Annotated in this window: 47 protein-coding genes, 3 tRNA genes and 3 rRNA genes (1 of these 53 cut by a window edge); 20 read left to right on the top strand and 33 right to left on the bottom strand. The window is 52.6% G+C overall.

Translation table 11 applies throughout. The features are described from left to right. Positions 1–42 precede the first annotated feature (42 nt). Positions 43–756 (top strand): DUF4336 domain-containing protein, encoded by a 714-nt coding sequence (locus tag K0H79_RS07985; RefSeq protein WP_220077897.1) that lies wholly within the window; start codon positions 43–45, stop codon positions 754–756. 200 nt (positions 757–956) lie between these two features. On the opposite strand, the gene yejK is transcribed toward K0H79_RS07985, so the two are convergent. Next, the gene (yejK, locus tag K0H79_RS07980; protein ID WP_220067536.1) at positions 957–1,985 is read right to left on the bottom strand and encodes a nucleoid-associated protein YejK; all 1,029 of its coding nucleotides are present in this window, start codon (positions 1,983–1,985) and stop codon (positions 957–959) included. Positions 1,986–2,062: 77 nt separating this feature from the next. Between yejK and K0H79_RS07975 the strand changes: the two genes are divergently transcribed. The 4 genes from K0H79_RS07975 (at position 2,063) to K0H79_RS07960 (ending at position 7,298) form a co-directional block, all read left to right on the top strand. Next, entirely contained in the window at positions 2,063–2,281 is a 219-nt protein-coding gene (locus K0H79_RS07975) for a YejL family protein (RefSeq protein ID WP_220078119.1), read from the top strand. A 76-nt stretch (positions 2,282–2,357) separates the two neighbouring features. Further along, on the top strand, positions 2,358–4,142 hold the full coding sequence (locus tag K0H79_RS07970) for a DUF3413 domain-containing protein (protein ID WP_220077896.1): 1,785 nt from the start codon (positions 2,358–2,360) through the stop codon (positions 4,140–4,142). Positions 4,143–4,303: 161 nt separating this feature from the next. After that, positions 4,304–4,380: transfer RNA gene (locus K0H79_RS07965), tRNA-Pro, on the top strand. Between the two features lie 752 nt (positions 4,381–5,132). Beyond that, positions 5,133–7,298 (top strand): diguanylate cyclase, encoded by a 2,166-nt coding sequence (locus K0H79_RS07960; protein ID WP_220077895.1) that lies wholly within the window; start codon positions 5,133–5,135, stop codon positions 7,296–7,298. A gap of 132 nt (positions 7,299–7,430) precedes the next feature. Here the strand turns inward: K0H79_RS07960 and K0H79_RS07955 are convergent, their stop codons facing one another. Beyond that, entirely contained in the window at positions 7,431–8,909 is a 1,479-nt protein-coding gene (locus K0H79_RS07955) for a carboxylesterase (protein ID WP_220077894.1), read from the bottom strand. 52 nt (positions 8,910–8,961) lie between these two features. Next, positions 8,962–9,792, bottom strand: a complete 831-nt coding sequence (gene nadE / locus K0H79_RS07950; protein ID WP_220067532.1) for an ammonia-dependent NAD(+) synthetase — start codon at positions 9,790–9,792, stop codon at positions 8,962–8,964. Between the two features lie 109 nt (positions 9,793–9,901). On the opposite strand from nadE, the gene K0H79_RS07945 reads away from it, so the two are divergent. Beyond that, entirely contained in the window at positions 9,902–10,729 is an 828-nt protein-coding gene (locus tag K0H79_RS07945) for an AraC family transcriptional regulator (protein WP_220077893.1), read from the top strand. A 3-nt stretch (positions 10,730–10,732) separates the two neighbouring features. Then, the gene (locus K0H79_RS07940; protein ID WP_408733373.1) at positions 10,733–11,416 is read left to right on the top strand and encodes a LysE family translocator; all 684 of its coding nucleotides are present in this window, start codon (positions 10,733–10,735) and stop codon (positions 11,414–11,416) included. Between the two features lie 179 nt (positions 11,417–11,595). Here the strand turns inward: K0H79_RS07940 and K0H79_RS07935 are convergent, their stop codons facing one another. After that, entirely contained in the window at positions 11,596–12,930 is a 1,335-nt protein-coding gene (locus K0H79_RS07935) for a sigma-54 dependent transcriptional regulator (RefSeq protein ID WP_220077892.1), read from the bottom strand. Then, positions 12,930–14,477: a HAMP domain-containing sensor histidine kinase gene (locus tag K0H79_RS07930; RefSeq protein WP_220077891.1), complete on the bottom strand. Its 1,548-nt coding sequence runs from the start codon at positions 14,475–14,477 to the stop codon at positions 12,930–12,932. Before K0H79_RS07930 ends, K0H79_RS07935 begins: the two co-directional genes overlap by 1 nt. A 428-nt stretch (positions 14,478–14,905) precedes the next feature. Here K0H79_RS07930 and K0H79_RS07925 point away from each other — a divergent pair, with 428 nt between their 5' ends. Further along, a complete protein-coding gene (locus tag K0H79_RS07925; protein ID WP_220077890.1) occupies positions 14,906–15,604 on the top strand; it encodes a hypothetical protein in 699 nt (232 codons plus the stop codon). Between the two features lie 112 nt (positions 15,605–15,716). After that, the gene (locus K0H79_RS07920; RefSeq protein ID WP_220077889.1) at positions 15,717–16,058 is read left to right on the top strand and encodes a hypothetical protein; all 342 of its coding nucleotides are present in this window, start codon (positions 15,717–15,719) and stop codon (positions 16,056–16,058) included. A gap of 201 nt (positions 16,059–16,259) precedes the next feature. On the opposite strand, the gene K0H79_RS07915 is transcribed toward K0H79_RS07920, so the two are convergent. The 3 genes from K0H79_RS07915 to K0H79_RS07905 are packed head-to-tail and all read right to left on the bottom strand — an operon-like array spanning position 16,260 to position 19,287. Continuing rightward, complete coding sequence (locus K0H79_RS07915; protein WP_220077888.1) at positions 16,260–17,759, bottom strand: ABC transporter permease; 1,500 nt, start codon at positions 17,757–17,759, stop codon at positions 16,260–16,262. After that, the gene (locus K0H79_RS07910) at positions 17,753–18,430 is read right to left on the bottom strand and encodes an ATP-binding cassette domain-containing protein (RefSeq protein WP_220077887.1); all 678 of its coding nucleotides are present in this window, start codon (positions 18,428–18,430) and stop codon (positions 17,753–17,755) included. The genes K0H79_RS07915 and K0H79_RS07910 overlap by 7 nt, the downstream gene beginning before the upstream one ends. A 2-nt stretch (positions 18,431–18,432) precedes the next feature. Next, complete coding sequence (locus tag K0H79_RS07905; protein ID WP_220077886.1) at positions 18,433–19,287, bottom strand: putative selenate ABC transporter substrate-binding protein; 855 nt, start codon at positions 19,285–19,287, stop codon at positions 18,433–18,435. Between the two features lie 175 nt (positions 19,288–19,462). On the opposite strand from K0H79_RS07905, the gene K0H79_RS07900 reads away from it, so the two are divergent. Both K0H79_RS07900 and K0H79_RS07895 read left to right on the top strand, forming a co-directional pair. After that, positions 19,463–20,137 carry a response regulator gene (locus tag K0H79_RS07900; protein WP_220067523.1) on the top strand — a complete coding sequence of 225 codons (675 nt, stop codon included), beginning with the start codon at positions 19,463–19,465 and terminating at the stop codon, positions 20,135–20,137. A gap of 2 nt (positions 20,138–20,139) precedes the next feature. Next, positions 20,140–21,489, top strand: a complete 1,350-nt coding sequence (locus tag K0H79_RS07895) for a sensor histidine kinase (protein ID WP_220077885.1) — start codon at positions 20,140–20,142, stop codon at positions 21,487–21,489. A gap of 25 nt (positions 21,490–21,514) precedes the next feature. Here K0H79_RS07895 and K0H79_RS07890 read toward each other — a convergent pair whose 3' ends face one another. Then, a complete protein-coding gene (locus K0H79_RS07890; RefSeq protein ID WP_220077884.1) occupies positions 21,515–22,207 on the bottom strand; it encodes a 2OG-Fe(II) oxygenase in 693 nt (230 codons plus the stop codon). Positions 22,208–22,319: 112 nt separating this feature from the next. On the opposite strand from K0H79_RS07890, the gene K0H79_RS07885 reads away from it, so the two are divergent. Both K0H79_RS07885 and K0H79_RS07880 read left to right on the top strand, forming a co-directional pair. Then, positions 22,320–23,576 carry an HD-GYP domain-containing protein gene (locus K0H79_RS07885; RefSeq protein ID WP_220077883.1) on the top strand — a complete coding sequence of 419 codons (1,257 nt, stop codon included), beginning with the start codon at positions 22,320–22,322 and terminating at the stop codon, positions 23,574–23,576. A gap of 122 nt (positions 23,577–23,698) precedes the next feature. Continuing rightward, positions 23,699–24,004, top strand: coding sequence for a DUF3135 domain-containing protein (locus K0H79_RS07880; protein ID WP_220077882.1), 306 nt, complete (start codon positions 23,699–23,701; stop codon positions 24,002–24,004). Positions 24,005–24,007: 3 nt separating this feature from the next. Here K0H79_RS07880 and corA read toward each other — a convergent pair whose 3' ends face one another. The 5 genes from corA to K0H79_RS07855 all read right to left on the bottom strand — a co-directional run bounded on the left by corA (position 24,008) and on the right by K0H79_RS07855 (position 29,366). Then, positions 24,008–24,955, bottom strand: a complete 948-nt coding sequence (corA, locus tag K0H79_RS07875; RefSeq protein WP_220077881.1) for a magnesium/cobalt transporter CorA — start codon at positions 24,953–24,955, stop codon at positions 24,008–24,010. A 104-nt stretch (positions 24,956–25,059) separates the two neighbouring features. After that, a complete protein-coding gene (locus tag K0H79_RS07870; RefSeq protein ID WP_220077880.1) occupies positions 25,060–25,413 on the bottom strand; it encodes a hypothetical protein in 354 nt (117 codons plus the stop codon). A gap of 467 nt (positions 25,414–25,880) precedes the next feature. Beyond that, positions 25,881–26,222: a cytochrome c3 family protein gene (locus K0H79_RS07865; protein WP_220077879.1), complete on the bottom strand. Its 342-nt coding sequence runs from the start codon at positions 26,220–26,222 to the stop codon at positions 25,881–25,883. Positions 26,223–26,290: 68 nt separating this feature from the next. Next, the gene (locus tag K0H79_RS07860) at positions 26,291–27,949 is read right to left on the bottom strand and encodes an FAD-binding protein (RefSeq protein ID WP_220077878.1); all 1,659 of its coding nucleotides are present in this window, start codon (positions 27,947–27,949) and stop codon (positions 26,291–26,293) included. 175 nt (positions 27,950–28,124) lie between these two features. Then, positions 28,125–29,366 carry an OprD family outer membrane porin gene (locus K0H79_RS07855; protein WP_220077877.1) on the bottom strand — a complete coding sequence of 414 codons (1,242 nt, stop codon included), beginning with the start codon at positions 29,364–29,366 and terminating at the stop codon, positions 28,125–28,127. 412 nt (positions 29,367–29,778) lie between these two features. Here K0H79_RS07855 and K0H79_RS07850 point away from each other — a divergent pair, with 412 nt between their 5' ends. Next, positions 29,779–30,498 (top strand): FadR/GntR family transcriptional regulator, encoded by a 720-nt coding sequence (locus tag K0H79_RS07850; RefSeq protein ID WP_220077876.1) that lies wholly within the window; start codon positions 29,779–29,781, stop codon positions 30,496–30,498. A gap of 483 nt (positions 30,499–30,981) precedes the next feature. On the opposite strand, the gene rrf is transcribed toward K0H79_RS07850, so the two are convergent. The 6 genes from rrf to gmhB all read right to left on the bottom strand — a co-directional run bounded on the left by rrf (position 30,982) and on the right by gmhB (position 37,283). Then, a 5S ribosomal RNA gene (gene rrf, locus K0H79_RS07845) occupies positions 30,982–31,097 on the bottom strand. A 124-nt stretch (positions 31,098–31,221) separates the two neighbouring features. Next, a 23S ribosomal RNA gene (locus K0H79_RS07840) occupies positions 31,222–34,115 on the bottom strand. Between the two features lie 275 nt (positions 34,116–34,390). Further along, positions 34,391–34,466, bottom strand: a tRNA-Ala gene (locus K0H79_RS07835). A gap of 121 nt (positions 34,467–34,587) precedes the next feature. After that, a tRNA-Ile gene (locus tag K0H79_RS07830) sits at positions 34,588–34,664 on the bottom strand. 69 nt (positions 34,665–34,733) lie between these two features. Next, positions 34,734–36,278, bottom strand: a 16S ribosomal RNA gene (locus K0H79_RS07825). Together the 16S, 23S and 5S rRNA genes with 2 tRNA genes alongside form the textbook arrangement of a ribosomal RNA operon. A 450-nt stretch (positions 36,279–36,728) precedes the next feature. Beyond that, a complete protein-coding gene (gene gmhB / locus K0H79_RS07820) occupies positions 36,729–37,283 on the bottom strand; it encodes a D-glycero-beta-D-manno-heptose 1,7-bisphosphate 7-phosphatase (RefSeq protein ID WP_220077875.1) in 555 nt (184 codons plus the stop codon). A gap of 162 nt (positions 37,284–37,445) precedes the next feature. Between gmhB and K0H79_RS07815 the strand changes: the two genes are divergently transcribed. After that, positions 37,446–38,771 carry an aminopeptidase P N-terminal domain-containing protein gene (locus tag K0H79_RS07815; protein ID WP_220077874.1) on the top strand — a complete coding sequence of 442 codons (1,326 nt, stop codon included), beginning with the start codon at positions 37,446–37,448 and terminating at the stop codon, positions 38,769–38,771. A 78-nt stretch (positions 38,772–38,849) separates the two neighbouring features. Here K0H79_RS07815 and K0H79_RS07810 read toward each other — a convergent pair whose 3' ends face one another. Further along, positions 38,850–40,130 (bottom strand): FAD-binding oxidoreductase, encoded by a 1,281-nt coding sequence (locus K0H79_RS07810; RefSeq protein ID WP_258405496.1) that lies wholly within the window; start codon positions 40,128–40,130, stop codon positions 38,850–38,852. A gap of 25 nt (positions 40,131–40,155) precedes the next feature. Beyond that, on the bottom strand, positions 40,156–41,196 hold the full coding sequence (locus tag K0H79_RS07805; protein WP_220077872.1) for a proline racemase family protein: 1,041 nt from the start codon (positions 41,194–41,196) through the stop codon (positions 40,156–40,158). 204 nt (positions 41,197–41,400) lie between these two features. Between K0H79_RS07805 and dapA the strand changes: the two genes are divergently transcribed. The 5 genes from dapA to K0H79_RS07780 all read left to right on the top strand — a co-directional run bounded on the left by dapA (position 41,401) and on the right by K0H79_RS07780 (position 46,884). Continuing rightward, positions 41,401–42,315: a 4-hydroxy-tetrahydrodipicolinate synthase gene (gene dapA / locus K0H79_RS07800; protein ID WP_220077871.1), complete on the top strand. Its 915-nt coding sequence runs from the start codon at positions 41,401–41,403 to the stop codon at positions 42,313–42,315. A 43-nt stretch (positions 42,316–42,358) separates the two neighbouring features. Next, a complete protein-coding gene (locus tag K0H79_RS07795; RefSeq protein WP_220077870.1) occupies positions 42,359–43,360 on the top strand; it encodes a 4-hydroxyproline epimerase in 1,002 nt (333 codons plus the stop codon). Positions 43,361–43,396: 36 nt separating this feature from the next. Continuing rightward, a complete protein-coding gene (locus K0H79_RS07790; protein ID WP_220077869.1) occupies positions 43,397–44,944 on the top strand; it encodes an aldehyde dehydrogenase (NADP(+)) in 1,548 nt (515 codons plus the stop codon). A 113-nt stretch (positions 44,945–45,057) separates the two neighbouring features. Then, the gene (locus K0H79_RS07785; RefSeq protein WP_220067509.1) at positions 45,058–45,729 is read left to right on the top strand and encodes a GntR family transcriptional regulator; all 672 of its coding nucleotides are present in this window, start codon (positions 45,058–45,060) and stop codon (positions 45,727–45,729) included. A 90-nt stretch (positions 45,730–45,819) separates the two neighbouring features. Then, positions 45,820–46,884: a ketoacyl-ACP synthase III gene (locus K0H79_RS07780; protein ID WP_220067508.1), complete on the top strand. Its 1,065-nt coding sequence runs from the start codon at positions 45,820–45,822 to the stop codon at positions 46,882–46,884. Positions 46,885–47,049: 165 nt separating this feature from the next. Here the strand turns inward: K0H79_RS07780 and K0H79_RS07775 are convergent, their stop codons facing one another. The 11 genes from K0H79_RS07775 to ligA all read right to left on the bottom strand — a co-directional run. After that, entirely contained in the window at positions 47,050–47,640 is a 591-nt protein-coding gene (locus tag K0H79_RS07775; protein WP_220067507.1) for a lecithin retinol acyltransferase family protein, read from the bottom strand. An 84-nt stretch (positions 47,641–47,724) separates the two neighbouring features. Continuing rightward, entirely contained in the window at positions 47,725–48,411 is a 687-nt protein-coding gene (locus K0H79_RS07770; protein ID WP_220077868.1) for a 3'-5' exonuclease, read from the bottom strand. Beyond that, positions 48,411–50,258, bottom strand: a complete 1,848-nt coding sequence (locus K0H79_RS07765; protein ID WP_220077867.1) for a DUF294 nucleotidyltransferase-like domain-containing protein — start codon at positions 50,256–50,258, stop codon at positions 48,411–48,413. Before K0H79_RS07765 ends, K0H79_RS07770 begins: the two co-directional genes overlap by 1 nt. A 150-nt stretch (positions 50,259–50,408) precedes the next feature. Then, entirely contained in the window at positions 50,409–52,127 is a 1,719-nt protein-coding gene (locus tag K0H79_RS07760) for a sodium:solute symporter family protein (RefSeq protein ID WP_220067504.1), read from the bottom strand. An 11-nt stretch (positions 52,128–52,138) separates the two neighbouring features. Continuing rightward, positions 52,139–52,405, bottom strand: coding sequence for a DUF4212 domain-containing protein (locus tag K0H79_RS07755; RefSeq protein ID WP_220067503.1), 267 nt, complete (start codon positions 52,403–52,405; stop codon positions 52,139–52,141). Between the two features lie 256 nt (positions 52,406–52,661). Next, complete coding sequence (locus tag K0H79_RS07750; RefSeq protein ID WP_220078117.1) at positions 52,662–53,219, bottom strand: thiol:disulfide interchange protein DsbA/DsbL; 558 nt, start codon at positions 53,217–53,219, stop codon at positions 52,662–52,664. 78 nt (positions 53,220–53,297) lie between these two features. Continuing rightward, a complete protein-coding gene (locus tag K0H79_RS07745) occupies positions 53,298–54,113 on the bottom strand; it encodes an SDR family oxidoreductase (protein ID WP_220077866.1) in 816 nt (271 codons plus the stop codon). Between the two features lie 65 nt (positions 54,114–54,178). Continuing rightward, entirely contained in the window at positions 54,179–55,393 is a 1,215-nt protein-coding gene (locus tag K0H79_RS07740) for an HD-GYP domain-containing protein (RefSeq protein WP_220067501.1), read from the bottom strand. A gap of 517 nt (positions 55,394–55,910) precedes the next feature. Next, complete coding sequence (locus K0H79_RS07735) at positions 55,911–56,402, bottom strand: DUF2919 domain-containing protein (protein ID WP_220067500.1); 492 nt, start codon at positions 56,400–56,402, stop codon at positions 55,911–55,913. A gap of 128 nt (positions 56,403–56,530) precedes the next feature. Continuing rightward, positions 56,531–57,478, bottom strand: a complete 948-nt coding sequence (locus tag K0H79_RS07730; RefSeq protein ID WP_220077865.1) for a collagenase — start codon at positions 57,476–57,478, stop codon at positions 56,531–56,533. Positions 57,479–57,603: 125 nt separating this feature from the next. Beyond that, positions 57,604–57,671: the end of an NAD-dependent DNA ligase LigA gene (ligA, locus tag K0H79_RS07725; protein WP_258405495.1), read on the bottom strand. The gene runs 1,945 nt beyond the window's last position; the window shows 68 of its 2,013 coding nt (coding positions 1,946–2,013); its start codon lies beyond the right edge, outside the window — the gene reads right to left on this strand; it ends in the stop codon at positions 57,604–57,606.

Genomic DNA, 57,671 nt, shown 5'->3' with positions numbered 1-57,671 from the left:
GTACAATTCCGATTGCAACCCCAGGCAGTCAAAGGAGATGACATGAAAAGTTTCGGCGCCAACATCTTTGTATTTGATGGTCCAGCGGTGTCCTTTTATGGCATGCCCTATACCACCCGCATGACCATAGTACGGCTTAAAAATGACAAACTCTGGGTGCACTCCCCCATTGAACTCAATGATGAGTTGATACGTCAGGTGAATGCTCTTGGTGAAGTCGCTTATCTGATTTCCCCCAACAAACTGCATCACCTCTACATTGCCGCCTGGCAGACACGCTGGCCAGAGGCCACGGCCTTTGCCGCCCCCGGTGTAGCCAATAAATGCCAACACCTGCACTTTGATGCAGACCTCACCGACAAGGCACCGGCAGAGTGGCGAAGCGAAATCGAGCAATGCATTTTTAAAGGATCGCCGGTGATGGAAGAAGCGGTGTTTTATCACAAAGGCTCGCGCACCCTCATTCTCACTGATTTGATTGAAAACTTCAGCCCGGGGTATTTCAATGCCTGGCAGCGACCACTTGCCCGGATAACAGGCATTCTGGCTCCCAACGGTAAAACGCCGCTGGATTGGCGCTTATCTTTTATGAATGGGCGGCACAAGGCAAAAGAGGCGGTGGCGCAGTTTCGTCGCTGGCAGCCTGAGCAGCTGATACTCGCCCACGGAGAATGCGTACATGAAAACGCCATGGACTTTGTGGAACGCTCGTTCAGCTGGGTCGGCCTTAAGCAAACAGAATCAGCACCTGCATAGGACCCAAAGGATACTTTCTACCGAAGCAAACCTGCATGGGCAGTACACAGACTTGCTGCCAAAGTGCAGGTATCGTGAGCTGAACTGAGCCTAAAGTGCCGGTAATACGCAACTATTGAGACAAACTGTGAACCGGGTGAATAAGAAAGGCGACCACCTGGGTCGCCTTTCTTTATGCTTTCCTTTATGCCTTTTGGAGCTTATTCGCCCTTTAAGCGGCGATGGAGCTGATCTTTCAGGTTGGCCGGTACGCCTTTAATCAGCAGGGTGTCGGAGATGGGGTCGTAAATCACCCGCTCGCCCAGATGATGACCGTCGAAACTGATAGTGACACCGCCGCCGGTACCTGAGAATTTTTTCAACTGCCTCAAAGTAGACTTGTCCACCGGGAACTCTTCTTCCAGATCATAGTTGCCTGTGGTGGCAAAGTCGTAGAAGGAGTCCATGCCCGAGTCAGCCAACTCATCGGCGAGATCTTTAATGTCTACTTCGGCACCTGCATCGAAACGCTCAGAGCAATATTCAAACACCTTGTCGCGACAGGCCTGACGTTCATCCTTGGTCAGCTCGCTGCCAGCCACAAAGTCTTCCACCGCAATCATCAGGCTCTTGTTTTGCGCCTTGGGGTTAATGCCCTCAACACAGCCCATAAAGTCGAGGAAGAAATCCGCTACCTTGCGGCCGGCGCGGCCACGGATAAAGGAGATGTACTTACGGCTTTCTTTATCGGCCTGCCATTCGGTCAAATCGATACGGGCGGCAAGCTGGATGTTGTTCAGGTCCAGATGATTCACCTGGGTCAGCTCCATGTCATCCAACACCGTCATGGAAGACTTGGCACTGAGCAGTGCCACAAACAAGTAGTCACTGGCCATATGGCTGTAGCAGGCCAGCAGTAAAAAGCCGCCCTGGCTGAAATCGTATTTGCCGAGTTCATCCTGCAGCAACTTACTGGCTTGGCCCGTAAATTCCACGAAGCCAAGGCCACCATCGAGGTAGTCCTTCAGGCCGTTTGCAAAGGCCGGATTGGCTTCGCCGTCATTGCCATGGGTGCCAAAAAAGCCGAATCCCTTGCCGGATTTGCTGGTGTAAGACTGATGCAGTTCTTCCAGCATCAGCTCAACCGCCTGACTGTTCAGCAGTGGCTGCGGGCGAAGACGGCAGCTGAGCTGGCCCTCATGGGTTTGGGCGATTTCATGGATGATTGCCTGTTCTACTTTAATCGTCATACGCCTTGATAGTGATAGCCGTGGAAATCCGGTATTATATGCCGCTAACCCAATCCTTTGTGAAACATTTTTTGACTATGGCTATTCAATCCAAATACACCAATACCCAAGTGGAAACCCTGATTGCAGAAGTACTGGCCGTGCTGGAAAAACACCAGACCCCCACCGACCTTGGTCTGATGGTACTGGGCAACTGCGTCAGCCACCTGCTGGAAACCAAGGTGCCTGCTGCCAGCCGCGCCGCTGTGGCCGAGCAGTTTGCCAAAGCGCTTAATCAGTCGGTGACTAAAGCCTGATAAAGCTGGCACCCACACGGGAAAAGTGCTTAAGATACCAAGGTGTTAACCTGTCCCAAGGATAAGAGCGAGCGGAATGGTTGAGAGGAAACAACAACTGGAGCGTGACAAGGTGTCACGACTGGTTAACTGGGGCCACTGGTTTGCCCTGTTCAACGGCTTTCTGGCACTGATTGTTGGCAGCCGTTATCTGGAAACCGTTGGTCTTCCTGAGACCCTCACCGGCTGGGGCTATCTCGCATTGGCGAGCATAGGCCAGTTTTCCTTTCTCGCCTTCTTACTGTATCTGCTGCTGATTTTTCCCGTCACCCTGCTGCTGCCCTACTCGAAAATATTGAGGGGGCTGGCGGCAACCGTGGCCACCCTGGGCCTGTGTATTCTGCTCTACGACACCATAGTGTACGACGACTACGGCGTGCACCTGTCGCCCTTTGCCTTCGATGTGGCCTGGGCCGATTTACCTTCACTCCTGAGCGGTACCTCTTACATAGTAACGCCCATAGGGATTTTGGCGCTGGAGCTGACGGCAGCCAATTTCCTGTGGAAGCGCATTGTTAAAATTGAAAAATGGCGCATCGGTGGCAAGGTGGCGGCCGTGGTGGGCAGCTGTTTTATTGCCAGTCATCTGGTGCATATCTGGGCTGACGCCGCCAAGGTGAAGGACATCACCCGCTACGATGATGCTTATCCACTGTTTTATCCGGCCACGGCAAAAAGCTTTATGGAGTCACACGGGCTGGACTCCGCCGGAGGGCTTTCCAAACTCGGCGAGCAGCAGCAACTGGGCTACTCCCTTGATGCCTTAAGCTGCAAACCTCAAAGCAAGCCCAATGTACTGATTGTGGCCGTTGACGCCCTGCGGGCCGATATGCTTAATCCGCAAACCATGCCGTTTTTGAGCAGCTACGGCAGTGATAACCAATTCTTTGATAAACATTTAAGCGGTGGCAATCAGTTCCAAAGCGGCATGTTCTCCCTGTTTTATGGTCTGCAGGGCAGTTACATGGCAGCGGCCGACTTCCAAACCATATCGCCACTGTTAACCCAGGGGTTTGCCGCTTCGGGCTATGCCCTCAAGCGCTTTGGTCCTGCGTCCAACGAAATCAATCCCCGTCCACTGGCGCTCTTTAATGACTTTGACGCCGCCCTGATGGATGACAGTGAATCCAGAGCGCTGGCCGATATTCAAAGCCGCGAAGCCTTTGAAGACTGGCGCAGGCAACAAATATCGCCCTGGTTTGCTCTGGTGAATCTGGGCGCACCGGACACATACGACACCCCGGTGGGCTTTGCCGGTATTGAAACCATCAAGGCTCCTCAAGGTATGGCACCGGCTCAGCGGGTGCTCTTCAGCCAATACCGTCAATCGCTGCATTTTATTGATAGCGAACTAAAAAGCCTTATCAATCACCTCCCTGCCGATACCCTGGTAATTATCACCGGAACCAGTGGCAAGGCCTTCACCAGCAATGAGACAGAAGCCAGGCGGGATTTGTCCCCACAAAGCGTTCGCGTGCCCTTGATTATTCATTGGCCCGGCGGTGAGCAGGCACAGATTAACTACACCACCAGCCATCATGGTCTGGCCCCTACCCTGATGACACGGGTGCTGGGCTGCACCAATCCCATTACCGACTACAGCGCAGGACGCCAACTGTTGATGCCAAGCGAGCAGCCATGGGTGTATGTGGGTGATAACCGGTTCTTTGCCATTTATCAGGATGATGAAATCACAGTTATCGACCGCCATGGCAAATACGATATCTACAGCAGTGATTTTAAAACCCGATTAAACAAGAAATTAAGCGCCCCGGATCTTATCCAGGTCATGCGTGAAGGCAGGCGACTTTATCACCAGTGAAACCGCCGTGCGCTCGGCAATTGGTGACAAAACGACAGCTTAGGACACAAACTAAGCAATCAAACCAAATAGTTGTCATCAAGGCTTGCACTGCTTAGCGCCTCTTGATAAAGTTCGCCTCGTTGAGACGGCACTGAACTGCGCAAGCCGCTCAAAGTATTCGGTATGTAGCGCAGCCCGGTAGCGCACTGTCATGGGGTGTCAGGGGTCGGAGGTTCGAATCCTCTCATACCGACCAAATTCAACAAAAAAGCTCAGCAGCAATGCTGGGCTTTTTTGTTTTAGTGATGCTCTCACGTACATTGAAACAACAGCGGATGGGGTGTCAGGGGCCATCGGCCGAGTGTCGGACCATCGCCTCCTCTCATACCGACCAAATTCAACATAAAAAGCTCAGCATAAATGCTGGGCTTTTTTGTTTTAGTGATGATCTCAACGTCACATTGAAACCAAAGCGGATGGGGTGTCATGGGCCATCGGCCGAGTGTCGGACCATCGCCTCCTCTCATACCGACCAAATTCAACAAAAAAGCTCAGCAGTAATGCTGGGCTTTTTTGTTTCAGTAGTGCTCTCGACGTTACATTGAAGCCAAAGCGGATGGGGTATCAGGGGCCATCGGCCGAGTGTCGGACCATCGCCTCCTCTCATACCGGCCCAATTCAACATAAAAAGCTAAGCGGCAATGCTGGGCTTTTTTGTTTAGTGATGCTCTCGACGTCACATTGAAACCAAAGCGGATGGGGTGTCAGGCGCCATCGGCCGAGTGTCGGACCATCGCCGCCTCTCATACCGACCAAATTCAACAATAAAAGCTCAGCAGCAATGCTGGGCTTTTTTGATTTTCGCTTTATCTCCCATCTAACCAGTATCCTATCTCACACTGATTTTCACATCACTTTCATCAGTTTACGCTGCCGAATGTTGTGAACAAAGCGTTAACACTCTACAGTGAATAGCAGAAACCGGGTTGAGTTTTTAGGGGAGCATTCTTGCGGTCTTTTTTTGCTGCATCGCCGCCACGCACTGCCATCATACTGGCGATTTTTGGCTTTTTACTGAACCTGTATCCGCTGCCACTGTTTGCCAACGTGCAGTTGATTTTGGGTAATGCTGCCTATGTGATTGCCGCCGTTATATTGGGCCCCCGCTACGCCGTTGCCGTGGCTCTGGTTTGCGCTGCCGGCCTCTTTTTGACTTGGGATACCAAGCATGTATTTGTCCTTTTCCCACTCGAGGCCCTGGTGTTGGCGCTTGCCAGGAGACGCGGCATTTACTCCCTCTATGCCGGTGTGGGGTTCTGGCTGCTGATTGGAACTCCCCTGTTCTACCTTTACGGCCTGACCTTAACTTCCCTGCCCGTAAGTCACCTGCCCTTTATCGCCTTTAAACAAGCAATTAATGGCCTGTTTTACATAGGTCTGGGGGCTGTCCTGCTTCTGATGATGCCTAAACTGGCACAAATCAATCCCGGTTACAGGAACGCACCGGAACGCTTCAGCGATAAGCTGACCTACAGCTTTACCCTGTTTATCTCGCTGGCACTGCTGATTGCGGCCTTACTGTTCAACCAGTTTTTTATTGATCGCCAGCAGCTGCTTATCAAAAAGAATCTGCAGGACAATGCCGTACATTTGTCGCAATTGACCTTTGATTACCTGCGCGAGCATCAAAGGGCCATCATTCAGGGTGCTGAATGGCTGTCGATGATGGGAGATGACTTTGAGAGGCAGGATTGGCTCACTCAATTCAACCATGGCTACCCCGCCTTTTTAACCATGTTGATTGCCAATGACCGAGGCAACATAGTGGCCGCGAGCCCTGCGGCGCGCATGATGGATGATGCGATCAAAAACGGGGCTTACAGCGTTATCGACCGCCACTACTTTAAAGAAGCCTTTTATAATCAGACGCCCTTTATCTCGCCGGTATTCCTGGGCAGAGGTTTTGGCAGTGACCCCATAGTCGCTGTCAGCGCCCCGATATACAGCCCAGGCCGGTCGAGTCATCCCGCCGGTATCCTGGAAGGCTCGCTGGATTTAAAACGCTTTGTGCTAATCGACAGGCAAAATCGGCATCATTCCGAGCAATTTCTGCTGCTGACCGATGACAACAATCGGGTGATTTATGCCTCGGCGCCGCTGAATATCGCCTCGCTCAGCGAGTTCGCATCAGCAGAGAGTGGCCTTGAGTATCGCACCAGTTTGCAGCTGATTAACCTGCACGATTTAAACAATCCCAACCCCGAGTATATTTATGCTGTGGAGCCACTGGCGAATGGTTGGCGCCTCATGGTCTTAACGCCCTTCGCACCACTGATGCAACTGGCCGAAACGCAGTTTTTACGCACCTGTATACTGCTCATTCTCAGCATGGGGTTTTGCTTCTATCTGGCCCGTTTGATAAGCCGGATGATGACAGGCTCACTCGAAACCATCGCCCATGAATTCAAGAGTCCCGGTGAGCAACCCAAGCCCCTGCCCGCCGATGCACCCGCCGAAGTACAGGCGCTCTATCAGAGCCTGAAAGCGAGTCAGCGGCAATTGCTGAGCTATCAGTTGGAGCTTGAAGAAAAGGTTGCCATCCGCACCCTCGAGCTTGAAACAGCCAATCAGAAGCTGCAGGCGCTGGCAGAACGCGACCCCCTCACGGGTTTATATAACAGGCGCCATGCAACTGCAGAATTTGCGCCTTTGCAGGCCTTGTGTGAGCGCAGCGGTGAAGCCATCGCGGTGGTTATCCTGGATCTCGACTTTTTTAAAGCCATCAACGATACCCACGGCCATTTGGCCGGGGATGAGTGTCTGCGTCAGGTGGCTATTCTGCTCACACAACACTTCAAGCGGGATTCTGATCTGGTTGCCCGTTATGGCGGGGAAGAATTTTTACTTATCCTGCCGATGACCAATGCACTGAAAATTGAGCATCACCTCAACCAGCTGCGCGAGAATCTCGCAAGGCATCCTGTGAATCATCCATCCGGGAATGAGCCGATTAACCTGTCTGTTTCAATCGGCGCCATGGTGGCCAATGCCAACTTCTCTGACTCTCTGGAAGCCTGGCTCAAGGTCGCCGATGACAACCTCTATCAGGCCAAAGCCCAGGGCCGCAATCGGGTGGTCTGCACCTTAATCAGTGACGGCGTTCCCACACCATAGATCATGTTCTGCAGGAGATAATTATTGGTTCTGCTGATACCCCACAGCTCACAACGCATCACGCCGAGGCCTTTTTATACGCCATCGTTCACGTATTTTCCCAGTGACGGCGTCTTTTGTCAGCGGTCAAAGCTACGGCGTCGGCTCTACTTCCTTTGCTTGCTGTGTATCAAATAAGTCCTTGATTACCGAGAGCTGAAATTCATAAAACGGGTTCCACTTCTGGCGCAGCATCTCATCGGCGCTGACAGCAAAGATACCGCGCTCCCCCCGTGATGCTGCCGCACCAATTTGGATCCTGTCTTTGTGCGGTGCGACACCCTGACCATAAAGGCTGTCGGATTGTGAAAATGGTAGCGCCACATGGGATAGGGAATAGACATTCATCGGCCAACTCTGTGCCAAGATTATCGCCTCCCCTTGGGGTACCACAGGGGTAAACTCGACCGCATGCGGGTGACTGCCATCGTCCAGAGTTCGGTTTTGTACCACACCGACTCTTGCCTTCATTTGGGGGGAGCGGTATAGCGGCTCAAGCTCAAGTCTCGGGTCCCTCTGAGTAAGCCGTTGATTAATTGGGCTACGGTTAACATCATATAGCACCAACTGATGCCTGGACTCATTCAAATTCAGATATAAGGACTCGACTACCGCGCGGCTGGACACCGTATCATCAGCCATGGATTGGAAGGTCAGTAACGTTGGCAGCAACGCCTTTTGAGCTGGGGTTAAGGACTGCAATTGCCGCTGATTCTCCTCCGCCAACTGATACACCATATCCCCTGCATTTACCGCAAACGACACGTACTTAAAGGGGTCGTATTCGCTTCCCAGGGCATTCCAGGCAAGCTTCTCCAGCCCAAGCCACTCCCCCAGACGCGCCTGCCAATATGCGCCGCGCGCAACCGGCGCTAGCCCGATGGCAGGCGACAAAAAGACCATGGCCTGACTATCTGGTGCCTCGCCAGCCCCTATACGCTCAAGCTCATGGTGCAGCGCCAACGCTGCGCCGGTTGAAAAACCCACGATATACAGTGGCCGTTCACCGAGCCCGGATTTAAGGTGGCGTATCGCCAGTGCAACCGCCGCACTCATGTCCTGCCACTCGAGTCGTACCAGCCCTGAAGGCAAAGTGCCATGCCCCGGCAATCGCAGGCCCAATACATGGGCGTTCCCCTTAAGATCCTTTGCCAGATTTGATAAGGCATAGGGCGAGTCAGACATGCCATGGAGCAATAACACCCCATAATCGGCGGCGGCATTGGGCCACTCGTAGCTCCAGTTCCAATCCTGCGACCAATGGCTGGGCGCCGATAAACTCCCCTTTACATAACGGTTCACCGGCGAGTCCAGACCTGCGGTTTTGGCATAGATACGCGTCTGGATTTCCTGCTTGAGCGCTTCCTCCAGAGCAAGATACCCGGCAAAATCCCTTACCTCAGACTGACGGATAAAACGATGCTGCAAGTCTGTGGTATGCCAAATATCCAAGTCAGGACGGCTATTCAGATACCACACGCCAAATCCCAATGCCGTAATACACACGCCCAAGGTGCCGTACACCACGGCAATTAACAGGTGTTTTGACGTACTCAGCAGCAGGGTTTTCATGGGTGGATGTCCTTATGCCAGATAAAAAAAGCCGGCAAAAGCCGGCTTTTTTTCAATCGTAGATAGTAGGTATGGGCTGACGCTTGTGCTGGGTCGCTTTGTAAATACCCACCAGCTTGTCTTCAACCGACTTGGGCACCTCTTTACCTTCGAGAAAGTCATCAATCTGGTCGTAGGTCAGTCCCAGTGCTACTTCGTCTTCCAGACCCGGGCGATGGCATTCAAGATCAGCCGTTGGGGCCTTGATCACCAGCACTTCCGGGGCTCCCAGATGACTCGCTATCTGCCTTACCTGGCGCTTGTTGAGGCCAAAAAGTGGTGCCAGATCGCAGGCTCCATCGCCCCACTTGGTATAAAAACCGGTAATATTTTCGGCACTGTGGTCGGTTCCCACCACCAACCCACCGGTGAGACCGGCGATTTCGTACTGGGCAATCATGCGCATTCTGGCTTTCACGTTGCCTTTGACAAAATCCACCTTGCTGGTTTCAGGCAGTTCAAGACCTGCAGCTTTAAACCCGGTCAGGGTTTCAGTGTGTATGCCATCGCTGCCACTGCCCACGTTTACAGTCACCAGCTTGCTTGGCTGAATAAATTCACAGGCCATTTGCGCTTCATGCTCGTCTTTTTGCACCAGATACGGCAAACGGACCGCGATAAAACGGTATTGTTGGCTGTCGGTTTCCTGGTTGAGCTCATTGACTGCCAGTTGGCACAAGCGTCCGGCTACTGAAGAGTCCACCCCGCCGCTAATCCCCAGTACCAGGGTTTTGCTGTGGGCTTCACGCAGCTTGGCCTTGATAAACGCTACCCGGCGCTGCACTTCAAAGTCTGGCGTAATGGCTTTGAGTACCCGCATTTCACGCAAAATTTGTCCTTTCACACTTCACTCCGCTGTCGCAAACAAAGCCCGAACCCGCTGCAATATTTTTCTAGCGCGCGGCCGGGACCGCCCCGTAAACTGGGGTAAATTGTTTCATATCAGGTGGCAGATGCAACAGGAAATTATTGATTTCAGGCAAAGTCAGTCGCTGGCAGGCGCAGAGCTCAGCCGCGCCTGTTATCAACATTTTGACTTTGGTCGCCATGTCCACGAAGACCTGCACTTAGGCGCCGTTGTCCGTGGGGCTCAGGCGTTCAATCATAAGGGGACCGGACATACCCTCAGCCGGGGCGATGTATCTACCTTAAGCCCCGATGAGTGCCACGATGGGGTTGCCGCATCTGACGCGGGCTATGAGGTGCTGGTATTGTCGCTGCCTCAGTGGCATTTGGACAGGATAGCGGTAGAGCTGGGTGTTACCTTTGGGGGATTTTGCCAGCCTAAACGCGAGGATATGGCGCTTTACCAGGCCTTTGTGTCTCTGCACCGGCTGCTTTATCACGGCGAAAATCCCTTGCTTGAAGAAACCGCGCTGCTGGATTTCTTTCAGTGCCTGCTGGGTCACTCTACGGCATCTGAAAAAGTCAGCAACACAGGCACAACCAATGCCGGATTAAGCCACGAAATTCGCCTGGCCAAAGCGCTGATGGCCGACAGCCCAGAGCCCGTGACGCTTGAGCTTCTTGGCGAAATAACAGGGCTCGGTCGCTACCGGTTGCTGCGCCATTTCAGGGCACAGACGGGGCTAAGCCCCCACCAGTGGCAACTAAGGCTAAGGCTTGAACGGGCCAAAAAAAGTCTGATGCAAAATAATGACACTTCGCTGACTGACATCGCCCATCAGCACGGTTTCAGCGATCTGAGCCACTTTAATCGCCACTTTCGGGTGGCCTTTTTAACTTCACCCAGCGCCTATCGCCGCGCTATCAGGAATTAATAGATGTTGGACTTCACCCTCCTTGGCAGCATCGCCGTCATTCATGCCATAGCGCTGGCAAGTCCGGGGCCGGACTTTGCCATTATGCTTAAGGTATCTCGCTATCAAACCCGCGCTGTTGCCATGATGACTGCGTTGGGCATTGCTGCGGCCATTTTGGCCCATACCCTTGCCAGCCTCACGGGCCTTAGCCTGCTTATCCACACTACCCCCTGGCTGTTTGGGGCGGTGCAGGCGCTGGGCGCCGCTTATCTGGGGTATATGGGGTTGGGCGCTTTGATATCGGTGCGAAAGCAGTTTTTATTGCGAAGGGAGCTGCCATTGTCATCGCAGTCAACGCCAACGGATGCACCGCCAAACCCAGATTCCATGCTGAGCACTGCAAAGGGCTTTCGCTTGGGTCTCTACACCAACTTATTGAATCCCAAGGCTTTGGTGTTTTTCCTGACCTTGTTTTCTGCCATGGTGGGCCCCGAGGTAAATAGCGCTACCCGGATGGCGTTACTGGTGCTGATGTTTGCCCTGTCCTTCGCCTGGTTTGGACTGCTCGCGGTGCTGCTCACAAAAAACAGCAGTCAGCGCGCGCTGGTGCGCCTGGGGCCCATTATTGATCTGGTGACGGGTGTGCTCTTTTTGATGGTGAGTGTGGCCATACTTTTCGGGTTGGCCACCGAGTATGTGGGATAAGAAAGCTAAGCACCTGATCCTTTTCCAACGCTGGAAATAAAGCATCTTGAACAGGAAGCTAGGGGAGGTGCGCATAAGTCATGAGCTTGCTCTGCGTGAGGACTTGTTCGCACCTTCCTTAGCCCTGTGATACGCGAGACGGGTATAAACGAACCCGGCTCGCGCATTCTCATCGGGAACTACACCAGACGGTGCTTTTCCAGGCGGTACAAAAACGCTTTATAACTCATGCCCAGCCATTTGGCTGCCTTGGTGCGGTTTCCATCGAAGCGGGCCATGGCCTGAGACAAACAGCGGGCCTCAAAGGCCTCCCACTCGATACCTTCATCTGGTAGCTGCAGGCCCTGCTCTTTGGACGAATGCTCGCTTTCCTGCATCAACTCCTCTTCATCGCCGAGCAGCACAAAGCGCTCGATACGATTGGACAGCTCACGCACATTCCCCGGCCAGCGATAGTCCAGCAAAAACCGCATGGCGGTGGAGCTGATTTTAGGTTGGTCAAATCCGTACTGACTGGCATGCAGTTTCAGGAAATGCTCCACCAGGCGGCCTATGTCTTCCCGGCGTTCCCGAAGCGGCGGCATCAGCACAGGCACCACGTTCAAACGGTAAAATAAATCTTCCCGAAAACGACCCTCGGCGACTTCAAGACGCAAGTCCCTGTGGGTGGCGGCAATCACCCTCACATCGAGCTGCAACTCTTTTTGGGCCCCCACCCGGGTGATGGTGCCTTCCTGTAAAAAACGCAGCAACTTGGTTTGCTGCAGCAGTGGCAGCTCACCTATTTCATCCAGAAACACCGTGCCGCCATGTGCCGCCTCCAGCTTGCCAAGCTTCAGTGCCGTGGCGCCGGTAAAGGCCCCCTTCTCCGCCCCAAACAGCTCGGCTTCGGCAATGTTTTCGGGGATAGCGCCACAGTTGATGGCGATAAACGGCATGTGAGCGCGGCGGGACAGTTGATGCAAGGCCCGAGCTGCCAGCTCCTTGCCGGTGCCACTCTCGCCGCCAATAAGCACAGTGGCATCTGTGCCGCTGATACGGCTGATTCGGTCAAACACCCCTTGCATGCAGGGCGCCTTTCCCACCAGACCCACCAGGGATTGTTGCTCCGATAAGGCCAGACTCAGCGCTTTATTTTCTTTTCTCAGCGCCTGTGACCGCGCCACCTTGGAAATGGCCAGCAGCAGAGCCTGGCGCTGATAGGGCTTGGTGAGATAATCGTCCGCCCCGGCCTGAATGGCATCCACCGCATGGGTGATGGTGCCGTAAGCGGTGGCCATGATAAAGCCGACGTCGGGAAACTCGCGTTTGACGTAGTTGAGTAAATCCATACCGCTGAGCTGCCCCAGTTTCCAGTCTGAAAACACCAGATCCGGGGTATCCGTTTTAATGGATACGATGGCCGCCTCAACACAGTCGGCCTCGCGCAGTCGATAGCCTTCCGTCCTGAGCATACCCACGATAAGCTCACGCTGGCCGGGCTCATCTTCCACTACCAAAATACTGAGCGCCATCAAGCCTCCTGCTGTTTAAAATGCACTACAACCCGGCTGCCGCCTTCATCGAGACGCGTAAATGTCAGGCTGCCGCCATAATGGCTCGCCAGCAGCCGGCTGGCAATGTAAAGCCCCATCCCCGTGCCCTCGGGTTTGGTGGTGACATGGGGCTGGCCGAGCCGTTCAATCAAGTGCTCGTCCATGCCGACCCCCTTGTCTGTTACGGTGACGAGTAACTCCCCCTGTACTGCCTCCACATCAATACCGAGCCAGGGCGTATTGCTGTCAGCCTGGGCTTCTACTGCATTGATGATAACCGCATGCAGGATACTGCGAATTTCCGACTCCATCCCGGGCAGCCAGTGCTCCCGGTCAAATCCGGTCAAGTTGAGTTGCGGCTTGAGTCCGGCCACCGACAGCTCAAGCAGTATATCCTGCACCACCGCATTGAGCGGAATGGCACGGCTGCGGTCCACTTCGCTGGATGAGAGGGTCAGCAAGGATTGTATGTGCTTGTCCATCATCGCAATTTTTTGCTGTATTTGACCAAGCTGCACGGCTCTTGCCGCCGCATCGTCGGTGTGACTCTGGTTTTCGGCAAGCAGTCCCAGCGTATGCAGCGGATTACGCAGACTGTGTGCAATGCCGCGGGTGATTTCGCCAAGCTCCACCAGGTGCTGCTGACTGGCCATTTGCTGCTCACGGGCACTGAGCTGCGCGAGTTTGTCGCTCATGGCATTAAAACCTTCGAGCATGGTTTTGATTTCATCCACACCCCGGGGGGTCACCTGATAGCCAAGCTGCCCCTCACCGAGCTTACGATGACCCGTGGCGAGCTCGCTCAGTGGACCGCTGACGCGGCGACTCAGCCAATACACAAACACCAGCCCAAACAAACTGCTGGTGAGGATAAGGGCGAACATCCACTCTCTGAAACGTGTCAGTGCCTCAGAGACATTGCTTTGATTAAACTCGATATTTTTGCGCTCTACCCGGCCGCCATCCAGCTGACGTATGATGGTGACCTTGCCGTTATTTTGCACTGCCGGCCGAATTTCTATGGTGCTCAGAGACTTGTGCAGTGCCTGCTGATATTCCTTGGCGAGGCTTTCACGGGTGCGGGCCAGTTTCTCAAGCTCCCGACTCAATGACGCCAGTATTTGCTGGCGGTGCTGCTCGGCAGCCTCATTTTTTTCCTGCTCTGCCATCATGGCCTCAACCTCGGCCATGGCCCGTTCAAGCTCATGCTGGTGCATTTCAATGAGCTGTGCCTCAGAGGGCACGTGTCGGCGAATGTCTTCGATGGTCAGAGCAAGCTCAGCTTCCTCAGGAATGGCGGCCACTTCTGCAATGGCGGCCACTTCAGGCGCTTTGGTAACAAACCGCAGGTTTTCATCCAGATCTTCAACGACTATGTCCACCAACTGACGGGACAGCGCCACCGAGTCCTCACTCAAGTCCGACTCCAGTTGCCGTTTCAACGCCTCACCAATCAGTAACTGGCTCAGTCCAAGCAGCAATATCAGGCCACCGAACAGTAAAAATAAATAATGTCGAATCGACATTGACTAACCCCCGGGCAAATACGCCCCTTGTGATGACAGGAATCCAGGTTCCCAATTTATCAAACACAATTAAATTCAAATTCAATGCCAGCCTTTCCCGACTCTACCGCTCAACTGAGAAGAAATATTTTTCTATAGAAATCATGAGATAAGTTAATACAGCACGCCGGTAACGTCCAGCTATCGGCTCCGGGTCGATGGGATTTCCCGATATGGGTAAACCCAGCTCCCGATATCGGGGAACTGAAACAGCGATGAGTGAAGGCGCATCAGCAAAAACCCTTGATTTTAAGAGTTTTATCCAGGTTGGCACAACTTTCGCCGTAGTGAGGGAAGAATGGGCCACAACCGGAACGGGAACCTGCACAGCCATACCGTTCGAGCCCCATTGGCAATCTCGTCTTGATAGCATCATAAGGAAATTTGCAATGAACAAACCTGTACTCCGCCCCCTGAGCCTGGCCGCTGCTGTCGCTGCTGCCCTGTGTTTTACTGCCATTGCCGCACCGAGCAGCATTCCAGACGTACCGGAAACGGCCGCGCCGGCCAAGGCGTCTGAGGTAATGCACCACAGAGTCGAAATCAAAAAGTCCCATCCGGATCAGGTCTTTGTCAGTGTCATGAAAGACGGCGATGAAACCAGCTTTACCCTCAAGGGCGATGAACTCAAGGATGAAGCCCTGATAGACAACAAGCTTGCCGCTCTGGATGACGATACCCGCGCTGACATCATCAAAACGCTGAAATCCCTGAACGATGGCAAAATCCGGGTGATAGACAATGAAGGGCGTGAGCGACTCAAAACACTCACGCTGGCACTCAAAAGCCGCGAGCATGAAATGACAGCACGCAGCCACGCATTGACAGAAATGGGTGACGATATCGCCAAAATGGGGGAAGAAATCGAGGCGTTGGTCATGTCCAGCGTGCAGCAGATTGAGCTTGATGGCGATGGTCACCGCACCATAGTGCTGCATCAGGCCGCAGGAGATGAGAACGCAGTGGAGCTGCGCCATTTCTCTGTGGACGAAGGCGCAATGCGCTTCAAGATGCTCAAAGACTTGCTGGAGGATGCCGAGCTGACTCAGCCCCAAAAAGACGAACTTAAGGCACTGCTCACAAACTAGCGGTAAACCAGCAGCAGTTTAAATCATGGATATGTGATGCAGCTTAAAGACGCCTTCCGGGGATGGGGTTAAGCTTGCCTCACAATCCATACTGATTTGTTAAGGTGTCCCCATGTGGTGGCGTATCATACTGATTGTGCTGGCCTGTTTATTAACCGGGGCCCACTTTTTACGCTTTGGAAATCATTTGGCTGCGGCCGCTTTTGCCCTGGCACCGCTACTTTGCTTTGGTCGGGTAATGGCGTTGAGGGCATTGCAACTGTTGCTGGCAGCGGCGCTCGTGTTGGTGTGGGGTGTGGCAACCTTTGATTATGTCAGTTTGCGTATCGCGGCAGACGCCCCCTGGCTGCGCCTTCTGGCCATTATGTCAACGGTTATGCTGTTTGTGGGTGTGGCATCCTGGAGCGTTGAAGGACTGATTGCCAAAAAACGACAGCGCACCTTGTATCGTTAGCCCTTTACGGCGGAATGACCGTCCGACTCTACCCAATTACGCAGGAACAAAGGTTCACCAGAAGGGTAAGTATCCATTCGGTAACGGGAATGACGATTTTCATTTGGCGTCATTCCCCTTACTTGATCCTAATCCCTTAATCCCTTATTCCCTTAATCCCTCAGTCCCTTAATCACTTTCTTCCATATCCCTTTGCCAGCCTCAGCATCGCTCGGTTTTATGCATCCCCTGCCCCAGCACCCGGCGGGCAGCGGCGTCCACAAACACATTCACCATGGCGGTTATTCCCATCAGCACCAAGGCACCGGCAAAACGAATTTCGGAAAAGTTACTGTCGATATAAAAACCAAGGGTCGCCACCCCTAACATGCCGAGAATGGCTGTTTCCCGCAGGATAACTTCAAAGCGATAAAACAGCAGGGCCATCATCCCGGGGTAAATGGCTGGCAATACGCGATAACCAAAGCCATCGAGTCCACCCTTGTCTTCGTCGCGCACTGGCACGCGGTTTGCGCTTCTCGCAGTCAAAAATAAAATCAGCCCCGCATTGTGCAGCGCCAACGCCAGCATCGCAGGCAACATCGAAGGGCCAAGCAGCAGCATAAAGACAAAGGCGAGGATGTATTCCGGGATAGAGCGCATCAACAGCAGTGAAAGCGTACTGGTGCCAGACAAAAGTCGGCCGGACAGGGGCTTATATGCCAGTGGCAATAAAAAACACACCAGCAAGTGCGTCATCCCAAGCGCGCCCAATGCCAGCACCAGCGTCGCCATAATACCGGGCAGAGCCTGAGACAGGACTAAACCTCGAAGCCAGCCCAGGGTGTCGGCAAGTGCTGCCCCTAACCCCAGGTCACCCAGTTGCCACTGCCGCAAACCGTGGGGCCAGATATCTTCGCTGATAAAACGCCAGATAAGGCTGCCATCAAGCCCAGCGGCCGGGGGCAAAAAATACACCGCGGCAACCACATAAAACGGCAGCAGCCATCGCCTGCACCAATATGACAGTGTGCCTATCAGCAAAATAAACAGCAGCAAAAGCGCGGCGCCTTCGGAGTAGTTACCCTGTTTAAAGGCACTTTCCAGATGAAAGCCCAGGGTTGGCATGCCCACGAATCCGAGCACCGCACTGCTTCTCAAGGCACACTCGAATCGATAGCGGGTATAAGCCAGAAGCTCTGGTAAAACATGGGCAACCTTGCCATAGAGCCACCGGCTCAGAACGTCGGTTCCGCCGGGGAAGGTATCGGCCGTGTCTTTGGGGGCGCGGCAGAGAATATCGTGGAAGACCCGGGCAAAGGTGGTGCCGTAAGGCAGCGCCAACGCCAACACGCCCGTAACCGGCGACAGGCCAAACAGTTGCAGAAACAGCAGCGCCCAGAATATCTCGTGAATGGCGCGGATAAAGGCGCAGCCTGCGGCGACCAGAGGATGGTGATACACCAGCGACAATGGCACCCCGATAACCAGACCAAGACTTATCCCCAGAAGCGCAAAGCTCACCGTTTGCCAAAGCGCATCAATCAAGTGCTCAGTGGCAAAAAAATCCGGCGTCATAAAACCCGCGAGCATACGCCCCAGCTCATTCCAGGGTTCGAGGGCAATAACTTCGGTGTCTGCCAGCAAAAAGGCGCAAAAACACACCAGCCACAACCCCAGGGTCAACCGCTGCCAACGGCCGATAAATGCCAGGTTCAGCATTGTGCCTCTTCGTTTTTCATCCCCTCGCCATAGAAGGCATCGAGGTCGGCCAGGGTCAACGCCGAAGCTTGGGAATCCAACACCAGTTGACCATCTTTCAGCCCCAGAATACGGTCAAAATGGGTTAATGCCTGATGGCGATTGTGAAGCACCATCACAACCGCATCGTGACTGCCTATGATGTGCTGGATGATTCGGTCAGCCATGGCGGGGTCGAGTGCCGATACCGGCTCATCGCCCAAAAATATTGGCTGGCGCTGGTAGAGTGCACGACCAATGGCGACCCGCTGCCGCTGCCCACCCGATAAGCGACTCACCAGTGTCGATGGTGCCATGTCCAATTCGAGGGTATGACACAGCGCGCTCACCTCAGCCAAAGGGGCCTTGAACGGGCTAAGCAGATTGGCAAGGTTATAGAGCCCGTTGTGGCGGGCCAAAGCGCCCATGTAGATGTTGTGATACAGGCTCAGGCTATCCACCAATCCCTGAGACTGGGCACAGAGGGCTGCCCTGTTTTTCAGCTGACGGTGAATGTGTGCCAGCAGCGTGGATTTACCGGCGCCGGAGGCACCGATAATGGCAACCTTTTGCCCGGAATGTAAAACGACCGAGAGGTCTTTGATGACCTCCCGGCCGCCGTAGTCCAGCGAAAGCCGGTCAATAACCAGCATGATCAGTCAATCAGACCAATGGCTTTGGCTACGTCTTCCACAGGTTGGAAGTCTTCATTATCGGCTGGGACGAATGACTGACGGGGGAAAGACGCCAGCAAATCGGGATCTTTCATCTCCAGCAGCGCCTGGGTTACCTTAGCTTTAAAACCATCGCCAAAACGCGTGTCCAGGTCGCCACGTACGGTCCACTGATAGTCTGGGTAAACCGGGCTTTCCCAAACCACCTTCACCTTACTGGTGTCCACCTTGCCGGCTTCCACCATGGAATCCCACACCTTGTAGTTGACTGCGCCCACCTGATATACGCCAGCCTCGACCTGAGCCACGGTGCGGCTGTGATCGCCCGAGAAGCCAACACGCTTGAACAGGTCTTCCGGACGCTTGCCCAAATTACGCTCAAGGAAGAATTGCGGCATCAAACGGCCAGAAGTTGAGTCTTTGGAGCCGAAGGTAAAGGTGTACCCGCCGATGGCCGGAAAGTTTGCACTGCGGTCAAGGCCGGTGCTGTGGTGGGCAATAAAGTAGCTTTTGAAGAACTGGTCTTCATACCCCTGTGCGATAGCCTCAGAGCCCGGTACCAAACGGCGGGCCTGTACACCGGACAAGCCACCAAACCAGGCCAGTTGAACCTGATTATTTCGAAACGCCGTAACCGCTGCGGAGTAGGATTTTACCGGCACGTATTTCACCTCAACACCCAGCTGGGCTTCGAGATAATTGGCCACCTTTTCAAATCGGGTACGCAGCTGGCTTTCATCCTCATCAGGGATAGCAGTAAAGGTAAAGGTTTCTGCCATAGCGGCAGGGGCAAGGACAATAAGCAGCGGCGCTAAATATTTTCTCAGGAGTTTCATTTTCGTCTATCCGGGCAGTCAAAGTGCGCAGATTGTAACGTATCTGCAGGCACAGACAAAACAGTTGCGGTTACCGGTCAGCGTTCATTAAGAATATTCGTCATAGAATCGGGTAAAATTTTTACAGTCAATTCGTTAGCGCGTAAACTGACCCAAATTTCTTCGGGAGTTATTCATGAGAATTCTGGTTGTCGAAGACGATCCTTTATTGTCGCATCACCTTAAGGTTCAGCTGAGTGAACTGGGCAATCAGGTGCAGGTTGCCAACACTGCACAGGAAGGCTTTTATCAAGCCACCAACTACCCGATTGATGTTGCCATCATCGACTTGGGTTTACCGGATCAAGACGGCATAGCACTCATCACCCGTTTGCGGGATGCCGAACTCAAGGCACCCATCCTGATCCTGACCGCACGGGTGAACTGGCAGGACAAGGTCGAAGGCCTCAATGCCGGTGCCGATGACTATTTGGTCAAACCCTTCCAGAAAGAAGAGCTGGTCGCCCGTCTGGACGCCCTGGTACGCCGCAGTGCGGGCTTTGTGAAGCCACGCATTACTTCAGGCTCGCTGGAACTGGACCTGGCCGCCAAACAGGTTACGCTTGACTCAGAAGTGCTTGAAATCACGGCATTTGAATATCTTATCCTGGAATATCTCATGCGACACAGTCATGAAGTCGTGGCCAAGCAAAGACTACTTGATGTGATATACGGTGACAAAGAAGGCGACCCGAACACCATCGAAGTCATGGTCAGCCGGCTGCGTAAAAAGCTGACCCGGGACGGCATGGATAATCCCATAGTCACCATTCGTGGCCAGGGTTATAAATTCAACCTGCCCTGTAGCTGATGATGCGCTTTAAGTTAAAACCCAAACGCCGCCTGCTGACAAGGATGTATCTGACATCCTTGTCAATTATTACCCTCGTGGGTTTTGGCCTGGCATGGATGGTGAACATTCTGCATGCCCAAAACTCCTATAACGAAGAAACTGCGCAGCTGATTGCCGAAATCCCTCAGGTGGCGGCAGAGCTTCGGGAGCATGATCTCATCCCTGACACCAGCGCCTGGCTTGAAGAGAACCGCAAAGGCGAACGCTATGTGATGGCAAGCTGTGACGACAGATTCAAGCAGGTGTGGACCTCGGCAATGGCCGTGGACAGAGGCCTGTTTGACACCTGCGAACGCTTTGCCGACATCAAAAACGACTCCCCTCCCTATTACCTGACCCTATCCGACAATCGTGGCTACTACATCTACATGCTGTCGGTGGAAATCGCCAAAATTCATTACAACCTGCTGGTGATGAAGGATGCCGAAAAACTGGAGCAGGAGTACGATAAATTCAGCCGCCGTACCTATATCCGCCTTGCTCTGGTGCTGGTGCTGGCCCTGATTTTGTTGGTCAGTGCGGCCTACTGGGGAATGCGTCCGCTGGTGCGAATGCGCGAGGAGCTCAAGTCCATTGCCGATGGCAAGGCCAAATCGCTGTCTGAGGGTTATCCGGTAGAGCTCGAAGGGGTAACTCAGGCACTGAACCAATTGCTGCAGCAATCCTCCGCCCAGCAGGAGCGTTACCAGAATGCGATGAACGACCTGGCGCACAGCCTGAAAACCCGCCTCGCAGCGGTGCATGCCATTTTGGATGACAGGGCATTGCATCAGCAGGAGGTGAGCGAGAAAGTGATGGAACAGGTAAGCCAGATGGATCATCTGGTGAAATATCAATTGAAACGGGCCATGCTGGGCCGTAAAGGCCTGAAACAGGAACAAACCCAGCTGCTGCCGCTGGTCAATCAACTGTCGCAGATGCTGTTCAAAATCTATCGCGATAAAGACGTCCAGTTTTCGACCCGGATCCTGCCGCTATTGCAATTCCCGGGAGATAAAGGGGATCTGATGGAGCTGTGTGGCAACCTGATGGAAAACGCCTTCCGGCTCTGTATTTCGACTGTACGCGTGAGCGCTGAAATTAACGACAAGGGCGAATTTGAACTCAGGGTTGAAGATGACGGCCCGGGCGTCGCGGAAAGCCTGCGACAAAAAATCCTTGAGCGGGGTGTGCGCGCCGATACCCATAGCCCTGGTCAGGGTATCGGCCTTGCTGTATGCCACGAGATAGTACAAAGCTACAACGGCACCCTGACCATTGAAGAGTCCAACCTCGAAGGCGCCATGTTCAGGATCCGCATCCCACTTTAAACCGTGGTTTTGAATCCTGAGCCTGTTATCCCACGGCGTAGAGCTGCTCGGCGCGGTTGAACATGACCCACGAGGTGGCGATATATTTATCGCCACTGACGGGGACATTGCCTCTGTGGGTGTGCGTAAATCCGGCCGGCGCTATCACCATGGTGCCTTTCTGTGGCTTGAGCTTGCGCCCCTGATAGAAAAACTCTGTCTCGCCGCCCTCTTCCACATCATTGAGGTAAAACATGTAAAGCACCACCCTGTGCAGCGCTTCGTTATGTCCAGCCTGGGGGAATTGCTCCGAGTGCCAATGGGGATAGCCCCCTTTCCCTTTGGGGTATTTTTGCACATTGATGGTGCCGCTGCGGTACAGGTATTTCACCAGTGCATCCGCCCTTGGGTGTCCAAGCTCGGCGTAATTGTCAGGATTTAGCGTAACAGGCTGGCCCTGATTGTCTGCGACTTTGACCGCCACCGCCCCCATCAATGCCATGGAATACTTATCAAAATAATCGACCGAGCCCTTCAGGGCATGACTCAGCAGTTCATTGCGAAGGGGAATAAGGTCAGCAAAGGAGTCCAGGGTCAGATCCCGGCTCAGCTTTTTCTCAATATCCACACCATTGCCCGTACGACCATCCACCACGCCGGAATGTTGCTCCAAGGTGGAGATTAAACGGTCACACAGTTCGCCGGGTATCGCATTGGGGTAGACTTCAATAAAATCCATGTCACACTCAGAGTAATTTCTTGTGGTTTGCTATGCTGACATGCCAGTTAAGTAATTGTAAAGTATTACCATTGGGCTAGACTAACCCCACCCGGACTCTCACAGACCCACTATGAGTAAAAGTTGTAAGGTTCACGTCAACCAACTTCAGGTTGGAAATTTTGTTCGCCTGCCTGTTGCGTGGAAGGATCACCCTTTTTTATTCAACAGTTTCCGTGTCAAACAAGAAGCACAAATTCAATTGATCCGCAGCCTGGGCATAGAGCATGTCTTTGTCGATTTGGACCGTAGCGACGTGATGCCGCTGCAGGAGCAATCTGTCTCCGTCAGTGCGCCGTCAAAGGATCTTGCCCCGCTGATTGACGAGCTGGACAAGAAAAAACAGGAACAGATTGAACAGCTGAAGAAGATGCGCCGGGAGCTTGGCAAAACCGAACAGGAATTTGATCGCTCCCTGGCTAAAATGCGCAACCTCATCAATAAGCTCAGAAGCCGTCCGCTGAATGCCATCCAGGAAGCCGAAGAACTCATCCAGGACATCACCCGCCAGCTGCTCGCCAATGAGAACCTGGTGTTACATTTGATGGGCGATGCGAAAAAAGATGATGGCTTTTACTATCACTCTCTTAACGTGGCTGTACTTTGCATGTTGCTGGCCAAGGAGCTTGGCTGGGACAGAGCGGATATCGAGGCCATAGGGATGGGGGCGCTGTTTCATGATGTGGGAAAACTTAAGGTGCCCGCACAAATTCTAAAAAAACAGGCCGATTTAACCACCCCGGAAATCAACTTTATCAAACAGCATCCAAACTTTGGGGTGGAGTTTGTCAAATTAACCGACACCTTTCCCGAGGCGGCTCTTCCCGTTATTACCAATCATCACGAGTTTCTCGATGGCAGTGGCTACCCCAAAGGCCTTAAGGCCAAGGAACTCTGCCCTCTGTCGCAGTTAGTCGCGGTGGTAAATGAATACGATACCCTGTGCCATCCTGACAATATCAGCAAGGCAAAGACCCCCTATTCAGCGCTGGGTTATTTATTTAAGAACTACAAGGGCAAGCTCAACAATGATTTTGTTGGTCAGCTTATTCGTATGCTTGGGATCTACCCGCCAGGCTCTGTGGTGGAGCTGACAAGCGGCCAGTTTGGTATGGTGATGGCGGTAAACATCAGCAAGCTGCTGTTCCCGCGCATCATGGTTTACGATGCCCTGGTGCCCAAAGATCAAGCCCCCATCATCGATCTGGAAGCAGAAGGACTCAGCATAGTGCGCTGCCTGCCACCGGCGGCCCTGCCCGAAAAAATCTTTAACTATTTGAATCCAAGGGAGCGCGTGACGTACTTCTTTGGTCATGAGAGTAAACGCTGATTGGCTTATAACCTGCGAGAGCCAAGGCTTTCGCATTTATACGCAAGTTGTCTTGCCCCTGCCCGCCCCTTTGTCTAGTGTGAAAGTGTATTCCTTTGCCGCAAACGCGAAAGGGGGGCACCATGACACCCTTACCCGATTTCGATACCTTGAGATGGATGGCGGACAACGAGCCGCAGGCCCTCGACGAGTTACGGGATAAACTCAACCGGGAAGTCATAGACGGCTCTGAAACCAATAAAGCACAGCTTGAATGCCTTATCTACGACCTCGACCGTCAACTCTCCCGCTGCACCAACCCTTATCACAGATGTGTTATTGCCACGGGCTTGATGCGAAATAAACTTCACACTCTGCAATGCGTCATCAATGAACCCGACTTTCTCGAACGGTCCTGCGCCGAGATTATTCCCCTGTTCAAGGCCTGAGGCTCACAGCCAACGTTTGCGCTTAAAGAAGAAATAGGTGCCGGCGGCACTCGCCAGCATCATGGCGATGGCCATGGGATAGCCATACTGCCATTCGAGTTCGGGCATGGTGGTAAAGTTCATACCGTAGCTGGATGCAATTAGCGTGGGAGGCAGAAACACCACAGCGGCAACCGAGAAGATTTTGATGATTTTGTTCTGCTGCAAACTGGTAAAGCCCATGGCCGCATCCAGCAGAAAGTTGAGTTTATCGAAGATAAATTGGCTGTGGGGCATCAAAGACTCGATATCTGAGAGCATCTCCCGCAAGTCTTTCATATCGTCATCTGAGAGTTGTCCCCGGTAATAACGCTGCATATACCTCAGCGAACGCTGGGTATCGAGCAAACTCAAGCGGATTTTACCGTTGGCGTCTTCCTGAATCGTGATGAGCTTAAAGACATCATCCAGCTCCTGGCTCTCAAATACTTCTTCACCTACGTTTTCGAGCACGGTGTAAACGTCTTCAATCAAGTCAGAGAGGTAATCCACCTTGAGATTGAAAAGCTCGATAAACAATTCCTGAGGTGTAGCTACTTCAAGGCGCCCAAGGCGAAGATAGTTTCGCAGGAGCCGAATAAGACCAACATCTTCTTCACGGATGGTCAGCAGGAATTTGGTGCGTAAGTTGAAGGACACGTTCACCGCGCGAACGTCTTGCCCAACTCGCTGCGGGAACAGGGAGTTGATGTGCAAACCGTCGCTGTTTTGATAGAAACGAGCCGACGCCTCGATTTCGTTAATGTCTTCTTCGTCAGGTAATTCTTCTACCGAAAACCGGGCGAGCCACTCGCGCTCTTCATCTTCCGGCTTATAAAGGTCAAGCCACAGCGTCGATGGGGGAAGGCTGTCCTCAATGCCAAGTTCAAGAACAGTCAATTGACGATTTTCATAAACATAAGCAGTGATCATCGAGCCTTCCTTACCCGTTCACACGGGGAGTAACGTTAAACCGCGGCTAGTTTACCTGATAACCTTCGAATGAAAAGCATTATGGTCTGCTTTAAGGCATTGATTCAGTTCTGGTCGGAGCTGGAGATCATTATTCGCTCTTGAGAAGATAGCCTGATTTTAAGGCCATCCAGGGTTTCAAGTTCCGACTGGCCCAGGTTGCGCTTGCGAACCTTGAAGATACGTTCTTCACCCCGCTCAGGCGAAATGATAGTTACAGACAACACGCGATTGCCATCATACCAGCGCCAACCTAGCCACACAGAGCTCAGAAGGACCGTGGTAAACAGAATGCCAAGGGCGAGATAACGGACCAACAAACTATTGGCACTGACCGAGGGCATGACAGGCTTACGCTTATGAAACTTCATGTAAGCCGCAACAATGACGGCCAGAGTCAGCAGTATTTTCAGCAACATGGCAAATTCCTCACGGCAATGGCCATAGTCTACCCCAAGCATTCGGTTAGTTCTGTTAAGAAAGTCTGATATAGCCAGTTTGCGGTTGCCAAACAGCCCCCGGAGCAGTTCATTCCAAGCTTAAAGAAAACCTCACGAGGTCCGAAACACTACTTTTTAAACTGGATAACACCTGATGGGATAGTCCATTGCTGAAATTAGGCGCAAACGCTGCGCTGGTGCTGGTGCTGGAAATATTCAGCACAGAGAACAAATCTGCTCTGGCTTTATTAAATACTGGTAGATGGGAATAATTCATTTCAGGAAGTAAACACCTCTGGGTTCCATAGCCTCTCGATTAACGCCCCTCTATCAATACTGTCTGTCCGGGTGAAAAATATCGATAAATCCATCGGTTCACCAAAGATCAAAATAAAACCACCTGCTATGCGAGGTGGTTTTATTGAAGGTGGCATTACGCAAACTGATTAGGGTGTAACGAAATCAAACCTTAAATGACAGCCTTCACAGTAGTTTTCCGACTTTTTGTGAACATGGTGACACTTCGCACAGTCAGTTTCTGTACTGAAGTGGCGGTTATCATGGGGATTTGTTGGCTTAAAGTCTTTTGTTTTAGTGGCTAATTTCGTCGTGTTATGGCACTGGACGCATTTCAACATAGGCACAGCATCACGACTTTCGCCTTGGTGGCAACTGGCACATTTCATGCCTTTGGCCATATGAGTCTGGTCCAGTAACTGGTCTGCGGCGAAGGTACTGCCTGCAAACAGGCTTAACGCCAGCGAAAGAATAATAGTTAAGTTCTTCATGGGGTGATTCCCTTATTAATCCTGAAAGATACCTGATAATCAGGCTCCACTATTGATGACCTTAAGGCTTAGAGCTTGGCGACATACTTGCCGGTTAAGTAACCGAAGGTATAACAGCGCCCCAGAGACAGACCGAATACCGTTAATGGATAGTCCACACCACCATAGAATCCGCCTCCCATATTGCCGACGATGAATAAACCGCCGATTGGTTTACCATCTGCATCGAGGGCTTGATGGTTTTCGTTGACGAGTACACCCGAGGTAATGGCTGATAGACGCATGCGGCGGCGAATACCATAAAATGGTGCCTTTAACACAGGTGCCATTTTGCTTGGGGCTTTACCAAAGTCTTCGTCACGTCCCGTTTTGCACAGTTCGTTGTAACGGTTAACGTTTTTCACGAATGTCTTGGGATCACATCCGAGTTTCACTGCTAATCCTTCCAGGGTTTCTGCAACGAAGGTATTGATTTGTGAAGGGAATACACCTTTTTTCTCTGACGGATCTTCAGGCATGTAATTTTTCAATTCTTCCGGTGTATAGGCCTTGCCTGGCCAGTTTTTAGCTTGTTCCATATAGTCAGAATCGAAAACCTGAGAGTAACAGCCTTGATCAGCTTCGCTGCGCAGGTAGTTATTCATCAGGGACATTTCTACCGCTTCATTGACGAAACGTTCCCCTTTGCGATTTACCACCAGGAAGGGCATATCGCACATAGCCGCAGGCCCAGCATCAAAATCGTGAAGCATCTTGGTATGGCCAGCAGGTTCAATTACACCGCCCGCCCAGTACGCCATCACGAAGCCATCGCCGGTGCGGTCCATTTGCTTACGTTCGAAGTTCTTCAGATCTGGAATGAAGAAGTCGCACATGGCTTTGTTATTTTGGTAGTCACCAGCAGCCAAAATAACGCCCTTTTTAGCCATAAACTTATGGTATTTACCATCACGGTTTTGGGCGATAACACCAATCACTTTGCCTGTGGCATCTTGGATCAATTGGTTCGCAGGGGTGTTAAAGAAGAATTTAACGCCTGCTTTTTCTGCAGTTTTTGCCAGGGCGCGCATACCGTCACCCGCGGTGTAGGGTTTTGGGCCAAAGTAGGAAGTAACAAATTCCAGTGGGTACTCGGTAATCCCTTTGATGCCATGTTGCGGTTTAGTGCCTTGATCAACAACAGTTGCACCGCCCTTTTTAGCACGGTCGATAACCCATGAAATGGCTTCGCCGGAATTGTAAGCCCAACTTCTCAGTAACGCGGGATTACTGCGGTGGGCGTTGTCAGCCATTAAGCGGTTGATCAGCGCTTCGATGCCTGCTTTATCGCTTTTTTTGAGGTCCAAACCCGACCCCGTATTACCTTGGGCAACAACGATGGCCTGCTTCTGCAGAACGGCAACCTTTGCACCGTTCTCTGCTGCCGACAATGCGGCAGGAACGCCCGACGCACCGGCCCCCACCACAACCACATCGAAGGTTTGGGTCGAAGCTATTTCACTGTCCGGGATGGCTCTTGGTTTTGGCATAAATTCCAGGGTCGCATGGCCAATCTGTGCATACTCTTGGGTTTGTGCAGCAGAAGATGCGCTGACAGAACCTGTCAATCCCGCAAAGGCCAAGCCCCCGGTACCAATAGCAGCACGTGTCAGGAAGCTTCGGCGTGAAAGACCATTTTGGAGAACATTTGCGGTGTATTGGTCAATTTCTTTCGATTCTTTACTCATTTTCATTACTCCGTCGGCTATGTCGTAAGCGGATGTAGCACACCGAACAACGACATAAAATTTGGCCAAGGGTCTGTCTGGCAAACGGCTCGCGAGCCAAATGACTCAGGCCTAAAAAAACGGGTGTATTCAAAGGACGTCAATACACCCCGGTAGGCGCAAGGGAGCGCGCGGTTTAATGGCCTAAAGCGAACTTGTAGGTCAGGTAGAGGCGGAGATCGTTAAGATCTTCCTTCTGTTCAAAATCCACCAGTGCATAACGAGCCCTCACGCCTAAGCCCTCGAAGGCTCCGCCAAACTTGTAGGTCACTGAGAAGTCGGTTTCGGTAAAGTCATGCAGGCTTTCGGGAGAGTCATAGTCGCCGTAGGAAACATAAGCGCTGAGGCCTTTAGCACCAACCTGACCGAAGTCGTACTCCAGTTTCAAGGCGTTCACTGCTTCATTGGCGAGAGCAGATTGGTATACCTGTTGAATGACGACCTTGTCGTCACCCCATGGTGTCAGAACGGTGTCATCGCCGGTTTTGGCGTACATGTAAGTGATATTGGTGCCGGCAAACTTGGCGCCTAAGTGGAAACCATATTGATAGGTATCCAGTTCACCGGCAGATTTGTTGCCCGTTGCCTGTTGGTTGAGATAAGAAGGGGTGAAATACAGGTTGGCACCACCCAACTCGGTTGAAAGATTAGCCTTGGCATAGGTCTGCTGGAACACATCTTCCATATAGTATTGCCAGAGGTTGATTTGGGTTTTCACGGATTCAAATGGCAGCTGATATTTAGCACCAATGGCGTACATAGGATTGTCTTCTACATCCACCACATTGCCTGTATTCCGTTTAACTTCCGCTTTAACAGCCTCACTCACACTAATAAAGCGTTCATCGGTCCACCCCATTGAATCTGTGATGTAAAGTGCCGATAGCGTGAGATTGTCGATGCTATGATTTTCGGTGGTAAAGCCACGGAAGGTACGGGGTATGGCGCGAATATCATGGGGGTTCATCATAGGTGTGCGTAGCTCTTGGGCACCCAATCGAAATTGGGTATTCCACCAATCACCCTGAACATAATATTCCTGCATACGGTTAACGCTTTGGTGATCACCGTTGGCATCTCTACCGACTAAGTTGTAAACCGCATCAGACTCGTTTACCCAAATCGGGTTGGCAGACGCAAAGCTGGTACCAATACTCAAACCATTCACTTTGGCAGTGTGGTAATAAAACAGCCCGCCTAATGAAGTAGTATGCGCTGTGGTGGTATCCCCATCGAAATCTTTGGTGAAGTCTAATAGACGTAACTCACCTTTCACTGTGCCTTCACTGAACATCTTGTCGATGCTGGTATCGGCCATTGCAGGCGCAGCCAGTGCTGATAAAACAACCAAAGATAAATATGACATTTTCATCATCATCTCTTCCTATTATTCGTAGCCTGAAGCCATTTTCAGGCTTGCTGAACGTGGACGCTCACTCCGACGTCAAATGTATGACGTATGAAATATGACAACAATGGCGTCGTTTGAGATATGAGAATTGAGTTATGAAATTCGCTGAGATGTAACTTAGATCAACAAAAGCGGTTGTTTTTTAAGCTCTAATGTAGCGATTGATTGATGCCTGCGGTCTGCTGGTATTAATCCACAGCATTTTTATGGGATAAATTTAATAAATTCATATTTTTATGTGAATTTTGTGAAGAGTGACTCTGTGACAATGGCGTGGATTAGTCTAAGTTAATTTATATCTGGCTGATACCGACTGACATTCAGACATCAGCTTGATCCATGTTAAGATTTCGACCTAGTTATGATGTGAGATGACAATTTGAACTCGTTTAAACCAGTTAGGCAACTCAGGGCATCCACCGAGGTTGGACAGCAATTAAAAGAGGCCATTTTTGATGGCAGGTACAAAGCTGGAGATAAACTTCCTTCTGAGCGCGAGTTAATCGATCTTTTTATGGTTAGCCGTACAGTCGTCAGAGAAGCGGTAAAAATCTTAGAAGCGAGTGGATTAGTCGAAATCCGTCAAGGGGCCATGGGTGGCGCTTTTGTTAAACACCTGACCTTTGAGCGGTTAAGTGATGCATGCCAGGATTTATTACTGATGGGCAAAATGTCATTGCCTGAAATTGTACAAGCCCGGATCCTGTTTGAGCCGCAAATTGCCAGATTAGCAGCAATGAATTGCACCCAAGAGCTAGCCGAAAAGTTGTTAGCAGCGAATCAGCACGAAAATGACACCTTGCGATACCCTGAGACAGTATATCTACGTTCTCGAGTGCATTATTTGTTAGCGGAAATGTGTGGTAACCGCTTTTTGGAAGCGATGACTAAATCGCTTTTACTCCTACTGAATAAAGATGCCCTCAGATTTCAACCTCCAACCGATGAGATCCACCCACCAGGTATGCATAACGCCATTATTGAGGCTGTTATTGCCAAAGATGGGGATAGAGCGGAGGCTGAAATGTTGGCTCATCTGAAAGATTTTAACCAACGGGTAACTGAAGTTGAGCGTAAGTACAAACGGAACTTGCTCTAGTGATAGGCCCTTGGAGCAGCAGGTGCGTAAATGTAAAGAGTTAGGCTCGCTTGTCATGCAGGCTCTGAGCACTCGCAGAATGTGGGAGTGGCAGTTCAGATAAGACTCGGTATCTGCTGAAACCATCCCGTAAGCAAAAAGGCCACCCTATTGGGTGGCCTTTTTGATTTTGTTTGATTTCACCTTTTAAAGTGGAAACCAGAATTAGGCGCTTGGCAATGACCTACCCTCATATGGGGGCGGAAGGTGTTCGATTATCAAGCGTAGTTTGATGAGCATCTGGCTGCGAGCTGAGGATGGCGGAAGTGTCGATATAGAAGGAGCATTTATCGACTGATATCGGGCCTAGGCATGCAACACCGACATTAAATCGAAAAGTCACCTGAGATGAGCAATGCCAGACTTGGATCAGCAAGGAATAGAAATCTAGTCTCCAAACGCAAAAAGGCCACTCTATTGGGTGGCCTCTTCGACTTATTAGGCGCTTGGCAATGACCTACTCTCACATGGGGAGACCCCACACTACCATCGGCGCTGCTCCGTTTCACTACTGAGTTCGGAATGGGATCAGGTGGGACCAGAGCGCTATTGTCACCAAGCAAATTCGTTATGCCCCCGCTTCTCAGCAAGAACATGCAATTTAGAAAGCTGTTTGAGTTATCACTTCAATCAAGCCTGGTTTCTTCAAGACTATCTACACCATCTGAAACCCATCTGGGTTGTATGGTTAAGCCGCACGAGTCATTAGTACAGGTTAGCTCAACGCCTCACAACGCTTACACACCCTGCCTATCAACGTCCTGGTCTCGGACGGCTCTTCAGTGGACTCAAGGTCCAAGGGAAGACTCATCTTGGGGCTCGCTTCCCGCTTAGATGCTTTCAGCGGTTATCGATTCCGAACGTAGCTACCGGGCAATGCCATTGGCATGACAACCCGAACACCAGCGGTTCGTTCACTCCGGTCCTCTCGTACTAGGAGCAACCCCCCTCAATCTTCCAACGCCCACGGCAGATAGGGACCGAACTGTCTCACGACGTTCTGAACCCAGCTCGCGTACCACTTTAAATGGCGAACAGCCATACCCTTGGGACCGACTTCAGCCCCAGGATGTGATGAGCCGACATCGAGGTGCCAAACACCGCCGTCGATATGAACTCTTGGGCGGTATCAGCCTGTTATCCCCGGAGTACCTTTTATCCGTTGAGCGATGGCCCTTCCATGCAGAACCACCGGATCACTATGACCTACTTTCGTACCTGCTCGACGTGTCTGTCTCGCAGTTAAGCTGGCTTGTGCCATTACACTAACCACACGATGTCCGACCGTGTTTAGCCAACCTTCGTGCTCCTCCGTTACTCTTTGGGAGGAGACCGCCCCAGTCAAACTACCCACCAGGCACTGTCCCTAGTCCAGATTCATGGACCGAGGTTAGAACACCAACACTACAAGGGTGGTATTTCAAGGTTGACTCCACGAGAACTGGCGTTCCCGCTTCAAAGTCTCCCACCTATCCTACACATGTAGGGTCAATGTTCAGTGCCAAGCTATAGTAAAGGTTCACGGGGTCTTTCCGTCTAGCCGCGGGTATACGGCATCTTCACCGCAATTTCAACTTCACTGAGTCTCGGCTGGAGACAGCGTGGCCATCATTACGCCATTCGTGCAGGTCGGAACTTACCCGACAAGGAATTTCGCTACCTTAGGACCGTTATAGTTACGGCCGCCGTTTACCGGGGCTTCGATCATGAGCTTCTCTTGCGATAACCCAATCAATTAACCTTCCGGCACCGGGCAGGCGTCACACCGTATACTTCCTCTTGCGAGTTTGCACAGTGCTGTGTTTTTGATAAACAGTTGCAGCCACCTGGTATCTGCGACTGCCGTCAGCTCGGGGAGCAAGTCCCGTCACCAACAGCAGCGTACCTTCTCCCGAAGTTACGGTACCATTTTGCCTAGTTCCTTCAGCCGAGTTCTCTCAAGCGCCTTGGTATTCTCTACCCGACCACCTGTGTCGGTTTGGGGTACGATTCCTGCTAACCTGAAGCTTAGAAGATTTTCCTGGAAGCATGGCATCAACCACTTCGTCACCGTAGTGACTCGTCATCAGCTCTCGGTATATATGTGCCCGGATTTGCCTAAGCACACTACCTACCACCTTAAACACGGACAACCAACGCCGTGCTGGCCTAGCCTTCTCCGTCTCTCCATCGCAGTTAGCAGAAGTACGGGAATATTAACCCGTTTCCCATCGACTACGCCTTTCGGCCTCGCCTTAGGGGTCGACTCACCCTGCCCCGATTAACGTTGGACAGGAACCCTTGGTCTTTCGGCGAGGGGGTTTTTCACCCCCTTTATCGTTACTCATGTCAGCATTCGCACTTCTGATACCTCCAGTGTGGGTTACCCCTTCACCTTCAACGGCTTACAGAACGCTCCTCTACCGCGTACACGTTATCGTGTACACCCGTAGCTTCGGTGAATTGCTTAGCCCCGTTACATCTTCCGCGCAGGCCGACTCGACTAGTGAGCTATTACGCTTTCTTTAAATGATGGCTGCTTCTAAGCCAACATCCTAGCTGTCTAAGCCTTCCCACATCGTTTCCCACTTAGCAATTACTTTGGGACCTTAGCTGACGGTCTGGGTTGTTTCCCTTTTGACGACGGACGTTAGCACCCGCCGTCTGTCTCCCGGATAGCACTCTTTGGTATTCGGAGTTTGCAAAGGGTTGGTAAGTCGGGATGACCCCCTAGCCTTAACAGTGCTCTACCCCCAAAGGTGTTCGTCCGAGGCGCTACCTAAATAGCTTTCGAGGAGAACCAGATATCTCCCGGTTTGATTGGCCTTTCACCCCCAGCCACAAGTCATCCGCTAATTTTTCAACATTAGTCGGTTCGGTCCTCCAGTTGATGTTACTCAACCTTCAACCTGCCCATGGCTAGATCACCGGGTTTCGGGTCTACGCCTTGCAACTAAACGCGCAGTTAACACTCGGTTTCCCTACGGCTCCGCTATTCGCTTAACCTCGCTACAAAACGTAAGTCGCTGACCCATTATACAAAAGGTACGCAGTCACGGTCTCAAGAACCGCTCCCACTGCTTGTACGTATACGGTTTCAGGTTCTATTTCACTCCCCTCACAGGGGTTCTTTTCGCCTTTCCCTCACGGTACTGGTTCACTATCGGTCAGTCAGGAGTATTTAGCCTTGGAGGATGGTCCCCCCATATTCAGACAACATATCACGTGTGCCGCCTTACTCGATTTCATCTTTGGTTAGTTGTCGTGTACGGGACTATCACCCTGTACCGTTGGACTTTCCAGACCATTCCACTAACACCCCGAAGACTTAAGGGCTAATCCCCGTTCGCTCGCCGCTACTGAGGGAATCTCGGTTGATTTCTTTTCCTGAGGGTACTTAGATGTTTCAGTTCCCCTCGTTCGCCTCACTAAGCTATGTATTCACTTAGTGATGACACCTTATGGTGCCGGGTTTCCCCATTCGGACATCGCTGGCTATAACGGTTGTTACTACCTCACCAACGCTTTTCGCAAGTTACTACGTCCTTCATCGCCTCTGACTGCCAAGGCATCCACCGTATACGCTTAGTCGCTTAACCATACAACCCGGATGAGTTTCCTCACCGTGCTGTATTGCAACCAGCTGGTTTTCGATAGTTCATTTACATGAACTCGCCTTGAAGAATTTCCAAAACACTTGATTGAAGTGTTTGAGAACTCAATTTTTGTATTAACTAAATCCGAAGATTCAGTTTCTACTATCAGCTTTCCAAATTGTTAAAGAGCGGGCTTAAAAAAGCCAAAGATAAATTCATCACTTATCTTTGGCGTCTCTATCCTTGGGACTTACGTCCTGAGACTCACATATTTACAGTGGTGGAGCTATGCGGGATCGAACCGCAGACCTCCTGCGTGCAAAGCAGGCGCTCTCCCAGCTGAGCTATAGCCCCGTTTCTGCAATATGCAGTCTGACACAAATGCGTTGATTAAAAATCTCATTCAGGCGAGGCGGAAGCGGAGGACGTTTACTGGTGTAAACGACGATGTTTCCAACGACGCATCAATGAGATTTGGTGGGTCTGAGTAGACTCGAACTACCGACCTTACGCTTATCAGGCGTACGCTCTAACCACCTGAGCTACAGACCCATCGCATTTGTCTCTATCGTCTATCAAGTAATCTGTGTGAACACTCAGCAGGATAATGTGTCGCTTAGGTAAGGAGGTGATCCAGCCCCAGGTTCCCCTAGGGCTACCTTGTTACGACTTCACCCCAGTCATGAACCACACCGTGGTAAACGCCCTCCCGAAGGTTAAGCTATCTACTTCTGGTGCAGCCCACTCCCATGGTGTGACGGGCGGTGTGTACAAGGCCCGGGAACGTATTCACCGTGGCATTCTGATCCACGATTACTAGCGATTCCGACTTCATGGAGTCGAGTTGCAGACTCCAATCCGGACTACGACCGGCTTTTTGGGATTAGCTTCACCTCGCGGCTTCGCAACCCTCTGTACCGACCATTGTAGCACGTGTGTAGCCCTACTCGTAAGGGCCATGATGACTTGACGTCGTCCCCACCTTCCTCCGGTTTATCACCGGCAGTCTCCCTAAAGTTCCCGGCATTACCCGCTGGCAAGTAAGGATAAGGGTTGCGCTCGTTGCGGGACTTAACCCAACATTTCACAACACGAGCTGACGACAGCCATGCAGCACCTGTCTCAGAGTTCCCGAAGGCACCAATCCATCTCTGGAAAGTTCTCTGGATGTCAAGAGTAGGTAAGGTTCTTCGCGTTGCATCGAATTAAACCACATGCTCCACCGCTTGTGCGGGCCCCCGTCAATTCATTTGAGTTTTAACCTTGCGGCCGTACTCCCCAGGCGGTCTACTTAATGCGTTAGCTTGAGAGCCCAGTGTTCAAGACACCAAACTCCGAGTAGACATCGTTTACGGCGTGGACTACCAGGGTATCTAATCCTGTTTGCTCCCCACGCTTTCGTGCCTGAGCGTCAGTCTTTGTCCAGGGGGCCGCCTTCGCCACCGGTATTCCTCCAGATCTCTACGCATTTCACCGCTACACCTGGAATTCTACCCCCCTCTACAAGACTCTAGTCTGCCAGTTCGAAATGCAGTTCCCAGGTTGAGCCCGGGGCTTTCACATCTCGCTTAACAGACCGCCTGCGCACGCTTTACGCCCAGTAATTCCGATTAACGCTTGCACCCTCCGTATTACCGCGGCTGCTGGCACGGAGTTAGCCGGTGCTTCTTCTGTGGGTAACGTCACAGCTGATGGGTATTAACCATCAACCTTTCCTCCCCACTGAAAGTGCTTTACAACCCGAAGGCCTTCTTCACACACGCGGCATGGCTGGATCAGGGTTTCCCCCATTGTCCAATATTCCCCACTGCTGCCTCCCGTAGGAGTCTGGGCCGTGTCTCAGTCCCAGTGTGGCTGTCCATCCTCTCAGAACAGCTAGGGATCGTCGCCTAGGTGAGCCATTACCTCACCTACTAGCTAATCCCGCCTGGGTTCATCCAATCGCGGAAGGTCCGAAGAGCCCCTCCTTTCCCCCGTAGGGCGTATGCGGTATTAGCAGTCGTTTCCAACTGTTATCCCCCTCGATTGGGCAGATCCCCAGGTATTACTCACCCGTCCGCCGCTCGCCGGCAAAGATAGCAAGCTATCTTCCCGCTGCCGCTCGACTTGCATGTGTTAGGCCTGCCGCCAGCGTTCAATCTGAGCCATGATCAAACTCTTCAATTAAAGTTTTGGTCTCAATGAATTTCTGCTGTCATGCTTTTGCATGAAAACTCGTTCATTGATAAAATCGTTTTGTCGACTTCATCAACCTGCGAGTATCCACACAGATTACTTGATAAATTTTTAAAGAGCGGGACCGTGTTCGGCATTTGCCGTCGGTCGATGGGGGCGCATTATAGGGGCTTGGTCAGCGAGCGCAAGCCCTTTTATTGAATCAATGTATCGAGTGGATATATTTTAGCCATCCGTGTATTTCTTGCCACTTTAATGCTCAACTTCATAATGCTCAACTTCACGCAAACTTCGAAAACCATAGGCTCCAAATAGAATGGAGCTCTATTGATGAGGAAGCGTCGCTTCAGTGCCTCTCTCGGTTAAGGCGCTATCGGTTAAGGCTATATCGGTTGAGGCTAACGAATCAGGTTATTGGGCAAGGCAAATCGCCAGAGACTTTTAGCTGAGCGACTTAAGATAAACCGGTACGTCGGCAATACTGTCCAATACTACGGTTGCCAAGGTCTCGCCTTTGCTGTCGACCCGCTTACCGCTTCTCACCAGGATTTTCGTTTGAATCCCTGCGGCCTCGGCGGCACGCATATCGTCAGCCTTATCGCCTACCATGACCGAATTGGCCAGATCCAATTTCAGGAATTTGGCTGCGGACTCCAGCATGCCGGGCTTGGGTTTGCGGCAGTCACAATCCTGCTTGTATTCACCGATACCTTTTTCCGGGTGATGTGGGCAGTAATAGATGCCGTCGAGATCCACGCCCTTATCGGCAAAATTCCAGTCCATCCATTCGGTCAGGCTGTGGAAGTCGTCTTCTGTATACATGCCACGGGCAATGCCTGACTGATTGGTCACCACCACCAATTTAAACCCCATGTTTTTCAATGCGAGACAGGCTTCGAATACCCCTTCAATGTACTCAAAGTCATCCACGGTATGAACATAACCATGGTCTTTATTGATGACGCCATCCCTATCCAGAAACACTGCTCGTTTCACTTCTTTCACTCCGGTTTTGCAAGTGGCGCTATTATTTCATTCCTGTTTTGGAATTGCACCGCGAACTTGGCAACTGCACGCAAGTTTTTCACTTGTTTTGGATATTGCATACAAATATCCTGTTATCCATGTTTTCCCACTTCCCCCTAAGATCTGAAGAATATGGCCGACCCAACAGATAGCGGGCTTTATGCCGCCCGTCGCAGTGCACTTCTGGACCGCGTACCACCTGCAAGCCTGATAGTGCTGGCCGGATACCAGCAAAAAGTACGCAGTAAAAACATTAAGTACCATTTCCGTCAGGATAACGACTTTTTGTATTTAACCGGCTTTGCGGAACCTGACGCCCTGGCCCTCCTTTACCGGGAAGGCAATCGTGATTGCCTTACGCTTTTTTGTCGCCCCCGTGACCAGGCTGCCGAAGTCAGTTTTGGCCAGCGTGCAGGCCCAGAAGGCGCCGTTGTCGAATATGGTGCCGACCACGCTTTTGTTATCGACGAGTTTGAGACAAGGTTACTTGAGGCGCTCAAAGGCAAGACCCAGGTTTATGTCGGCGATGAGCTAAACCGCCTGCCGACCCTTTGGCAGCTCATTAATCGTGAAAGATTTCACACTCCGTTTGACGTACCCAAGGCCTATCGGCAACTGTCAGCCTTGGGCGCTGTGCTGCATCCCATGCGGGTGATTAAGTCTGATCCGGAAATCGCACTTATCCGTCATGCGGTCAATGCCTCAATCGAAGGGCACAAGGCACTGATGCGAACCGTTGCCCCGGGTATCAATGAAGGGCTGCTCGCTGCCACCTTTATGCTGGAGATTGCCAAACATGGCTGTGTGGATGTGGGCTACCCCAACATAGTGGCCTCCGGTAACAACGCCTGCTGCCTGCATTACGAAGAAAATTGCTGTGAGGTTAAGGTGGGCGAACTGGTGCTGGTTGATGCCGGTGCCGAGTATGGCCACTACAGTGCTGACATTACCCGCACGTTCCCGGCAACTGGCCGCTTCAGCCCTGCACAGCGGCAGATCCACAACCTGGTATTGGCGGCGCTCGATGCCGCCATTGCCAGAGTGCGCCCCGGCACCCGCTGGAATCAGCTGTACGAGACCTGCATGGAGGTGATGGCCAAAGGGCTGATTGAGCTTGGCTTACTTGAAGGCCCCTTTGATGAGGTGATGAAAAGCGAAAGCTACAAACGCTTCACGGTGCATAAAACCGGCCACTGGCTGGGGATGGACGTACACGATGTAGGGCCCTATCAGGATGATCGCGGTGATTGGCGCGTATTTGAACCCGGCATGGTGTTTACCATAGAGCCCGGCATCTATATTCCAGCCGACGCCATGGACGTACCAAGCCAATATCGGGGCATGGGCGTTCGCATCGAGGACGATATTCTGGTTACCCATCAGGGCTGCGAGAATCTCTCCGCCGCCTGCCCCCGCAGCAGCGACGAAATAGAAGCCTTTATGGCCGCAGGCAGATAGCGGTGCCGGAGAGGGAATGGTGAAAAAGGCGGACCGTTGGCCGCCTTTTTATGCCTTTGAACAGCTCAGTCTGCAGGCTCAGTCAAACCGCTTTACACTGTAGGGGCTGATATCGATGGCCGGCGTCTCACCACTTATCAATTGTCCCATCAGTTCGGCGGTGCTTGCGGCCCAGGTCAGTCCCAGATGCTGATGTCCGAAAGCAAAATAGACACCTGGACTTTGGCTTTCGCCCAAAACAGGCAGACTGTCCGGAAGTGATGGCCGGAATCCCATCCAGCGCTCGCCATCAGAGACCTTAGCCCCATCAAACACTCTGGGCAAGAGCACCCTGGCGTGGGACAACAGGCAGTTGGCCCGGGCATTGGACATGGGGGCATCAAGCCCACCAAACTCAACTGTACCGGCAAGGCGGGTACCGCCTTCCATAGGCGTTATGATGAATTTGCGCTCATAGGATGCGACAGGCCTTTTAAGGCCACTCTGTTGGGGCATCATCAGGTGATAACCCCGCTCTGTTTCCAGCGGCACCCTGTGACCGAGCTTCAAGGCCAATGGCCGTGACCAGGCGCCAGCGCATAGAAGTAACTTATCGGCTTTTGTGACCTTTCCACCCACAGTCGTTACTGACGGCGTGTTTCCCCCCTGTAAAGAACTCACCGAGTTAATTTCAATCCGTCCACCCAAGGCCTTCAGGGTATCAGCCAAGGCTTCGCAAATAGCTCGGGGATTGGACGTATGCCCAACCTGAGTAAACCACAGAGCCCCGGTTATCGCATCCGATAAGCTGGGCTCGAGTGCCCTTGCTTCATCGCCGCTCAGCAAGGTAACAGCAACCCCAGCGCCGCCGTAGAGTGCAAGCTCCCGCTCCATGACTCGGATATCCCGGGTTTCAAATACCAGCAAGGAGCCATTTTCCACCAGCAAATCCGCCCTGCCGCAAAAGGTCAGCAGTTCTCTGGTAGAGGCCATCGACCGGGCATTGAGCGCTTTAATGGCATTGCCGTTGCGTTGGCGCCTTGCCGGCAGCATATTGGCGACAAAACGCAAAAACCAGGGCAAGGCCCGATGAAAATATGCCGGCCGAATACGAAAAGGCCCCAGCGGGTCAAGCAGCATTTTGGGTAGCTTGGGCAGCAAAGCAGGATCGGCCAGGGGAAAAACCTGCTCTATGGCAAAATGCCCGGCGTTACCAAAGGAGGCACCGGCGGCAACGCCCTCTTTATCCATTACCGTCACCTTAAAGCCCCGTCGGGCCAGCGTAACGGCATTGGCGAGCCCCACGACCCCCGCCCCTATCACTATCACCCGCTCGCTGACTGCATCTGGGCCATCCGGCAGACCAGCCCTTACTTTCATAGGATGAGTTTCCATACGCTTGCCCTCAACGCAGTAAAAAGCCGGTTGGAAAAATATCGTCCGGGTGAAGTAAAAACCTGTGCTCTCCGGTAATAAAGGCGCGGCCTGACACCCGTGGAATAAGCGCATCCTTGCCATGAAAATCCACCAGTTCCATGGCTTCTACGGTCATTTTCCCGCCCACAATACTCTCGATGGTCAGAGGCTCTGTCAGCCCCACTTCCCCCTTGGCACGCAGCAGAGCGATTCGTCCGGCCACACCTGTGCCCGTGGGGGAGCGATCCACTTCACCATCGGCAAAAACACACACATGGCGCGAATGCGCCCCCGGCACAGAGGTATGCCTGGAGGTAAAGATGGTGCCGTATAAAAAGCTCAGATCCTCATCAAGAGGGTGCGTTAGAGGATACGATGCCATCACCGCCTGCTTGATTCGCCTTCCCCAGTCAATCAGCTGGCTTACATTGTCTGCGCTGCACTCCAACCCCAGGGCATCAGCGTCCACGTACGCATAATAAGCGCCACCAAAGCCAATATCGAACGCCACTTTACCTATGCCCGGCACGTCGAGGGATAAATCCAATGCTTCAGCCCAGGATGGTACGTTCAAAAAGCTCGCCTGAATGCAGCCATTTTGGTCTTTTTCAGCAAAGGCACGAATAAATCCTGCCGGCGCGTCTATCCCTATTTCGGCCCGGTTTCCGTCAAAGGCGATAGCGCCGGTTTGGCACAACACGGTGGCCAGCGCCAGCACAGCATGGCCACACATGCTGGAATACCCTTCGTTGTGCAAAAACAGTACGCCGAAATCGGCGCCTTCTGACACCGGCTCAGTGAGGAGCGCACCGTACATGTCTGCGTGACCCCGGGGTTCAAACATCAACAGCTGGCGATACTCATCGAGGTGCGCTGCCAAAAACTGACGTTTTTCCAATATGGTGTTCCCGGGCACAGCGGGGTAACCCGAGGTAATGATCCTCAAAGGTTCTCCTTCCGTGTGGGCATCCAGGGTGGTTATTTGCCGAAATTGGCCAAGTAATTCAGGGCTTAACTGAACGGGTCCCATCAGGCGACTTCCTATTGTAATAATGTATGCAATATATAGTGACGAGCGACACAGATTCAAATAATCTGAAATCTGAGATTTTCTCGATTGCATTATTGTATACAGTATACTATAACTTTACGCAATGCCGAGCGCATAGCCCTGTGTCCGAATTGACAAGGCGGACAGCGTTAGACAAAAACAAGACTATTTTGAGGTTTAAAAATGAAAGTTAACTGGCAAGGCGTATATCCAGCGATTTCTACCCAATTCAATGAAGATGGCTCTATCAACTTCGCCTCCAACACCCGTATGTTGGAACAACTTATCCAGGATGGCATCAACGGCATCATCGCCCTGGGAACCATAGGTGAAAACGCGTCTTTGAGCGCCGAAGAAAAACGTGCCTTTCTGAAACACACAGTCGAAACCGTTGCCGGACGTATTCCAGTAATTGCCGGTTGTACCGAAAACACTGCCCAGTTAGCCATCCAGTATGTCCAGGATGTGGAAGCCATAGGGGTTGACGGGGTCATGCTGCTACCAGCCGTGGTTTACCGTGGCACCGACCGTGAAGTGCTGACCCACTACCAGATGGTTGCCCGTGCCACCAGTCTGCCTATCATGATCTATAACAACCCTGTGAGTTATGGCGTTGATATTAATTTGGAAATGACCGCAACTCTCGCCAACGAGCCCAACATAGTGGCGATCAAGGAATCCACCACGGACACCCGCCGCCTCACCGAGTTGCAAAGCCGCTTTGGCGATCGTTTCACCCTGTTCTGCGGCGTGGACGATATCGCGCTGGAATCTCTGCTACTGGGTGCCACCGGTTGGATTTCCGGCCTGACCAACGTGTTCCCCCGTGAGTCGGTCACCCTTTATAAGCTCGCCTGCGCCGGTCGCATTGAAGAAGCCCGCGAAATCTATCGCTGGTTTATGCCGCTGCTGCGCCTCGATACCATTCCGACGCTCGTGCAGTGCATCAAGTTCGCCGAGCAACTGGCCGGTCGTGGCAACGAGCAGGTGCGCATGCCCCGCATGACACTCATCGGCGATGAGCGGGCCTACGTTGAGAAAGTCGTGGGTGAAGCCATGGCCAATCGCATCGATTTGTCCAAATACAATCTGGACTGATAGCCAAGAGCGATAAAAACAAGACTACCGGAGCTCTACGACTATGATGAAAGGTACATTTTTCTGCGTTGATGCTCATACCTGCGGTAACCCAGTGCGGTTGGTCACCAGTGGCCATCCGCACCTTCAGGGCCGCACCATGAGTGAAAAACGCCAGGACTTCCTCGCCAACCACGACTGGATCCGTAAGGCATTGATGTTTGAGCCCCGTGGCCACGACATGATGTCGGGTTCGTTCCTGTACCCACCCTGCTCAGAGAATGCCGATGCCGCCATCCTGTTTATCGAAACCAGCGGCTGTTTGCCCATGTGCGGACACGGCACCATAGGCACCATCACGGCCGCCATCGAAACCGGGCTGCTGAAACCAAAAACACCCGGCAAGCTGGTGCTGGATGTGCCCGCAGGGCAAATCGAAATTGATTATCAGCAAACCGGTGCCAAAGTGGATTGGGTACGCATCTATAATGTGCCAGCCTATCTGGCCCACAAAGACGCTATTCTCGATATCCCAGGCCTTGGCACCCTCAAGGTTGATGTGTCCTACGGCGGCAATTACTACGTGATTGTCGACCCACAGGAGAACTTTCCCGGCCTGCGTCATTGGAGCGCCACTGACATTTTGCGCTGGAGCCCGATTGTGCGCCAGGTGGCCCACGACACCCTCAGCTGTATTCACCCCAACGACCCTACTGTGCGCGGTGTGTCCCACGTGCTGTGGACTGGCGACACCATCAGTGAAGGATCCGACGGTGCCAATGCGGTGTTTTATGGCGATAAGGCCATTGACCGTTCTCCATGCGGCACAGGCACCAGCGCCCGCCTCGCTCAGCTTTACGCCCGCGGCAAGCTCAAGGTTGGTGACAGCTATACCCATGAGAGCATCATCGGCAGCCAATTTATCGGCCGCATCGAGTCTGCCACCAAGGTCGGCGACTATGATGCCATCCGCCCCAGTATTCAGGGCTGGGCCCGGGTATTTGGCCAAAACGCCATCACAGTGGATGACTCAGACCCCTATGCATTTGGGTTCCAGGTCGTGTAACCCGGTTATCCATTTAAGATATTTAAAGGAGTCATTATGACCACCGTTCTCTGTGGCCGGCATTTCATTGCCCATGAATGGCAACAAAGTGGACCCACCTTTACCCGTTTCAACCCCAACACCAACGAGGTGTTGCCCGGCGAGTTCTGCCAGGGCACAGCTTCTGAGGTTGAAGCTGCGGCCATTGCGGCGGATGCCGCCTTCTGGGAATTCCAGCAAACGTCCGCCGACCAAAAGGCAAATCTGCTGGAAACCATGGCAAGCGAAATTGAGCAGGATGGCGACGTCATTGTTGCCTGTGCCATGTTGGAGTCGGGCCTGCCCGAAGCGCGTCTGAAGGGCGAACTTGGCCGCACCACGGGCCAGCTGCGGCTCTTTGCCAGTGTTCTTCGTGAGCCCTATGCCCCGCTTTTGATGGACAAGGCCAACCCCGAGCGCCAGCCGCTGCCCAAGCCGGAGTTAAAATTGGGCCTACTGCCCCTTGGGGTGGTGGCCGTATTCGGCGCATCCAACTTTCCGCTGGCGTTCTCCACCGCCGGTGGCGATACCGCTTCTGCACTGGCGGCCGGCTGCGCTGTCATCGTCAAGGGCCATCCGTCCCATCCTGGCACCAGCGAGTTGGTAGCCCGGGCAATGGCAAGAGCCATCGAGCAATCCGGTATGCCGAAGGGGCTATTTTCACTTATCCAGGGCAATGAACCGTCGCTTTCAGTGGCGCTCGTTGAACATCCGCTGGTGAAAGCCGTTGGCTTTACCGGGTCTCTTAAGGTCGGACGCCTTCTTGCTGACCGCTGTGCTCAGCGCCCCGAACCCATTCCCTTTTACGGTGAGCTGGGTTCAGTGAATCCTCAGCTTCTGCTGCCCGGCAGACTCGCGAGAGATGCAGTGACCCTCGCCGAGGCGCAGGTCAATTCCATGATGATGGGCCATGGGCAGTTTTGCACAAGCCCGGGACTGGTCATTGCCATCAAAGGCCCGGGGCTTGAGAGCTATCTTGCGGCCTTATCCGACATTGCCAGCCGCCAAAGTGCCTCTGCCATGTTAAGCGCCGGGATCTGCCACGCTTTTAATCAGGCTGTCAGTGCCGTGGTGCCAAAAGTGAACGTCATTGCCCAGGGACAAGCGGCCGAAGCGGCGCACCACAGCCGACCGCTGATTGCCAGCATTGCGGCAAGCACCTTAACTAAGCAACCCGAACTGCTCGAAGAAGTCTTTGGTCCCTTCGCCCTGGTTGCGATTTGTGAAACAAAGAATGAGATGTTTGAGCTAGTGAAACGCCTCCCCGGCCAGCTGACCGGAAGCATCCACGGGCTGGAAACAGAAGTCACAGACTTCAGTGACATCATTGACCGACTGGCCTTTAAAGTAGGCCGCATCATGTTCAATCAAATGCCAACCGGGGTTGAAGTAGCCCGAGCCATGAACCACGGGGGCCCCTACCCCGCCAGTACCGACAGCCGCTCCACATCGGTGGGCGCCGAAGCCATGAAGCGCTTTATGCGACCCATTTGCTACCAAAATATGCCTGACGTGCTGTTGCCCAATGAGCTTAAAGCCTCGTCGAGGCGGTTGATGATGTTCTAAACTACCGAAAAATTGAACGAATTGATAAAGGGAAACCCATGGTTTCCCTTTATTTATGGCTGAGTTGGCGTTAATCTTAGGCGATCAAAAAGTCTTGGTATAAAAAATAAAAAATGAGTCGACACACGCCTATTGTCCATAAAACTCGTACTCAGGTCGTGGTAGAAGTACTCAGAGAGAAAATTCTCTCCGGGGAAATTGCTGCCGGAGAGCCCTTGCGTCAGAGCGCATTGGCCGAAGCGCTTAATGTAAGCCGTATTCCTGTCCGTGAAGCCCTGTTGCAACTTGAAGCCGAAGGTCTGGTGAAGTTTGAGGCCCACAAAGGTGCCACCGCCACCGAGCTGTCTGTCGCACAGGTAACCGAATTGTTTGAACTCAGGGCGCTGATTGAAACAGATCTGCTTGCAAAAGCCATCCCGAATCTGCAAGATGAAGACCTGATCCAGGCCGAGAAAGTGCTGGAACAACTGGAATCTGCTTTTAAACAAGAAGATGCAGTTGGAAGCTGGGCCGAGCTCAACACCAAATTCCATACTACGCTGTATCAGGCTGCCAACCGTCCACACACATTGGAAGTGGTTCACGGTTTAAATACCAATTGTGACCGTTATATTCGGCTGCAGTTGTTGCTGACCGGCGGTATCCCGCGGGCCGAGCAAGATCACAGAGATCTGCTGACTTATTGCAAGCAGAAACAAACCGACAAGGCCGTCGTCCTGCTGCGCGAGCACATACTGCACGCGGCAGAATCCATTCGCGATCTGGTTGCCGAACAGGTCAAATGATAAAAGACAACAGGCTGTTTTCCAAAGCCCTGTTGTCGGATATTCAAGGCAGTCCCAAGGCACTGCCTTTTTTGTTTGAGAGAATTATCAATGCAGTACGCCACCATTACCGGTTGGGGCAAATGTGTTCCCCCTGCCGTTCTGACCAACCATGATCTCGCCACCTTCATCGACACGTCCGATGAATGGATTAAGCCCAGAACCGGGATCAGTCAGCGCCATGTCAGCCACGTCAATACCTCAGAGCTGGCCAGCGTGGCCGCCCAGCGCGCCCTGGCAGCTGCCGGTATCGACGGCAGCGAACTGGACATGATTATTCTGGCCACCGCAAGCCCGGATACCCTGATCCCCAACATCGCCTCTACCGTACAGGCCAATGTGGGCGCGCGCTGCGCAGCCTTTGACATCAACGCCGCCTGCTCGGGTTTCCTGTATGGCCTCGGTCTTGCCAGCTCGCAAATCAAGAGCGGCCAGTGCAAAAAGGTGTTGGTGATTGGTGCTGAGCGTCTGACCTTCTATTTGGACTGGTCTCGCCGTGAAACGGCCGTGCTCTTTGGTGACGGCGCCGGTGCCGTGGTAGTGGAAGCCAGCGACGTTCCCGGCGGCGTGTTGGGCTATGAGCTCAATAACGACCCCGATGGCCGCGATATCCTCAAGGCCGGTTTCGGCACTGCCATGGACAGATTCAGCGCAGAATCGCTGGACTTTTATATCCAGTTTGATGGCCAGGAAATCTTCAAGCGCGCCATTAATGGCATGGGTAAGCTGAGTGCCCAGGTGCTGGAAAAATGTGGCGTGGACAAGGATGCGGTAGATTTGGTAATCCCCCATCAGGCCAACGAGCGCATTATCGATACTCTGGTCAGCAAAATGCGCATTCCGAAAGAAAAAGCGTTCGTCAACATTGCCAACTACGGCAATACGTCGGCCGCGACTATCCCAATCGCCATTTGTGACGCGTTGGAAAAAGGCCTGATCAAACCCAATGACACCATTCTGTCCTGTGCGTTTGGTGCCGGCCTGACGTCAGCAGCATTGCTGCTGAAATGGGGCGAGCGGGTAACACCTGTGAGCATCAGCGATGCCGAATTGCCGCCCTGCGATCAAACCGGCATTGAGCTGGTTAGCCGCGCCGTGAATTACTTCTGCAAGTAATATCAGTTTTAAAAAAGCCACCTTCGGGTGGCTTTTTTGCTTTCAGGGTACTGCATCGGGTGCAAATAAGCCTCATCCCCACAGTGGATGAAGCCATAGATAATTCAGCACGAGTTCACCCATCCTGGGCCACGGCTGGATTGCGACCCGTCAATCTCAGACAACTCATTCCCGCGGATATGCCAGCCTGGCCTCGTCCCAATAGATGGCTTTGCCATAAAAAGCGGCCACCAATTCATTGAGCTCACCAAAGCCCTTGATTTCCCTGTCATCGCCACTGATGCAATGCCACACAAATCGATGACAGTTGTTTTCCAATAAGTCGTAATCACGATACTGAAACAGTGCCATGGCCGCTCTTTCTGTGGCCATTTCGTGTGCCAGCGCCTGATGGTTGGCGTCTGCCGCCACAAAAATGCGGCTGCCGGTACGGCCATGGAGGAAGCGCTGCGCCGACACGGCGCGGATAAGACCACTGCCGTGCAGCTCAGCAATCAGACCATCACCAAGGTAAATACCAGTATGTTCAATCACACCAAACACATGACAACACATCAAAGCCCCTGGCAGCGGCGTACTTTGTTTGCCTCCGGTTTGCCAGGTGCTGGGCGACAGCACCACAGGTTTGTCAGCGTGCTCAACAGCCGTTTGGCCGCGGGCACGCTGATACTGCAAGCGGCGACGTGACTCCCGGGCATCCGCCATGGCCAGCGCGCCGAGTGCGGCGCCACCAATCCAGAGAAGGGGTAAAGGCATACGCGCTCCCAAAGGAATGAACATTCACTGAAGAGTAGAACCAAAGCGCCTGAAAACAGAATGAAAATCTGTAAATGAATATGACTAGTCGCAGAGAGTGACGAGCTCGTCAATACGGGTACGGACACCGCCGATAGCGGCAAGCTGTGCCAACAAGAGTTCAGCGCAGGACAGTGCGTCTGTCAGTGCATTGTGGGCATCGTAAACCGGCAAACCATATCTATGCCGACTGGCGCCAAGTCTCAGACTCCCCTCCTGGATCACTTCATGTACCCGAAGCAGTCGCTGCCGCTCCAACGCCAGGGTATCTATGGCCAGTATTGGCATGCTTATCCCGAGGCAGCGGCTCATGTTGGCGCGGATAAAGGCCAAATCCAGAGGTGCATGGTGAGCCACCAGGATTCTGCCGCGCATTTTTTGCATCAGCCAGTTCATGGCATCGGCCAAGGGCAGCGCATTGTGAAGCTCTCTATCAGTGATCCCATGAATAACCGCGCTCTGCCCCACACTGCCCTGAATTTCCACCAATACCGACTCGGCGCCCTGCAGCTGGATAACACCGCCGTCGATGGGCACTACGCCGATGGCCAGGATCTGATCTCTTCCGGGGTCCAGTCCTGTCATTTCAAGGTCCAGCGCCAGCATGGGTGCCATTTCTGCCGTCGCACTGAGCAGGACTCTTTGGCTATCGACGAGGGTGCGCGCAAGACCATCGTCCAATGCACGGCTGCGCCACCACAGGCGCGGGCGTAAAAATGCGCGGGAGACCATTAAAAGCTCCGCATAAATTTAAGCCTGAGCCCCGACTGGGCATCATGCACCACTTTGAAGGCATCCCGTAATTGGTGACGAACCAGAGAAGATAACTGCTGCGGCTTGAGATAGTTACTGATCTCCTGTCCTTGCCGGTGTTGTACCCCCTGATTGGCAAGACGCATATGGGCGATAAATTCGTGGGCATCGGCGAGATTAAGCGCATCTTTACGGCCAATCACGCCAAGTTCCATCAGGGCGCGAATACGCTTGGCGGTATTCACCTCTTTGATGCCCGCTGACAGGGCATATACACGGGCAATGTCATTAATCAGCGCGTTACCTTTGTGTTTTAAATCAATACCTTTTACCTCGGAGCCATCCCGCTCGAGCACAAACTTGCGAAAGAACCCCAGAGGCGGCGCCTCGGTAAGGCTGTTGCCCGCCATGCCGGCGAGAAAAATGTCATTGTCCCTGGTTCCCGCAAGCACCTTGTCCTGCAGCGCATCGAACAGGCTTTGAGGACCAAACACGGGCCGCATATCGAAAAATATCGAGGCGTGCATCAAGGCCTTGGGCTCGGGCGCCCTGACCCAGTTGTCGAAGACCTGTTGCCAGCGCTCCAGAGACATGCGCCATTTGGGGTTTTGCGCCATGATATCACCCGGACAAAAGCGGTATCCGCACTCATCAAGCCCACTGCAAACGGCGCGGCTCAGTGCCTCAAAATAGCCGGCGGCATGCTCGTCAGGCTCACCGGCAAGCAACAACCCATTATCCTGATCTGAGCAGGCGGCCTGATCCTGGCGCCCCTGGGAGCCAAAGGCGAGCCAGCAAAACGCCATGGGCGCCTGCCCCAAAATCTGCTGATTGACCAGTATCAGCCTCCTGGTCAGGGCGTCTGTCACCGACGTCAACACCCGGCCAATTTCTTCGGCTCTGGCATCGGCACTGATAAGGCTTTGAAGTAGTTCGGGGATTTTTTTGCTGACTGAAATTAAACTGGCCACATCCTTTTGCCGCTCGATTTCACCAATCAGCATTAAAGGTTGCGAGCCCTGGCTTCGCAGAATATCAGTGCTGGATATCACCCCCACCGGGGTATCGCCGTCCAGCACCGGCAAATGATGGATATTGCGCTCGCTCATGGCGAGCATGGCCTCGAATACCAAGGCCCCAGCCCCTATGGTCACCGGATTTCGGGTCATGGCCTGATGTACCGGCAGTGCGCCGTCAAAACCTTCGGCGAGCACCCGGTTACGCAAGTCTCTATCGGTAAGAATGCCGCAGAGTTTGTGATGGTCTGTCACCAGCAGTGATGACACCCGGGCATCGCGCATCATCATCGCCGCCTGGCGTATGCTGTGGTTGCAGTCTATGGTGAGCGGCGAGCCCGTCATCAGTGAGCTGATACGGCTCGTGGTGGTCAGCTCCTTGGCCTTGAATCTGCCCTGATGGCGCAACCTTTTGGCAAAGGCACGGTTAAAAAAGCGGTCAAATTCACGGCTTTCCTGGCGTAAGCTGTTGAACATATCCGGGCTCAGTTGATACACCAGCCCATCTTCCAGAATGGCCACCTTATTGGAAATCGCCTCACCACTGAGCAACGACGGGAAGCCAAAGAAGTCCCCTTCCCCCAGGCGGTCAACCAGCTCTCCCTCTTCATCACGCACCTCAAAGGCGCCGCTGCGGACGATATAGAGCCTTGGATGGGATTCATCCAGGGGAACATGCCCCATGGACTTACTGTAGTAAGCCACACTCAGATGCCGTACACAGGCCAGCAAAGAGGCATCCGACAGAGAGTCAAAAGGGACCAATTGCCTGAGAAACTGGGTTAGGGGCTGAATTTCGCTGGCATCCATACAAATCATCCGCTTAGTGCAAATATACGCCTTGTGCATCCACTATAAGGCAGCTGCATTCAATGTCACCATACGACCTAAGTAAAATCCTGCATCCATAAAGAAAAACGGCGCCGATGCGCCGTTTTTTATTAACCCTTATGGGCAGTATCAGTGATCCTGTGCGCCACCGGCACCTTTAGGGAAACGGATACCTTCAACCATTTCTTCCACATGGGCAGGTACGGCAGAAGTCAGCTTGGCTACAATAACCGCCACAGCAAAGTTAATCAGCATACCAATCATACCGATACCTTCAGGGGAGATGCCGAACAGCCAGTTGGCGGGTACGTTAGCCGCAGGGTTTACAAACTTGAAGTAAACGATGTAAGCCGCAGTAAAGCCCAGACCAACCACCATACCGGCGATAGCGCCTTCTTTGTTCATCTTCTTGGAGAAGATGCCCATTACAATGGCAGGGAACAGTGAAGATGCAGCCAGACCGAAGGCGAACGCCACTACTGCTGCCACAAATCCGGGTGGGTGGATACCAAAGTAACCGGCAATCACGATGCCCACGGCCGCTGCAATACGGGCGTACAACAGCTCCTGTTTATCCGAGATATTGGGTGCGAAGCCTTTCTTCATCAGGTCGTGTGACACTGACGTTGAAATCACCAACAAGAGACCTGCAGAAGTCGACAAGGCCGCAGCCAGACCACCGGCAGCCACCAGAGCGATAACCCAGGCTGGCAGATTGGCAATTTCAGGGGTCGCCAACACCATGATGTCACGGTCGATGTTCATCTCATTGGCATCGCCCTTGGTGTAGTACATCTTGCCGTCACCGTTCTTGTCGTCCCACTTGATAAGACCGGTCTTTTCCCAGTTTTTGATCCAACCTGGTGCTGTCTCATAGGCCACACCAGTGGCATCTGGACCATTAATGGTTTCAATCATGTTAACGCGGGAGAAGGCTGCCAGTGCTGGCACTGTGGTGTACATGATAGCGATGAACACCAGCGCCCAACCGGCACTGGAACGAGCATCTTTTACGCGAGGTACGGTGAAGAAGCGTACGATAACGTGTGGCAGACCGGCAGTACCCACCATCAGGGCTGCAGTGATTGCAAACACATCAATCATGCTCTTGGAACCTTCGGTGTACTGGGAGAACCCTAGCTCCGTAGACAGACCATCGAGCTTATCCAGCAGATACACACCTGTGCCGTTACCGGCAGCATCAATCAGCTCAGCACCGAAACCCAGCTGAGGAATGATGTGACCCGTCATCATCACAGAGATGAAAATAGCAGGCACCATAAAGGCGAAGATAAGTACGCAGTATTGGGCAACCTGGGTGTAGGTGATACCCTTCATACCGCCGAGTACGGCGTAGAAGAACACCACTGCCATACCAATGTATACGCCGGTATCCACGTCTACTTCAAGGAAGCGGGAGAACACCACGCCCACACCGCGCATCTGACCTGCAATATAGGTAAAGCAGATAAAGATGGCACAGACCACGGCAACAGTACGCGCCGCCTGAGAGTAGTAACGCTCACCGATAAAGTCAGGTACGGTAAACTTACCAAACTTACGAAGGTACGGTGCCATACACAGCGCCAGCAGCACATAACCACCGGTCCAGCCCATCAGGTATACAGAGCCGTCATAGCCCACGAAGGACACGATACCGGCCAGAGAGATAAAAGACGCCGCGGACATCCAGTCGGCCGCAGTGGCCATACCGTTCATCACAGGGGGAACGCCGCCACCGGCTACGTAGAATTCTTTGGTCGAACCGGCACGGGACCAGATAGCGATACCTATATAAAGGGCAAATGAGAGCCCCACAATCAGGTATGTCAGAGTTTTAACATCCATTGCAGTGCTCCTCAGTCTTCGTGAACGTTATATTTTTTATCGAGTGCATTCGCCTTGGACGCGTAGATAAATATCAACGCCACGAACACGTACATGGAACCCTGCTGAGCAAACCAGAATCCCAGTTTGAAGCCCATAAAGGTAATTTGATTGAGCACATCCACCAACAGAATGCCAAAGCCGTAAGATACGACAAACCACACTGCCAGCAGGCTGATAACCAGGCGAAGATTCTCGCGCCAGTAACCTTGAGCCTTTTCGTTGCTTTCGAATGCCATTGTTGTGACTCCCCTGTGTTTGTAATAATTAAGTTAAGTCACGGTTAATCTAACAAGGCAGAGTGTGACCTCAATCACGACCTTAGTCTAAGTGATGATTGCTTATCGCATCTAAATTGCATATTTCTCTTTAATAACATCATCTTGATCCATTCATGATGAATAGCCTTAATTCAGATTTATTACGCCCATTCCGACCTAGGTCTAACAAAGTAAAACGCCCGGCATAGCCGGGCGTTTTGTCTGAAGCCTATTGTCACTGCTTGATTAGGTATTGCACCAACTCGGCTATCTCACCGCTGCTGCGGCCCTGAATGTGCAGCATATACTTGCCATTCACCAACAGGCTTGGCACGCCACGTATGCCTGAGAGCTGCGCCTCGGTATCAAAGTTCATCATGGCCAGTTTACGGTCGGATGACGCAATTGCCTTATCCAGCTCGTCAGCCTTGAGCCCCTGGGACACGAAAAACTGCCGCACGTCTGCTTCTGACTGAAAAGGAGCGACTTCTTGTACATGCTTGAAAATGGCACCGTGGGTCTGCTCGGTGACTTTGAACTTTTGAGCGAGATAATACGCTAGCTGGCTCATTTGCCAGGGCTTGCGGCCTGCGCCAACCGGCGTTCTCTCAAAACGCACCTCTTTGGCGACCAAACCCGCTGCTTCTTCGATGGTATGATCCATCCGAAAACAATGTGGACAGTTATAAGAGAAAAACTCCCGCAGCACGGGGGTATGGCTCTCGCTGAACCCTTCCACCCTGACGTAGTCCTTACCTTCCACAAAAGTCGCGGCCATGGCAGACAAGGACATCAGCAGGCCCCCAAAGGCACCCAAGAGCTTTAACGATGTTTTCACGGACAAACTTCCTTTTATCAATGATTTTATGCTTTAAAACGCATCTGCAGCATTCAGCATCGCCACAGGATCGGGGTAAGAATACTTAAAGCCGTGCAGACGACAAATCAGGCTGCCGTCGACAAGCTTACCGTCGGTGTCGTCGCCGGCTAAAAACTCTGGTAACTCATAGCCGGCGGCCTGTGCAGCCGTGGTGTAAAACTCGGCCTTTGTGGGGTGCTGCGGCGCACACAGGTTGTAACAGGGGGCCAGGGTATCGGCGAAAATAAGCGCCACAACACCCTCAATGCAATCGGTGAGGTGCACCAGGTTAACCGGCACGGCGCCACCCGCGATGTCTTTTTTACCGGCAAAAAAGCGCCCGGGGTGTCGCTCGGGCCCCACCAGTCCGGCAAAACGAACCACTGTGGTATTAAACGGAGCAAACAGGGCTTCAGCACCCAGCAAGATTGCCGCCGTGGGGGAATGAGCACTGCTGTCTTTTTCATCCACCAGTTTGGGAAGATCGGGATAAACTCCGGTGGAGCTGATAAAAATCAATCGTTTGGGAGGTGTTTTTATGGCGTCACGCAATGTCGCGAGGCGCTCAAGATAGCTTGTGTCGCCGCGGCGAAGACCGGGAGGCAGATTGATTACCAACACATCGGCATCGAGCAATCCTTCTGGCAGGGCGGCATCCTGGTCCAAATCCACACAATAGCCTTCAATGCCTTCTTGTGTGAGTACATCCACGCCTGCAGGCGTACGTTTGCACCCTTTAACCGTGAGGCCCTTGCTTTTCAGCAGCCTGGCAAGGGGCAACCCGAACCAGCCACAGCCGACAATAGAAATGGTTTTAAAATCAGACATGAAGTAACAGCTTAATCCCAGTATGGATACAGGAGGGATTCAGAATACGCACCTGAGCAGAAAACTCAAGCTTCGAGCGCGGCAAAGTAATAGCTGATAGGCGCATCTGCCTGGAGCACCCGAATCGCGGCTTCGGAGAGTTCTTCGATTTTGATGACCCTGTCGATACTGACGTCTTCATTCATCAATATTCTGAGCCCGGGATCGCCTCCGGCAGCGCTGCAGGCCCACACCTGGGGCTGCTTGACTTCCCGGGTTGTCATCATCACCTTACCCAAAGAACCGTCGGTGAGATGCACCAGAGTGCCGGGTGGATAAATGCCCAATACCTTCACCAGGGTCGCAATCAGGGCTTCGTCGTGCTTACCTACCCTGTGTTTGAATAAATAACCCAGGGCGACCTGGGGTGAGACAATGCTGTGGCTGGTCATTTGATCTTCAAAATCATTGGCCAATGCGACGATTTGCGTGGTTCTGGGAATTTTTTTCCCGGTAAGGCCATCCGGAAAACCTGTGCCATCAATAAATTCGTGATGATGACGAATAATGTGCAGCACCTCTTCAGGAAACAAACCGCTGCGACTGAGCATCTCATGACCATAGTTGGGATGCTGGTTCATGAAGTTGATTTCCTGGGTGGTGAGCGGCCCGCGCTTTCGACGGATATTATCCGGCACCCTGAGCTTACCTATGTCATGCAGCAGCGCACCCAGCGCGATATCCCGCATGTCTTTTTTGGGCATATCCATGCTCTTGGCAATCATCAGCGACAACACGGCTACGCTGATCCCATGCTGGGTAACCGAGGTGCCCTGCTCTCCTGCGCTCACCAGTGCAAGATAAGCGGCTTCCTGCTCAAACAAGTGTTCCAGCATCTGCTCAACCAAAGTGGCAGACAAACGGTAAGCCCCTTCGGGATCGCTGCCAAGTTTCCCCACCAGGCTGCGGCTGTCATTTACACAGTCCAAAAAACGCTTCTGGCTTTTGCGTATCGCGACTCTGGCCTCACGCTTTACATCCCGCTCAGGCATGTCTTCGTCAAAGCCATCATCTTCGATTGGCACCTCTTCCTTGGGTACGTCTTCATCCAGCAGCTCAGCGCCGGCGAGCACCAACACATGTTGCACCTTCAGGCCCCGGATCATTTCTATCTGCGCCTGTTCTTTGAGTTCAATACGATTGATAAGAAACGGGTGCTCCGTCCAGGACAGCGGCAGCTTTACTGTGAGTCCCAATCTAAGTTCTGAGACCGGAATGGAAATGGGGTTGCTTTTGGCCAATCAAAGCCTCCGAAGAGGGGTGTAAAAACCTCGATGACGGAATAGCGGTTGATAACACGCCAATCCTATGAATTAAAAGCGTAAATCCATATCCAGCATAAGGCAAATATTTATCTGACAAGTTTGGGGCCAGTGACGCATTTTTGACACAGCAGACCTGGGTTGAATTGTTTTCAGCTTAACACAATTGTATACATTATCCATCTTATGCATAATAGCTTTGTCACTGCGGCGCTTCGCACCCCGGGCCCGTGGTGGATTGTGTTGCTGTCAATTGTCCCGGGTAACAGGCTCACGCCTGTGACTCAGGTTACATTCCTTTTGTTGGTCAAGGGGCGAAGGTAAGTTTTTGGCTTATCAGCCCTCAGATGTTGGCGCTGCCCCGGCAGCGCTTTTTTTTGCCCGGCACTTTATCCCCGCACATCAACAGTAAACAAAGTCCGAAACCTGAAAACACCAATCAGTCCTTCCATAACAGCGACGAACTCAGCAGGCGTTTGAGCAGGCGCTGCGCTACTTATTGATGGATAACAGGACGCTTCCAGTCCGCGAGGTAAAGCCGTAAATGGCTGGATTTCAGAAGATAAATGGCAAACCAGAAAATCAGCACCGCATCGGCGGCCGCGGTCCATGAAAACAAAAAGCCGCTGGAGAGCAAACGCGCTACAAGCATCACAGCATCCAGCACCAACAAGGGCCACAGCAGCCATTTCAAATGGCTGAAGAGACTCATCGCCCAATCCGGCCGCGCCTTACGCTCTAGGATAATCAGCCCATAACACAGCAAGGCGCCAAATCCCGTGGCAAGCGCCAGCAAAAAGCTTTCTTTATGGGGATAAAACAGCCTTACCAAGCCTGCCCTGTCGCTGAATTGGGTAAGCGAGGCCACAAATACCACCCAGCCGCGGGCAAGAAATGTCAGCAGTAAATAGAGCCCCAGCGGCGGTTTGATATGGCCCTTGTCATCGACCCAGCGAATGTGTTCAAACTTGAGCAAAGTGTGCTCCACGTCATGTCTTTCCCTTGAGTTGGGGGCAAGGTGGCCGGGATTCAAGGCCTGAGAAACACAAAGACCCGCTTATGCGGGCCTTTATTATGAAGATTGGTCGTCCCAGGCGAAGCGACTATCGCAAGGGACTAGCGCTGCTTGCGCGCTTGGTGCTCGGCATGACGCAGCAGCATCTGCTCACGCTTGCTATCCAGCGCCGTAGCCTTTTGCGACGCAAGGCCATTCAGCCACTCGGCAAACTCGGCCTGATAGTTTGTCGCAAAGCTGCCAAGCGCCCCATCATAACTGGCAAACTGGTTATGTTTCAGATGCTCTGTCATGGCCAGCACTTCGGCTTCGTGGCGCTCAAACAGGAAGCGGATTGCCAGATAGCTCCAGCGGTAGACCCTGTCGGTGCCGTCCCGGTAACTGGTTGAAAAAATGGTCGCCAGTGTCGGACGACGATTGGCGCGGGTGTTGATTGCGAGGTTCACTGCCGTGGCGTTGTCGGTGCCAAGGGAGAGGTACTCCGCCAGGCCTTCTGCCCACCACACCATCTTGTCCGGGTAGAAATTAAAGCCGCCATAGCTGACAAAGCGCCCTTCCAGGTAATGGATATACTCGTGGCGCAGGTTCCAAATTTCAAACTCAGGGCGCAGCCAATCGGCTTCGTGGGCATAGAAACTCGCCTGGCTGTTCACATCCGCCGGATTGCCCTCAATATAGATGCCACCATTGTTGGTGTTGATATTGAAAAGCTCATAGCCGTATTTGTCGTATTGGTTGTAATCATCAAATACCACCACCCGCAGGCTGTCGTTGTAATCGTTTGCCACCGGCTCACCAAAGGTTTGCATTCTCTGGTGGAAATCACTTTCCTGACTTGAGAGCTGCGCGCAGGTATCAGCGATTTGCGGGTCAGTCATGTTCTGGGCCCACAAATTGATGGTGGCGCTGCAATCTACACGGATAGGCAAGACCACATCGGGGTCGGCAGGCTCGGTGGGGTTGGTACCTGGCCGACCCTTGGCGTGGGAAACCGCACTGATGAGTGCCAGCAGCAAACCGGCGGCGATAAGGGACTTGGGTGAGTGCATGTGTTATCTCCAGTTGTTATATTTATGTTGCTGGATATTGTATATTTTATTTATCAAATGCTGGCAACAAAAAAACGCCAACCTGAAGTTGACGTTTTTTCAACTGGATAAGTTTTTAAATATAATCAGAGGCCTATCAGCTCAATCAGACCAGCCTCATCCAATACCGGGATACCCAGTTCCTGGGCCTTGG

The sequence above is a fragment of the Shewanella sp. FJAT-52076 genome, from assembly GCF_019457455.1.
GTDB lineage: Bacteria > Pseudomonadota > Gammaproteobacteria > Enterobacterales > Shewanellaceae > Shewanella > Shewanella zhangzhouensis.
Note: the sequence above shows the minus strand (reverse complement) of the source record. Positions and strands in the feature narration are given on the sequence as shown.

What these genes read in the sequence shown, in the direction of transcription:
- K0H79_RS07910 (WP_220077887.1), bottom strand. Translation starts at nt 18,430, where the DNA reads ATGCTGGTTATTGACCGGCTTTCGCTGGACTACGGCGGCCGGGAGGTC.
- K0H79_RS07865 (WP_220077879.1), bottom strand. Translation starts at nt 26,222, where the DNA reads ATGAAGAACTTAACTATTATTCTTTCGCTGGCGTTAAGCCTGTTTGCA.
- K0H79_RS07805 (WP_220077872.1), bottom strand. Translation starts at nt 41,196, where the DNA reads ATGGGACCCGTTCAGTTAAGCCCTGAATTACTTGGCCAATTTCGGCAA.
- K0H79_RS07935 (WP_220077892.1), bottom strand. Translation starts at nt 12,930, where the DNA reads ATGGCGCTCAGTATTTTGGTAGTGGAAGATGAGCCCGGCCAGCGTGAG.
- corA (WP_220077881.1), bottom strand. Translation starts at nt 24,955, where the DNA reads ATGATCACTGCTTATGTTTATGAAAATCGTCAATTGACTGTTCTTGAA.
- K0H79_RS07755 (WP_220067503.1), bottom strand. Translation starts at nt 52,405, where the DNA reads ATGGCATTCGAAAGCAACGAAAAGGCTCAAGGTTACTGGCGCGAGAAT.
- K0H79_RS07925 (WP_220077890.1), top strand. Translation starts at nt 14,906, where the DNA reads ATGAACAAACCTGTACTCCGCCCCCTGAGCCTGGCCGCTGCTGTCGCT.
- K0H79_RS07970 (WP_220077896.1), top strand. Translation starts at nt 2,358, where the DNA reads ATGGTTGAGAGGAAACAACAACTGGAGCGTGACAAGGTGTCACGACTG.
- K0H79_RS07760 (WP_220067504.1), bottom strand. Translation starts at nt 52,127, where the DNA reads ATGGATGTTAAAACTCTGACATACCTGATTGTGGGGCTCTCATTTGCC.
- K0H79_RS07920 (WP_220077889.1), top strand. Translation starts at nt 15,717, where the DNA reads ATGTGGTGGCGTATCATACTGATTGTGCTGGCCTGTTTATTAACCGGG.
- K0H79_RS07955 (WP_220077894.1), bottom strand. Translation starts at nt 8,909, where the DNA reads ATGAAAACCCTGCTGCTGAGTACGTCAAAACACCTGTTAATTGCCGTG.
- K0H79_RS07790 (WP_220077869.1), top strand. Translation starts at nt 43,397, where the DNA reads ATGACCACCGTTCTCTGTGGCCGGCATTTCATTGCCCATGAATGGCAA.
- K0H79_RS07765 (WP_220077867.1), bottom strand. Translation starts at nt 50,258, where the DNA reads ATGGATGCCAGCGAAATTCAGCCCCTAACCCAGTTTCTCAGGCAATTG.
- K0H79_RS07745 (WP_220077866.1), bottom strand. Translation starts at nt 54,113, where the DNA reads ATGTCTGATTTTAAAACCATTTCTATTGTCGGCTGTGGCTGGTTCGGG.
- K0H79_RS07775 (WP_220067507.1), bottom strand. Translation starts at nt 47,640, where the DNA reads ATGCCTTTACCCCTTCTCTGGATTGGTGGCGCCGCACTCGGCGCGCTG.
- K0H79_RS07985 (WP_220077897.1), top strand. Translation starts at nt 43, where the DNA reads ATGAAAAGTTTCGGCGCCAACATCTTTGTATTTGATGGTCCAGCGGTG.
- K0H79_RS07730 (WP_220077865.1), bottom strand. Translation starts at nt 57,478, where the DNA reads ATGCACTCACCCAAGTCCCTTATCGCCGCCGGTTTGCTGCTGGCACTC.
- dapA (WP_220077871.1), top strand. Translation starts at nt 41,401, where the DNA reads ATGAAAGTTAACTGGCAAGGCGTATATCCAGCGATTTCTACCCAATTC.
- K0H79_RS07770 (WP_220077868.1), bottom strand. Translation starts at nt 48,411, where the DNA reads ATGGTCTCCCGCGCATTTTTACGCCCGCGCCTGTGGTGGCGCAGCCGT.
- K0H79_RS07810 (WP_258405496.1), bottom strand. Translation starts at nt 40,130, where the DNA reads ATGAAAGTAAGGGCTGGTCTGCCGGATGGCCCAGATGCAGTCAGCGAG.
- K0H79_RS07905 (WP_220077886.1), bottom strand. Translation starts at nt 19,287, where the DNA reads ATGAAACTCCTGAGAAAATATTTAGCGCCGCTGCTTATTGTCCTTGCC.
- K0H79_RS07885 (WP_220077883.1), top strand. Translation starts at nt 22,320, where the DNA reads ATGAGTAAAAGTTGTAAGGTTCACGTCAACCAACTTCAGGTTGGAAAT.
- K0H79_RS07975 (WP_220078119.1), top strand. Translation starts at nt 2,063, where the DNA reads ATGGCTATTCAATCCAAATACACCAATACCCAAGTGGAAACCCTGATT.
- K0H79_RS07945 (WP_220077893.1), top strand. Translation starts at nt 9,902, where the DNA reads ATGCAACAGGAAATTATTGATTTCAGGCAAAGTCAGTCGCTGGCAGGC.
- K0H79_RS07855 (WP_220077877.1), bottom strand. Translation starts at nt 29,366, where the DNA reads ATGATGATGAAAATGTCATATTTATCTTTGGTTGTTTTATCAGCACTG.
- K0H79_RS07780 (WP_220067508.1), top strand. Translation starts at nt 45,820, where the DNA reads ATGCAGTACGCCACCATTACCGGTTGGGGCAAATGTGTTCCCCCTGCC.
- K0H79_RS07890 (WP_220077884.1), bottom strand. Translation starts at nt 22,207, where the DNA reads ATGGATTTTATTGAAGTCTACCCCAATGCGATACCCGGCGAACTGTGT.
- K0H79_RS07895 (WP_220077885.1), top strand. Translation starts at nt 20,140, where the DNA reads ATGCGCTTTAAGTTAAAACCCAAACGCCGCCTGCTGACAAGGATGTAT.
- K0H79_RS07815 (WP_220077874.1), top strand. Translation starts at nt 37,446, where the DNA reads ATGGCCGACCCAACAGATAGCGGGCTTTATGCCGCCCGTCGCAGTGCA.
- K0H79_RS07750 (WP_220078117.1), bottom strand. Translation starts at nt 53,219, where the DNA reads ATGTCCTTGTCTGCCATGGCCGCGACTTTTGTGGAAGGTAAGGACTAC.
- K0H79_RS07900 (WP_220067523.1), top strand. Translation starts at nt 19,463, where the DNA reads ATGAGAATTCTGGTTGTCGAAGACGATCCTTTATTGTCGCATCACCTT.
- K0H79_RS07860 (WP_220077878.1), bottom strand. Translation starts at nt 27,949, where the DNA reads ATGAGTAAAGAATCGAAAGAAATTGACCAATACACCGCAAATGTTCTC.
- K0H79_RS07870 (WP_220077880.1), bottom strand. Translation starts at nt 25,413, where the DNA reads ATGTTGCTGAAAATACTGCTGACTCTGGCCGTCATTGTTGCGGCTTAC.
- K0H79_RS07940 (WP_408733373.1), top strand. Translation starts at nt 10,733, where the DNA reads ATGTTGGACTTCACCCTCCTTGGCAGCATCGCCGTCATTCATGCCATA.
- K0H79_RS07785 (WP_220067509.1), top strand. Translation starts at nt 45,058, where the DNA reads ATGAGTCGACACACGCCTATTGTCCATAAAACTCGTACTCAGGTCGTG.
- K0H79_RS07915 (WP_220077888.1), bottom strand. Translation starts at nt 17,759, where the DNA reads ATGCTGAACCTGGCATTTATCGGCCGTTGGCAGCGGTTGACCCTGGGG.
- K0H79_RS07880 (WP_220077882.1), top strand. Translation starts at nt 23,699, where the DNA reads ATGACACCCTTACCCGATTTCGATACCTTGAGATGGATGGCGGACAAC.
- K0H79_RS07930 (WP_220077891.1), bottom strand. Translation starts at nt 14,477, where the DNA reads ATGTCGATTCGACATTATTTATTTTTACTGTTCGGTGGCCTGATATTG.
- yejK (WP_220067536.1), bottom strand. Translation starts at nt 1,985, where the DNA reads ATGACGATTAAAGTAGAACAGGCAATCATCCATGAAATCGCCCAAACC.
- K0H79_RS07795 (WP_220077870.1), top strand. Translation starts at nt 42,359, where the DNA reads ATGATGAAAGGTACATTTTTCTGCGTTGATGCTCATACCTGCGGTAAC.